The sequence below is a fragment of the Streptomyces sp. NPDC042336 genome, from assembly GCF_055581985.1.
In genome coordinates this window covers 39,803-83,095 of the sequence record NZ_JBVJEA010000028.1, presented here as the reverse complement: position 1 = coordinate 83,095, position 43,293 = coordinate 39,803, and the positions used below count along the sequence as shown (strand labels likewise).

Sequence of the window (43,293 nt, the reverse complement as noted above, 5' to 3'; positions counted from 1 at the left end):
AAGGCGGGCTTCGAGACGCTGACCGAGGCCGGTTACCAGCCGGAGATCGCCTACTTCGAGTGCCTGCACGAGCTGAAGCTGATCGTGGACCTCATGTACGAGGGCGGCCTGGAGAAGATGCGCTGGTCGATCTCCGAGACCGCCGAGTGGGGCGACTACGTCACCGGCCCGCGGATCATCACCGACGCCACCAAGGCCGAGATGAAGAAGGTCCTCGCCGAGATCCAGGACGGCACCTTCGCCAAGAACTGGATGGACGAGTACCACGGCGGTCTGAAGAAGTACAACGAGTACAAGAAGCAGGACTCCGAGCACCTGCTGGAGACCACCGGCAAGGAGCTGCGCAAGCTCATGAGCTGGGTCGACGAAGAGGCGTAGGTTTTTTCCCCGCGGGGGTGCCCGGCGCGCCGGGCACCCCCGCGGGATCCCCTTCCGGGTGATGCTTCCGAAGAGGCGCAGGACGGCGCCCGCCACGCCACTACACTGCTGAACACATACGCGTCAGGCCCACAGCGTCGTGCGTCTTCCACGCGGCTAGCAACCCTCCACCGCATGCGGCCGTCGGGACGGCCGTCCGCATTGGACTTGTGAGGACTCACGTGAGCTCGAAACCCGTCGTACTCATCGCTGAAGAGCTGTCGCCCGCCACCGTGGACGCGCTCGGCCCCGACTTCGAGATCCGCCAGTGCAACGGCGCGGACCGGGCCGAACTGCTCCCCGCCATCGCCGACGTGGACGCGATCCTGGTCCGCTCCGCCACCAAGGTCGACGCCGAGGCCGTCGCCGCCGCCAAGAAGCTCAAGGTCGTCGCCCGCGCCGGCGTCGGCCTGGACAACGTGGACGTCTCCGCCGCCACCAAGGCCGGCGTGATGGTGGTCAACGCCCCGACCTCCAACATCGTCACCGCGGCCGAGCTGGCCTGCGGCCTGATCGTCGCCACCGCCCGCAACATCCCGCAGGCCAACGCCGCGCTGAAGAACGGCGAGTGGAAGCGCAGCAAGTACACCGGTGTCGAGCTGGCCGAGAAGACCCTCGGCGTCGTCGGCCTCGGCCGCATCGGCGCGCTCGTCGCGCAGCGCATGTCGGCCTTCGGCATGAAGGTCGTCGCCTACGACCCCTACGTGCAGCCCGCGCGGGCTGCGCAGATGGGCGTCAAGGTGCTGTCGTTGGACGAGCTGCTCGAGGTCTCCGACTTCATCACGGTCCACCTGCCCAAGACCCCCGAGACCCTCGGCCTGATCGGCGACGAGGCGCTGCGCAAGGTCAAGCCGAGCGTCCGCATCGTCAACGCCGCCCGCGGCGGCATCGTCGACGAGGAGGCGCTGTACTCGGCGCTCAAGGAGGGCCGCGTCGCCGGGGCCGGCCTGGACGTGTATGCCAAGGAGCCCTGCACCGACTCGCCGCTGTTCGAGTTCGACCAGGTCGTCTGCACCCCGCACCTCGGTGCCTCCACCGACGAGGCCCAGGAGAAGGCCGGCATCGCCGTCGCCAAGTCGGTCCGCCTCGCCCTCGCCGGTGAGCTGGTCCCCGACGCGGTCAACGTGCAGGGCGGTGTCATCGCCGAGGACGTCAAGCCGGGCCTGCCGCTCGCCGAGCGCCTCGGCCGCATCTTCACCGCGCTCGCGGGCGAGGTCGCCGTCCGCCTCGACGTCGAGGTCTACGGCGAGATCACCCAGCACGACGTGAAGGTGCTGGAGCTGTCCGCCCTCAAGGGCGTCTTCGAGGACGTCGTGGACGAGACGGTCTCGTACGTCAACGCCCCGCTGTTCGCCCAGGAGCGCGGCGTCGAGGTCCGGCTGACCACCAGCTCGGAGTCCCCGGAGCACCGCAACGTGGTGACCGTCCGCGGCACCCTCGCGGACGGCGAGGAGGTGTCGGTCTCCGGCACGCTGGCCGGCCCGAAGCACCTCCAGAAGATCGTCGCCGTCGGCGAGTACGACGTGGACCTCGCCCTCGCCGACCACATGGTCGTGCTGCGGTACGAGGACCGTCCCGGTGTCGTCGGCACCGTCGGCCGCGTCATCGGCGAGGCCGGTATCAACATCGCCGGCATGCAGGTCGCCCGTGCGACGGTGGGCGGCGAGGCGCTGGCCGTGCTGACCGTCGACGACACGGTGCCCGCCGGGGTGCTGGCGGAGGTCTCGGCGGAGATCGGGGCCACGTCGGCCCGGTCCGTCAACCTCGTCTGAGAGGTGACCGTACCCGGGGGCTGCCGCCCCCGGGACCCCCGCTTACGGCCCTGAACGGGCCTTGTCCTCAAACGCCGGACGGGCTGAGTTGGTCGGCCTGTCCGGCGTTTGCCGTCTCCGCCTCCGGGCGCACCCGGATGTGCCGCAGCCCCAGCGCCGCCGACACCGCCGCCCCGAGCAGCAGCAGCGCCCCCGCGATCGCGGCACCCTGCATGCCGTCCGTGAACGCCTCGCGTGCCGCCGTGGCCAGGGCGTCTCCCGCGCGCCCCGGAAGCTCGGCGGCGACGGCCAGTGCCCCGCCCAGGGTCTCCTCGGCCGGGGCGGGTGCGTCCGAGGGGACACCGTGGCGGTAGAGGGCCGTACCGATGGAACCGAGTGCGGCCATGCCCAGGGCGCCGCCGAACTCGGTGCCGGTCTCCAGCAGTGAGGAGGCCGCACCCGCCTTCTCGACCGGGGCCGAGCTGAGGGCCAGGTCGGTGAGCAGGGACATCACGACGACGAGGCCGGCCGCGAGGACGCCGCACGCGGCCAGCAGCAGCCACAGCGAGTCCGTGCCGGCCAGGGCCAGCAGTCCGTAGCCGCCCGCGGCGATGACGAAGCCGGCCGTCACGACGTACGCGCGCTCGGCACCGCGCTGGACCAGTCGGGCGGCGACCGGTGCGGCGGCGCCGATGAGCACCGACGGCAGCAGGCTCCACAGCGCGGCCTCCAGCGCGCTCTTGCCGAGGACCGACTGGAGGTACTGGGTGGTGAAGTACGCCGAGCCCATCATCCCGAAGGCCGACAGGGTGTTGAGGACCAGCGCCGGGGTGAAACCGTGCCCGCGGAACAGGGCGGGCGAGATCATCGGCGAGGCCGAGGTGCGCTGGCGGTGCACGAACAGGGCCGCGAACAGCAGGCCGACGGTGATCGAGACGACGTAGCGGACGTTCCACCCCTCGGAGGGCAGCTCCTTGAGGCCGTAGACCACGGGCAGGACCGCCGCCATCGACAGCGGGACGCTCAGCAGGTCGAAGCGGCCGGGGGAGGGGTTCTTGGACTCCGGGAGCAGCACCGGACCGAGAATCAGCAGCAGGGCCATCGCGGGCAGGTTCACCAGGAAGACCGAGCCCCACCAGAAGTGCTCCACGAGGACGCCGCTCATCACCGAGCCGAGCGCGATCCCGGCCGTCATCACCCCGGACCACAGCCCGATCGCCTTCGCCCGCTGGGCGGGGTCGGTGAACATCGTGCGGACCAGCGCCATCGTCGACGGCATCAGGGTGGCGCCGCCGATGCCGAGGACCGCGCGGGCCGCGATCAGGGTCTCGGCGCTGTGCGCGTAGGCGGCGAGCAGTGAGGCGGCGCCGAAGGCGACCGCGCCGAGGAGGAGCAGCCTGCGGCGGCCGACCCGGTCGCCCAGCGCGCCCATCGTCATCAGCAGGCCGGCCAGGACGAAGCCGTAGATGTCGAAGATCCACAGCTGTTGGGTGCCGCTCGGGTCCAGGTCCGCGCTGATCTGCGGGATCGCGAAATAGAGGACGGAGACATCCATCGAGACCAGCAGCAGCGGAAGCATCAGCACGGCCAGCGCGGTCCACTCACGGCGGCCGGCACGGGGCGGATTCGTTGTCATGCCGGAGACTGTACGCACGTCTTATACGGCTGTCTAGGACGCTTGTATAAGACGGCTGTCTGGGGGCATGGATAAGGTGACGGCATGGGACACCGTGAGGATCTGCTCGAAGGCGCCAAGCGCTGCCTGCTGCAGAAGGGATTCGTGCGCACCACGGCGCGCGACATCGTCAAGGAGTCGGGGACCAACCTGGCGTCCATCGGCTACCACTACGGTTCGAAGGACGCCCTGCTGGCGCAGGCCTACGTGTCGCTGGTCGAGGGCATGGCCGACGCGTTCGAGGGCGGCCAGGGCGCGGGGCTGACCACCGAGCCCGGTTCCGTCGAGCGGTTCCAGGAGGTCTGGTCGAACGTCATCGCCACGATGAAGGAGCCCGGCTCCCCGTGGCGGCTCAGCATGGAGATCATCGTCATCGGCGACCAACTGCCCGAACTGCGCGACCACCTGGCCAAGGCGCAGCTGGAGGCAGGGCGCGGCTTCATCCCGCTGCTCATGGGCGGGCGGGAGGAGGACGTCTCCGGGGACGAGCTCGGCACCCTGGGCATGTTCTACGTGACGCTGATGACCGGCATCATCGCGCAGTGGACCTTCGATCCGAAGACCGCGCCCGAAGCGGACCAGCTCGCCGAGGGGCTGCGCCGGGTGATCGAGGCCGCTACAGGCGACGCCCCTTGAGCGCCATGTGCAGCAGCAGCCGGTCCTCCCCGTCGTCCAGGTCCAGGCCCGTGAGCTGTTCGACGCGCGACAGCCGGTAGTACAGCGTCTGGCGGTGGATGCCCAGCTCGGCGGCGGTCCGCCCGGCCTGGCCCGCGCGGTCCAGGTACACCTCGGCGGTGCGGGCGAGTTCGCGGTGGGCGGGGGAGAGCAGCGCCCGTACGGCGGGATCGTGGGCGGCGTGCGGGGGCAGCGCGGTCAGCAGGCGGAACGGCCCGATGTCCGTCCACTGGGCGACCGGAGCGAACCGTTCCTCGGCGCGCGCCGCCCGGGCCGCCGCCGACGCCTCCGCCCAGGCCGTCCCCAGCTCCGCGAGGCCCGAGCGCGGCGCCGAGACGCCGGCCGCGGCACCGGCCGCCCCGCCGGTGCCCCGGGCCGGGACCCGCTCCAGCAGCCGCCCCGCCGCCGACGTCGCCGGGGCCGGCAGGTCCACCGAGCGCAACCGGACCAGCAGCGCCAGCGAGACGGCGGCGGCCCCCCACGGCACCGTGCACAGCGCCGTCGCGCCCGGCACCGTACGGACCGAGGGTGCGTCGTCCGGGTCGGCCGAGGGCCAGGGCGCCACGCAGACCACCGCGTGCGGGGTGTCCGCCCGGGCGCCGAGCGCGCTGCGCAGCTCCGCCACCGCCATGTCCCGCTGCCAGTCCCGCTCGGCGGTCAGCACCGCCCGCAGCTCCCGGCTCAGGTCCGCGCCGTGCTGTGCCTCGTCGGCGAGCAGCGCGCCGATCCGCGCCGTGACCTCCATGGCCGCCGCCAGCTGCCGTTCGGTCGGGCCCGGATCGGTGTCCAGGAGCCACACGTAGCCGAGGACCACACCCCGATGGCGTACCGGCAGGCAGGTGCGCCCGCGGTACACCCCCGCCTCGGGGGTCGGCGGGATGCGCACCGGGCCGGTCGCCCGGGTGATGCCGAAGCTCTCGAACCACGCCCGGACCGCCGCGGTGGAGCGCCGGGTGAGGATCGAGCGGGTGCGCACCGGGTCCAGGGCGGAGGGGTCGAGGTCGCCCTCGCTGTCGTAGGCGCCGAAGGCGATCAGCTCGAAGTCGCGGTTCTCCAGGGTCGCGGGCGCGCCCAGCAGCTCGGAGACCTCGTCGACCAGCTCCTGGTAGTCACCACGGGTACCACCGGTGCCTGCGGAACCTCTGGAATCGGACGTCACCCGGGCATTCTGCCGCATTTGCGCGCGCCCTTCATACATCTGTCTGAGATCCGCGGCACGGATGCGTGACAGGTGTCGATGGCCGACGATCGGGAGGATCCTTAGATTTCACGGTGGTTCTCCGTGCCGTTCCCCCTTACGTCGGGCAGCGGCCTCTGTGTTGGTTGGTAAGTGGAGGTGCCCCGTGCTGGGTCCCGTGATTCTCGCCGCGTCCCGCAGCGACCGGATGCGTCGGCTGGTTTCCGCCGCGCCCGTGACCAAGCCGGTCGTCGACCGGTTCATCCCCGGCGAGACGGTCGACCAGATCGTGCCGATCGTCCGGGAGCTCACCGATCAGGGCCTGGAACTGACGATGGACGTCGTCGGCGAGGACATCACCACCCCCGCGCAGGCCGAGGCCGCCCGCGACGCCTACCTGGAGCTGATCGACCGGCTCAAGCCGCTGGAGCTGGGCACCCGCGCCGAGATGTCGGTGAAGCTCTCCATGTTCGGCCAGGCGCTGGACGGCGGGCACGAACTGGCACTGGACAACGTCCGCCCGGTCGTCGAGGCCGCCGCCGAGATCGGCACCACGGTCACCCTCGACGCCGAGGACCACACCACCCTCGACTCGATGTTCGCCATCCACGAGGAGCTGCGGAAGGACTTCCCGCAGACCGGCTGCGTCATCCAGGCCTACCTCTTCCGCACCGAGGCCGACGCGCGCCGCCTCGCCGACAGCGGCTCTCGCGTACGGTTGGTGAAGGGCGCCTACAAGGAGCCCGCAGAGGTCGCGTACCAGCAGCGCCACGAGATCGACAAGGCGTACGTCCGCATCCTGCGCACGCTGATGGAGGGCGAGGGCTACCCGATGATCGGGTCCCACGACCCGCGCCTGATCTCCATCGGCCAGGAGCTGGCCCGCACGGCCGGACGCAAGCTCGACGAGTACGAGTTCCAGATGCTGTACGGCATCCGGGGCGACGAGCACCTGCGGCTGGCCGCCGAGGGCCACCGCATGCGCGTCTACACCGCCTACGGCACCGACTGGTACGGCTACTTCATGCGCCGTCTGGCGGAGAAGCCGGCCAACCTCCGGTTCTTCGCCCGCTCGATGGTCAGCAAGGGCTGAGCCCGCACCCGCTCGCACAACCCGCTCAGTAAGGAGTTACGGAACCCATGGACGCTGTGACCCAGGTCCCCACCCCCGTCAACGAGCCGGTGCACGGCTACGCGCCCGGTTCGCCCGAGCGCGCCCGTCTGGAGGCCAAGCTCAAGGAGCTGGCCGACAACCCGATCGACCTGCCCTGCACCATCGGTGGCGAGAAGCGGATGGGCGGCGGCGAGCGCTTCGACGTCGTGCAGCCGCACAACCACAAGTCCCGCCTGGGCACGTACGCCAACGCCACCCAGCAGGACGCCCAGGACGCGATCGACGCCGCCCTGGCCGCCGCCCCCGCCTGGCGCGCGATGTCCTTCGACGACCGCGCGGCGATCATCCTGCGCGCCGCCGAGCTGCTGTCGGGTCCCTGGCGCGAGACCATCGCCGCCTCCACCATGCTCGGCCAGTCCAAGACCGCCCAGCAGGCCGAGATCGACAGCCCCTGCGAGCTGGTCGACTTCTGGCGCTTCAACGTCCACTACGCGCGGAACATCCTCGCCGAGCAGCCCCCGGCCAACTCCCAGGGCGTGTGGAACCGCATGGACCACCGCCCGCTGGAGGGCTTCGTCTACGCGATCACGCCGTTCAACTTCAGCGCGATCGCGGCCAACCTGCCCACCGCTCCGGCCCTGATGGGCAACGTGGTGGTCTGGAAGCCGTCCCCGACGCAGACCCACGCCGCCGTGCTGCTCATGCAGCTCCTGGAGGAGGCCGGGCTGCCCAAGGGCGTCATCAACCTGGTCACCGGCGACGGCATCGCGGTCTCCGAGGTCGCCCTGGAGCACCGCGACCTCGCGGGCATCCACTTCACCGGCTCGACCAAGACCTTCCAGCACCTGTGGAAGACGGTCGGCAACAACATCGAGAAGTACCGCACCTACCCGCGGCTGGTCGGCGAGACCGGCGGCAAGGACTTCCTGGTCGCCCACCCGAGCGCCGACCGCGCGGTGCTCAAGACCGCGCTGACCCGCGGTGCCTTCGAGTACCAGGGCCAGAAGTGCAGCGCCACCTCGCGCGCGTACATCCCGGCGTCCATCTGGAACGACGGGTTCAAGGAGGAGTTCGCCGCCGAGGTCGACTACCTGACCATGGGTGACGTCACCGATCTGTCGAACTTCATCGGCGCCGTCATCGACGAGCGGTCCTTCGCCAAGAACAAGGCCGCCATCGACCGGGCCAAGGAGGACGAGACCTGCACCATCGTCGCGGGCGGCTCCTACGACGACTCGGTCGGCTACTTCGTCCGCCCGACGGTCGTCGAGTGCACCGACCCGGAGAACGAGGTCTTCCGCACCGAGTACTTCGGCCCGTTCCTCGCCGTCCACGTGTACGACGACAGCGTCGACGGCGCGTACGACGCGATGCTGACCCAGATGGAGTCGGTCTCGGACTACGCGCTCACCGGCTCGGTCATCTCCAACGACCGCGCGGCGGCCGCGTACACGATGGAGAAGCTGCGCTACGCGGCCGGCAACTTCTACATCAACGACAAGTCGACCGGCGCCGTCGTCGGCCAGCAGCCCTTCGGCGGCGGCCGTGCCTCCGGCACCAACGACAAGGCGGGCGCCCCGCAGAACCTGATGCGCTGGACGCTGACCCGCGCCATCAAGGAGACGCTGGTCCCGCCGACCGACTACACCTACCCGCACATGGGCTGACGCCCGCGCGCAGGACGCCCCGGCGGGCCAGGTCGACCGACCTGGCCCGCCGGGGCGTTTTCGCAGGCCGGGACGGTGTGAGCGAGGGCACCGTCTCAGATAGTAGGAAGTCCGAGTAATTGTGGAGACAGACGCGGCGCGCTCCCTTAGCTTTGTAGGAGCCGAACGTCCCGCTCGATCGAGCGAATGGCGGTCGTGAGCCCGTGCCCGTGCAGGCAACCCCTGCGGCATCGCGCTCCCCGCCCCTTCCGGCGTCTCTCCGTACTGCTCGCTTTCCGCGCTCCCTTTGTGCCGAAGGAGTCGATTTCCATGGCCGAGACGACCATCCGCCGCCGAGTCCGTCACCTCTCCCGCACCGGCGACTCCGACCGCAAGAACGCCGCGGCCGCCCTCCAGCGCTCCCTCGACCGCCGGGACAACGGCGGCGCCACCGGCCACTGAGCAGCGCGGACGACGGAGGCGTCCGCATGGCGGACGCCTCATGTCATCCCGTGGGACGAGCGGTAGGGTGCCGTCATGTCTCGCAGCCTCAATCTCGCAGTGATTCCCGGTGACGGCATCGGCCAGGAGGTCGTGGCCGAGGGTCTCAAGGTCCTCTCCGCCGTCCTCCCGCAGGATGTGAAGCTGGAGACCAAGGAATTCGACTTCGGCGCCCGGCGCTACCACGCCACCGGTGAGACCCTCACCGACGCCGACCTCGACGCCCTCAAGGCGCACGACGCCATCCTGCTCGGCGCGATCGGCGACCCGTCGGTGCCGTCTGGCGTGCTGGAGCGCGGCTTCCTGCTCAAGCTCCGCTTCGCCTTCGACCACCACGTCAACCTGCGGCCGAGCAGGCTCCTGCCCGGCGTCGCCACCCCGCTCGCCGGCCAGCCCGAGATCGACTTCGTCGTCGTCCGCGAGGGCACCGAGGGCCCGTACACGGGCAACGGCGGCACCATCCGCAAGGGCACCGAGCACGAGGTCGCCACCGAGGTCTCCGTCAACACGGCCTACGGCGTCGAGCGCGTCGTCCGCGACGCCTTCGCCCGGGCCCAGGCCCGCCCCCGCAAGAAGCTCACGCTGGTCCACAAGAACAACGTGCTGACCTTCGCGGGCCACCTGTGGACCAACGTCTTCAACAAGGTGGCCGAGGAGTTCCCCGAGGTCACCACCGACTACATCCACGTCGACGCCGCGACCATCTTCCTGGTCACCGACCCGGCCCGGTTCGACGTGATCGTCACCGACAACCTCTTCGGCGACATCATCACCGACCTCGCCGCGGCCGTCTCCGGCGGTATCGGCGTCGCCGCCAGCGGGAACATCAACCCGTCCGGCGACTTCCCCTCGATGTTCGAGCCGGTGCACGGCTCCGCGCCCGACATCGCAGGCCAGGGCAAGGCCGACCCCACCGCCACGGTCCTGTCCGTCGCCCTGCTGCTGCGCCACCTCGGGTACGAGGACGAGGCGGCCCGGATCGAGGAAGCCGTCTCCGCCGACCTCGGCGAGCGCGGCGGACTGCCCGCCCGCAGCACCTCCGAGATCGGTGACGCCCTCGCCGTACGAGTAGCCGGCTGACCCCGGCGCACTCGAAATCCAACCTTTCGAAGCCGCCGGGTCCGAAAAACAAGGCACCCGGCGGCTTTCTCCTGCGTCCGCCAGGTGCGACCATCGAATCCTGGGCCGCATTCACCCCGTTTCATCCGTCGTGGACCGCGCGCGATAATCGAACGCGAAGCCGCGACCTGAGGGAATGCTCGGACGTCCTAGCACCGGCCACCGGCCGTACGGGCGTGACCGCGGCCCGTCACAACACACACCGGTGAAGGACAGCCACCCATGACGACGCCCACGATCGAGCTCAAGCCCTCCGCCAGCCCGCTCTCGGACTCCGAGCGCGCGGCGATTCTGGCCAACCCCGGGTTCGGCCGCCACTTCACCGACCACATGGTGACGATCAAGTGGACCGAGGGCCGCGGCTGGCACGACGGCCAGCTCGTGCCGTACGCCCCGCTCTCCCTCGACCCGGCCACCATGGTCCTGCACTACGCGCAGGAGATCTTCGAGGGGCTGAAGGCCTACCGGCGGCCCGACGGCTCCGTCGCCACCTTCCGCCCGGAGAAGAACGGCGCGCGCTTCCAGGCGTCCTCGCGCCGCCTCGGCATGCCCGAGCTTCCGGTGGACACCTTCATCGAGGCCTGTGACGCGCTGGTCAGGCAGGACGAGAAGTGGGTCCCGGCGCACGGCGGCGAGGAGTCCCTCTACCTGCGCCCCTTCATGATCGCCACCGAGGTCGGTCTGGGCGTCAAGCCGGCCAACGAGTACCTCTTCCTCGTCATCGCCTCCCCGGCCGGCGCCTACTTCCCGGGCGGCGTCAAGCCGGTCTCCATCTGGGTCTCCGAAGACCGGGTCCGCGCCGTCCCCGGCGGCATGGGCGACGCCAAGACCGGCGGCAACTACGCGGCCTCCCTGCTCGCCCAGGCCGAGGCCGCCACCAAGGGCTGCGACCAGGTCTGCTACCTCGACGCCATCGAGCGCAAGTGGGTCGAGGAACTGGGCGGCATGAACCTGTACTTCGTGTACGGCGACAAGATCGTCACGCCCACCCTCACCGGCTCCATCCTGGAGGGCGTCACCCGTGACTCCCTGCTCACCGTCGCCCGCGACCTCGGTTACGAGGCGGAGGAGGGCCGTATCTCGGTCGACCAGTGGCAGCGGGACTCGGAGAACGGCACGCTCACTGAGGTCTTCGCCTGCGGGACCGCCGCCGTGATCACCCCGGTCGGCACGGTCAAGCGGTCCGGTGCCCAGTGGCAGCAGAGCGGCGGCGAGACGGGCGAGGTGACGCAGCGGCTGCGGGACGCGCTGCTGGACATCCAGCGCGGGACCGCCGAGGACACGCACGGGTGGATGCACACGCTGGCCTGATGTGCCCCGGCGCCGGGGGGCGGACCTGCAGGAGCTGCCGCCCCCGGACGCCCCTTCGGCCTGAACGGCCTCGTCCTCAAACGCCGGACGGGCTGAGACTGTCCACCCCGGGCTCTTTTGAAGCGTTGGCCCGGGGCTGTGGCACCAGCACGTACACCACCCCGCCCACCAGCCCCGACAGCAGGAAGCTGCAGTCCACCCCGCCGGTGAGGGACAGCAGCGGCCCCTCGTACGACGGCAGGGACACCGCCAGCACGCCGACGCCCGCGCCCACCGCCCAGGCGGCCGTCGCGGGGACGTTCCAGCCGGACCGGTACCAGTAGATCCCGCCCCGCGCCCGGCGGTTGAAGACCTGGAGGGCGTCCGCGTCGTACACCCCGCCGCAGCGCACCGAGCCGATCATCGTGATGACGGCCCAGGGGGTGCCGATCGCCGTCAGCAGCAGCACGAAGGACGTCATCGCCGACTGCGCCTGCCAGGCGTAGTGCCCGGCGAAGACGCAGGCCGTGGCGACGACGGCGACGGCGCAGGTGGCGCGGGCACGGGAGGCGCGCGGCAGGATGGCGTCCAGGTCCAGGCCCATCGAGTACAGCATCAGCCCCGCGTTGCCCACCGAGCCGGCCGAGGCGGCGAGCAGCAGCGGGACCAGGTACCAGGTGGGGGCGGCGTCGACCAGCGGGCCCGCGTAGTCCAGGGCGGCACGGGCGGCGTACGCCGTGAAGGTGCCGAAGAGCTGCGGGATCAGCAGGCCGAGCGTCAGCCCCAGCCAGGTCGCGTGCAGCACCCGGCGGGAGGAGAAGCGGGCCGGGGAGATGTAGCGCGTGTAGTCGCCGAGCAGGGTGATGAAGGCGATCGGACCTGACAGTCCCGCGGCCACGGCGGCCAGCAGCCACGTCGGCCAGAACCCGTCCAGCAGATATCCGCCCGCCTCCGGCAGCGCGGCGGTGGTGAAGTCGGGCGCGTAGGCGATCACGCCCAGCGCCAGCAGCGCGGTCATGCCGTAGGCCAGCACCCGGGACATCGCGAGCAGCACCCGGTAGCCGTAGACCGCCCCCGCGACGGTCGCGGCGGCCAGCAGGCCGTAGACGACGGCGTACGTCGCACCGCCCTGCGGCAGGCCGAACAGCCGCCCGAGCACGCCCGCCATCACGTCCCCGCCGATCCACACCGTCAGCGCGGTGTAGCCGAGGGCCAGCAGCAGACCGACCACCGAGCCGACCAGCCGCCCGCGCACGCCGAACTGGGCGCCGGAGGACGTGGACAGGTTGGTGCCGGTGCGCAGGGAGATCAGGGCCAGTGGGGCCGTGAACACCGTGCCGACGCCCGTCCCCGCGACCACCGAACCCACCGAGGCCCACCAGCCGAGGCCGAAGGACGGCGGCAGCCAGCCGAAGACGATCACGCCCAGGCAGAGGTTGGACCCCAGCAGGATCGAGATCAGGTCCCGGGGGCCGCTGGTGCGTTCCGCTTCGGGGATGGTGTCGACTCCGCGCTGTTCTATCGGCATGGCTGGTCTCCTTCGACGGCCGCCAGAGGGGGTGGAGCGATGTTAGAGCGACGTTCAATGTGACGTCTGCCCTTGCTGCTCGTCAACGGTTCCGCTGCATGTCTTTCGTGCCTAGAGTGATGTCCGTAGTTAGAGTGGTGCTCAAATTATGGTCAAGTGAGGAGGTGTCGCGGCGTGAGACTGACTCCCACGGAACGTGACCGGCTGCTGCTGTTCGGGGCGGCCGAGCTGGCCCGCGCCCGCAGGGCCCGCGGGCTCAGGCTGAACGTCCCCGAGGCGACCGCGCTGATCGCGGACACCGTGTGCGAGGCCGCCCGCGACGGAGCGCGCCTCGCGGAGGCCGTCGAGCGCGCCCGGTGCGTGCTCGGCCCGGACGACGTCCTGCCCGGCGTCGCGGACGTGGTCACCGAGGTGCACGTGGAGGCCGTCTTCGACGACGGCTCCCGCCTCGCGGTCGTCACCGACCCCGTCGGGGGCCCGGGGCTCGGTGCGGACGCCCCCGGTGTCCTGTTGCCGGGACACGCCCACGCGGAACCCGAGGCGGCGCTGCGGCTCCCGGTCACCAACACCGCGACCGTGCCGGTCTCCGTGACCTCCCACTTCCACTTCTTCGAGGCCAACCCGCGCCTGGACTTCGACCGGGAGCGGGCCTACGGAATGCGCCTGGCCGTACCCGCCGGGTCCTCGGTCCGCTTCGGCCCCGGCGAGCGCGTGGAGGTGGGCCTCGTGCCGATCGGCGGTGCCCGCGTCGCCATCGGGTTCGCCGGTCTCGTCGACGGCCCGCTGGACGCGCCGGGCGCCAGGGAAGAGGCCCTGCGCCGGGCCGCCGCCTGCGGATATCTGGGAGCGGACCGATGAGCATCGACCCGTACGCCTACGCCGCCACCCACGGCCCGCGCGCCGGTGACCGGCTCCGCCTCGGCGACTCGGGGCTGGTGATCCGCGTCGAGTCCGACGCCCAGCGCTACGGCGACGAGTTCCTCGCCGGTTTCGGCAAGACCGCCCGCGACGGACTCCACCTCAAGGCCGCGGCGGTCCGGGAGACCTGCGACGTCGTGATCAGCAACGTGGTCGTGATCGACGCGGCCCAGGGCATCCGGAAGGTGTCGATCGGCATCCGCGAGGGGCGGATCAGCGGGATCGGGCGGGCCGGCAACCCCGACACCCTCGACGGGGTCGACGTCGTGGTCGGCACCGGCACCTCGATCGTGTCCGGCGAGGGCCTCGTCGCCACCGCCGGAGCCGTGGACACCCACGTCCACCTGCTCTCCCCGCGCATCATGGAGGCGTCCCTCGCGTCCGGGGTGACGACGATCATCGGGCAGGAGTTCGGCCCGGTCTGGGGCGTCGGCGTCAACTCGCCGTGGGCGCTCAAGCACGCCTTCGGTGCCTTCGACGCCTGGCCGGTCAACATCGGCTTCCTGGGCCGGGGCTCCTCGTCCCACGAGGCCCCGCTGATCGAGGCGCTGGCCGAGGGCGGGGCGTCCGGCTTCAAGGTGCACGAGGACATGGGCGCCCACACCCGCGCCCTCGACACCGCGCTGCGCGTCGCCGAGGAGTACGACGTCCAGGTCGCCCTGCACAGCGACGGCCTCAACGAATGCCTCTCCGTGGAAGACACCCTGCGGGTGCTGGAGGGCCGCACCGTCCACGCCTTCCACATCGAGGGCTGCGGCGGCGGACACGTCCCCAACGTGCTGAAGATGGCCGGCGTCCCCAACGTCATCGGCTCCTCCACCAACCCCACCCTGCCCTTCGGCCGGGACGCGGTCGCCGAGCACTACGGCATGATCGTCTCCGTCCACGACCTCAAGACCGACCTGCCGGGCGACGCCGCCATGGCCCGCGACCGCATCCGCGCCGGGACCATGGGCGCCGAGGACGTGCTGCACGACCTGGGCGCCATCGGCATCACCTCCTCCGACGCGCAGGGCATGGGCCGGGCCGGCGAGACCGTCCGCCGCACCTTCGCCATGGCCGGCAAGATGAAGGCCCAGTTCGGCGCCCCGGACGACCACGACAACGAGCGCGTCCTGCGCTACATGGCCAAGCTGACCATCAACCCCGCCCTCGCCCACGGCCTCGCGCACGAGATCGGCTCCATCGAGGTCGGCAAGCTCGCCGACATCGTGCTGTGGCGCCCGGAGTACTTCGGCGCCAAGCCGCAGCTCGTGCTCAAGTCGGGCTTTCCGGCGTACGGCGTGGTCGGCGACCCGAACGCGGCCACCGACACCTGCGAACCCCTCGTTTTGGGACCGCAGTTCGGCGCGCACGGCGCCACGCCCGCCGAGATATCGGTGGCCTTCGTCGCGCAGGCCGCCCTCGACCGGGGCGGCGACACCCTGCCGACCCGCCGCCGCCGGGTCGCCGTGCGCGGCACCCGCGGCATCGGCCCGGCCGACCTGCGTCTGAACTCCCGTACCGGCGCGGTCGACGTCGACCAGCGCACCGGCCTGGTCACCCTCGACGGCGACCCGCTGCGCTCCGAACCGGCCGAGTCCGTCTCGCTCAACCGCCTCTACTTCCTCTGACGCTCCTCCGACCTCCAGGGACATCTCGATGACCTTCCGCATGCCCCCCGAGTGGGCCCCGCACGAACGCACCTGGATGGCCTGGCCCGGCCCCAACGCGACGTTCACCGACGCCGGGGAACTGGCCGCGGCCCGTGCGGCATGGGCCGCCGTCGCCCGCGCGGTGCGGCGTTTCGAGCCGGTGACGATGGTGCACGGGCCCGGCCAGGGCGACAGCGCGCGCGAGCTGCTCGGCCCGGACGTCGACCTGGTGGAGCGCGAGCTGGACGACGCCTGGATGCGGGACATCGGCCCGACCTTCGTGACCGACGGACGGGGCGGACTGGCCGCCGTGGACTGGGTCTTCAACGGCTGGGGCGCCCAGGACTGGGCCCGCTGGGAGCACGACGCCAAGATCGCCCGGCACGTGGCGGACCTCGCCGCCGTGCCCGTGCTGGGCAGCCCCCTCGTCAACGAGGGCGGCGCGATCCACGTCGACGGCGAGGGCACGGTCCTGCTGACCGACACCGTCCAGCTCGGCCCCGGCCGCAACCCCGGCTGGAGCCGCGAGCAGGCCGAGGCGGAGATCCACGCCAAGCTCGGCACCAGCAAGGCGATCTGGCTCCCGCACGGCCTGACCGGCGACTACGGCAGGTACGGCACCCAGGGCCACGTCGACATCGTCGCCGCCTTCGCCCGGCCGGGCACCGTCGTCGTGCACAGCCAGCGCGACCCCCGGCACCCCGACCACGACCGCTCACGGCAGTACCTGGAGATCCTGCGCGGTCAGACCGACGCCAAGGGCCGGCGCCTGGAGGTCGTCGAGGTTCCCGCCCCGACGGTCCTGAAGGACCAGGACGGCGACTGGGTCGACTACTCGTACATCAACCACTACCTGTGCAACGGCGGCCTCGTCCTGTGCGCCTTCGGCGACCCGAACGACGAACTCGCCGCGGGCATCTTCCGCCGCCTGTTCCCCGGGCGGACGGTGACCCTGGTGGACGCGCGTACGATCTTCGCGGGTGGCGGGGGCATCCACTGCATCACGCAGCAGCAGCCGAGGATCTAGGAGCAGCGCATGGCCGGTGGTGGGCGCAGACAGGCCCCGCCGCGCGAGGACGTACTCGCCGCCGCCATGGAGATGATCGCCGAGCGCGGCCTGGAGAAGCTCACCATGGCGGCGCTCGGCCGCGAGGTCGGCATGAGCAGCGGCCACCTCCTGTACTACTTCCGCTCCAAGGACGAGCTGCTGCTGCGCACCCTGGAGTGGAGCGAGGGCCGCCTCGGCGCCGAGCGCGGCCGCCTGCTCACCCGGCCCGGCGCCGCCCGGGAACGCCTCGACGCCTACGTCGACCTGTACGTCCCCGACGGCCACCGCGACCCGCACTGGACGCTGTGGCTGGAGGTGTGGAACCGCTCGCAGAACGCCCCCGACGAGGCCCGCGACCGGCAGGCCGCCATCGAGGGCGCCTGGCACCGCGACCTGGTCGCCCTGCTCGCCGAGGGCATCTCGCGCGGCGAGTTCCGCCCCGTGGACCCCGACCGCTTCGCGTCCCGGCTGCGGGCCCTCCTCGACGGCTTCGCCATCCACGTGGCGATCGGCCTGCGCGGGACGGACCGGGCCCAGGTGCTCGGCCACGCACGGGAGTTCCTCGCCGAGGGGCTCCTGGCACGGTCCTGATCCGGACGCCCCCACGCTCGCATCCTGAGACGGGCGGTGGACGGGGGGCGGAGTGTGCCAGACTGCCCCCGTGCTCTCGTTCGCCATGATTATTGGCAGCAGGCGCGCCGGTCCGCAGTGACCACCACGTACGACCAGGTACGGGTGGACACCGTCGTCCTCGACCCGCGCGCAGACCTCTCGCACCCGCGAGAGGTTTTTCGCTTTCCTGGCCCACCCCGAGCCGGGAAGAGTGCGCGAGGGATCATAGACGGACGGTGGAACCGGTCATTCCGGTAGACCGAGATCCCCAACAGGAGCCTTGACATCATGACCGCAACCAGCGAACTCGACGATTCGTTCCACGTCTTCGACACCACCCTGCGCGACGGCGCGCAGCGCGAGGGCATCAACCTCACGGTCGCGGACAAGCTGGCCATCGCACGGCACCTGGACGACTTCGGTGTGGGCTTCATCGAGGGCGGCTGGCCCGGCGCGAACCCGCGGGACACCGAGTTCTTCGCCCGCGCCCGGGAAGAGATCGACTTCAGGCACGCCCAGCTGGTCGCCTTCGGCTCCACCCGCCGCGCGGGCGCCAGCGCCGCCGAGGACCACCAGGTCAAGGCGCTGCTCGACTCGGGCGCCCAGGTGATCACGCTGGTCGCCAAGTCGCACGACCGGCACGTCGAACTGGCCCTGCGCACCACGCTGGACGAGAACCTGGCGATGGTGGCCGACACGGTCTCCCACCTCAAGGCGCAGGGCCGCCGGGTCTTCGTCGACTGCGAGCACTTCTTCGACGGCTACCGCGCCAACCCCGAGTACGCGAAGTCGGTCGTGCGCACCGCCGCCGAGGCCGGCGCCGACGTCGTCATCCTGTGCGACACCAACGGCGGCATGCTCCCGGCGCAGATCCAGGCCGTGGTCGCCACGGTGCTGGCCGACACCGGCGCCCGGCTCGGCATCCACGCCCAGGACGACACCGGATGCGCCGTGGCCAACACCCTCGCCGCCGTCGACGCCGGCGCGACCCACGTCCAGTGCACGGCCAACGGCTACGGCGAGCGCGTCGGCAACGCCAACCTGTTCCCGGTCGTGGCCGCCCTGGAGCTCAAGTACGGCAAGCAGGTGCTGCCCGAGGGCCGGCTGCGCGAGATGACCCGCATCTCCCACGCCATCGCGGAGGTCGTCAACCTCACCCCCTCCACCCACCAGCCCTACGTGGGCGTCTCCGCCTTCGCCCACAAGGCCGGCCTGCACGCCTCCGCGATCAAGGTCGATCCGGACCTCTACCAGCACATCGACCCCGAGCTGGTCGGCAACACCATGCGGATGCTGGTCTCCGACATGGCCGGCCGCGCCTCCATCGAGCTCAAGGGCAAGGAACTCGGCATCGACCTCGGCGGCGACCGCGAACTGGTCGGCCGGGTCGTCGAGCGGGTCAAGGAGCGCGAGCTGGCGGGCTACACCTACGAGGCAGCCGACGCCAGCTTCGAGCTGCTGCTGCGCGCCGAGGCCGAGGGCCGGCCGCTCAAGTACTTCGACGTCGAGTCCTGGCGCGCGATCACCGAGGACCGCCCCGACGGCACCCACGCCAACGAGGCCACGGTCAAGCTCTGGGCCAAGAGCGAGCGCATCGTCGCCACCGCCGAGGGCAACGGCCCGGTCAACGCCCTGGACCGGTCGCTGCGCGTCGCCCTGGAGAAGATCTACCCGGAGCTGGCCAAGCTCGACCTGGTGGACTACAAGGTCCGCATCCTGGAGGGCGTGCACGGCACCCAGTCCACGACCAGGGTCCTCATCTCCACCTCGGACGGCACGGGGGAGTGGGCCACGGTGGGCGTCGCGGAGAACGTCATCGCCGCCTCCTGGCAGGCCCTGGAGGACGCCTACACGTACGGGCTGCTGCGGGCCGGGGTCGCACCCGCCGAGTGAGCCGGATCTTCCGGATCTCCGCGCTTTATGTCTGATTGAGGTCCATTCGGGTACGTTCGAACGTATGAAGGGCATTCGTGCTCAGTTCCTCATACGCCTCCTGGTCGTGCCGGTCGTCGCCGCGCTGGCGGTGCTGCTGGCCGGCGCGCCGGGCGCGCAGGCGCAGACCGATGTCTCGGAGATCGGCGCGGCCCTGCGCGAGAGTCCCGTGTACGTGGACCCGGCCGCCTCCGACCTGCTGTCCAAGTCCGACGCCGACGCGCTCGCCCACAAGATCGAGGACGCGGGCGAGCCCGTCTTCGTCGCGGTCCTCCCGGCCGGCTACCCGACCGAGAACCTCTTCCAGAACATCCGCACCGAGACCGGCATCACCGGTCTGTACGGCGTCCGCCTGGGCGACCGCTTCGACGCCCGCGCGGACAGCAGTGTGCTGAGCCGCCAGGGCGTGCGGAACCTGGTCACCGCCGTGCAGGGCGCGGGCGACCCCAAGGCCCAGCTGAACGACTTCGTCGACGACGCGCTGCGCAGCGTGCGCGGCTCGGCGCCCTCGTCCTGGGACTCCGGCGGCGGGTCCGCGCCCACCGACGCCCTGATCACCGCGGGCGCGGTGGTGGTGGCCGGCGGCGCGGGCGTCTACGCGCTCTCCCGGCGCAACCGCCACCGCCGCGAGCAGGAGCAGCGGGCGGCGCTGGAGCGGCTGCGGGTGGTGGTCGACGAGGACATCACGGCGTTCGGCGAGGAACTGGACCGCCTGGACTTCCACCCGGCGGAACCGGGCGCCGACGACGCCATGCGGGCGGACTACGAACGCGCCCTGGACGCCTACGAGCAGGCGAAGACGTACATGGCCGACGCCCGCAAACCGGAGGACGTGCGCGCCGTCACCCAGGCGGTGGAGGACGGCCGGTTCTCGCTCGCGCAGCTCGCCGCCCGCCGCGAGGGCAGGCCGCTGCCCGAACGCCGGCCGCCCTGCTTCTTCGACCCGCGCCACGGACCGTCGGTCGCCGACGCCACCTGGACCCCGGCGGGTGGCACGACGCGGCAGGTCCCGGTGTGCGCGGCCGATCAGGCCCGGCTGTCCGACGGCCGGGACCCGATGATCCGCGAGGTGGACACCGAGTACGGCCGCCGGCCCTACTGGGACGCGGGCCCGGCCTACGGCCCCTGGGCGGGCGGTTACTTCGGCGGCGGCATCCTGCCCGGCCTGCTGGTCGGCACCATGCTCGGCAGCATGATGGCGGGCCCCGCCTACGGAGCCGGTTACGGCACCGGGTACGGCGACTTCGGCGGCTACGAGGGCGGCGACGTCTCGGGCGGCGACTTCGACCCCGGTGACTTCGGGGGCGGGTTCGGCGGCGGCGACTTCGGGGGCGGCGGCGGCTTCGGCGGCGGAGGGGACTTCGGCGGCGGCTTCTGAGGCGGCGGGCGGGCGTCAGCGCCTGGCCGCCACCGGCCTCCCGGCCGCCGGACGGTCCGCGCCGGACCGCACGGGCCTCCGACTGCGCCTCTCACCGCCGCCGCGCCTGACCACGACCACGGCCGCCAGGCCGACCGCCAGTCCGAGGGCGGTCTGGACGCCGAAGGGCTCACCGAACATGAGGGCGCCCCACACGGCCGTGACCGGGGCCATCAGGAACATCAGGGTGTTGACCTCGGTGATGCCGGACCGGCGCAGGATCAGCCAGTACAGCCCGTAGCCGCCGAAGGTCGGCAGCACCACCAGCCAGGCGGTCGCCAGCCAGAACGAGGACCCGGCGGGCGGTGCCGCCGCCCCGACGCCCAGCGCCAGCCCGGAGAAGAGGACGGCGCTGGTCGCGCAGTGGATCGTCAGGGCGACGCGGGGCGCGACCGGCTCGGGCGTGCGGCGCTCCAGGAAGGTGGCCGCCACCAGCGACAGCATGCCGAGGAACGGGACGAGATACGCCCACCAGGCCACTCCCGCCCCTGCCGCCGCGGCGTCCGCGAGCGTCACCGTGGCCACACCCGACAGCCCGAGCCACAGTCCCAGCCACTGCCGGCGGGAGACGTACTGCCGCAGCAGGGGACCGGCGAGCGCGCCGGCGACCAGCGGCTGGACGCCGTCGATCAGGGCGGTGGTGCCGCTGGAGACACCCAGCTCGATGGCGTAGTAGACGCTGAGCAGATAGCCGCTCTGCGACAGGGCGCCGATGGCGATCTGCCGGCCGGCGCCGCGGAGCGTCAGGCCCCGCCAGGCCGTCCGGGAGGCGACCGCGGCGGCGGCCAGCAGTACGGCGAGGGGCAGGAAGCGCCACATCAGGAGGGTGGGCGTGGCCGCGGTCTCCGCACCGAGCTTGGCGCCGATGAAGCCGGAGCTCCAGCACAGTACGAAGGCGGCCGAGAGCAGGGCGTTCACGTCGACCCCTTCCAGTAGACAGATCGGTTTACTAGCCTCGAGTGCCCACTATACAGACCGGTATACTTGGTCGCATGGGTGAGGAAGGAGAACCGCGTCGGGTCCGGATGACGCCCGGCGCGCGACGGGTACTGGAGGCCGCCGAGCGGCTGTTCTACGAGCACGGCATCCACGCCGTCGGCGTGGATCTCATCGCCGCCGAGGCCGGGGTGACCAAGAAGACGCTGTACGACAGGTTCGGCTCGAAGGAGCAGATCGTCGTGGAGTACCTGGCCGGACGCGACGAGCGGTGGCGCGACCTGCTCGCCGGGCGGCTGGAGGAGGCGGGAGAGGGGGCCGCCGCCCGGGTCGAGGCGGTCTTCGAGGCCTCCCGCGCGTGGTCGGCGCGGTACGGCGCCAGGGGGTGCAGCATGATCAACGCGCATGCGGAGATCAGCGATCCGGCCCATCCGGCGTACCCGGTCATCACCGGCCAGAAGCGGTGGATGCTCGAACTGTTCACCGGCCTGGCCCGGGAGATCGACGCGCCCGGCGCGGACCGGCTGGCGCGGACGCTGATGCTGCTGCACGAGGGAGCGCTGGTCGCCCACGGGGTGGGGGTCCTCCCCGACCCCTTCGGCAGCGCCCTGGACCAGGTGCGGGAGCTGCTGGGCAGGTGAAACGGGCGGCGTGCGGGCGGGGCGCCCCACTACGGTGAGCGCATGCCACCCACCTCCGCGCTCCTCGTCATCGACATGCAGAACACCACGGTCGCCATGGCGCACCGGGCCGCCGAGACGGTCGCCGCGATCGCCGGGCTGAGCGAGCGGGCCCGGGCGTCCGGCGTGCCGGTGGTGACCGTGCGGCAGCGGGACGCGGGTATGGTCCCCGGCACCGAGGGCTGGCGGGTGGTGCCCGAGCTGGCCCCGCGGGAGGGGGAGCCGGTCGTGGACAAGGCGACGCCGGACAGCTTCCTGGACACCGACCTCGACGCGATCCTGAGGGCGCGCGGTGTCACCGAGGTCGTCGTCACCGGGTTCGCCACGGAGGTCTGCGTGGACACCACGGCGCGGCAGGCACTGAGCCGGGGTTACGACCTGGTCGTCGTCGCCGACGGGCACACCACCTCGGTGCGGACCGCGGCGGACACCGGCCTCGTCCCGGCGGACCGCTCGATCGCGCGGTACAACGCCGTCTACCGCGCGATCGCCCGGCCCGGCCGCCGTATCCGGGTCCGGGCCGCCGCCGACGTGGACTTCGGCGCCCCCGAGGGGGCGCGGGACGTCAGGCCTGCCTGATCGCCGAGATGTCGAAGTTCAGCTTGATCTTGTCGGAGACCAGCACGCCGCCCGTCTCCAGGGCCGTGTTCCAGGTGAGCCCCCACTCGGAGCGCTTGATCTCCGCCTTGCCCTCGAAGCCGACACGCTCGTTGCCGAACGGGTCCTTGGCGGCGCCGTTGAACTCCAGGTCGATGGTGAGCGGCTTGGTCGTGCCGAGGATCGACAGGTCACCGGTGATGCGGTAGTCGTCGCCGCCCAGGGACTCCGCCTTGGTGGAGCGGAAGGTCATCGTCGGGTACTCGCCGGTGTTGAAGAAGTCCGAGCTCTTCAGATGGCCGTCACGGTCGGCGGAGCCCGTGTCGATGCTGTCCATCGTGACGTCCAGGGTCGCCGTGGAGCGGGACGGGTCGGAGCCGTCCAGGTGCAGCGTGCCGGTGAAGTCGAGGAACTTGCCCTTGACGTTGGTGACCATCGCGTGGCGCGCGGTGAAGCCGATGGTCGTGTGGGCGGGGTCGACGGTGTAGTCGCCGGTCAGCGTGGAGAGGTCGGGGGTGGCGGTCATGGTGTCCTCCGGGGAAGGGCGTTGAAGTTGAATGTTCAACCAGTCCAACGGCTTCGACTCTAGAGCTATTCCGCGCCGCCATCAACCACCCGCGCCGCACGTGTCGCGGCACCGTTCCCCTCTCGCCTCCGGCGTGATAGACGGCATGAGCATGACCCCACAGCGCCCCACCGCCCCCACCCGCCGCGCGGTCCTGCTCGCGGCCGCGGCCGCCGCCCTCGCCTCCGTCCCCGGTGCCGCGGCCGCCGCGGCCGACCCGTACGACGCCCTGCGCCGACGCTGGCTCGGGATCGCGCTGGGCACCGGCTACGACCCGGCCGCCGAGCCGTACGCCTCCCGCCTCGCCGAGACCGGCGCACGCGCCCGCGAGCACCGCGCCACCATGGCCCCCACCGCCACCTCCCTGTGGCCCGGCCCCCCCTTCGACCCGCCCGCCGGCATCACCTTCGCCTACGGCCGTCTGTGGACGATGACCGAGGCGTACGTGCAGCAGGGCACCGGCTCGACCGGCGACGCGGCGCTCCTCGCCGACATCCTGCGCGGCCTCGACCACCTCTCGGCCACCGTCTACAACCCCGCCACCACCCGTTACGGCAACTGGTGGGAATGGCAGATCGGCAGCCCCCGGCTCCTGATGGACATCACGGCCGCCCTCCACGACCACCTCGGCGCCGACCGCGTGGCCGCCGCCTGCGCCGCCGTCGACCACTTCGTCCCCGACGCGATGCTCGGCGACTACACCGGCACCTCCACCGGCGCCAACCGCGTCGACCTGTGCCGCTCCGTCGCCCTGCGCGGCGTCCTGGGCCGGGCCCCCGCCAAGCTCGCCCTGGCCCGCGACGCCCTCTCGCCGGTCTTCCCGTACGTCACCGAGGGGGACGGCCTCCACGCCGACGGCTCCTTCGTCCAGCACACCTGGGTCGCCTACTCGGGGACGTACGGCCAGGTCATGCTGGACGGGCTGGGCCGGCTGTTCACCCTGCTGGCCGGCTCCGAGTGGGAGGTGACCGACCCGGGCAGGCAGATCGTCCTGGACAGCGTCGAGCGCGCCTACGCGCCCCTGATCCACGACGGACTGGTCATGGACAACGTCAACGGGCGGGCCATCAGCCGGGGTTACCTCAAGAGCGACGACCTGCACGTCATGCGCGGCGACCACTTCCACGGCCAGCAACTCGTCGCCGCCATGGCGGTCCTCGCGGGGGGCGCGAGCGACGCCGAGCGCGGGCGCTGGCACGCCCGGATCAAGGGCTGGATCGAACGGGACACCGTCACCCCGCTGCTGACCGCGCCCCAGTTCCCGGTCGCCGACCTGGCCCGGCTGCACGCGATCGCCGACGCCCCCGGCGAGGCCGCCCCCGAACCCGCCGGGCACCACCTCTTCGCGGCCATGGACCGGGCAGTCCACCGCCGCCCCGCCTTCACCGCGGGACTCGCCATGGCCAGCGACCGCATCGCCCACTACGAGTGCGGCAACGGCGAGAACCCACGCGGCTGGCACACCGGCGCGGGCATGCTCACCTGGTGGGCGAACGGGACGAGGACGGACCAGTACACCGACTGGTTCTGGCCCACCGTCGACTGGTACCGGCTGCCCGGCACCACCGTCTCCACCCGGCGCCTGGCCGACCGGGCGGGTGGCGAGTGGGGCCGGCCCAAACCGGACGTGCGCTGGGTCGGCGGCACGACCGACGGCGAGTACGCGGCCGTCGGGCAGCACCTCAAGGGGCTCGGCTCGACCCTTCAGGCCCGCAAGTCCTGGTTCTTCCTCGACGACGCCGTGGTCTGCCTGGGCGCCGGCATCACCTGTGCGGACGGCGTCCCGGTCGAGACGGTCGTGGACAACCGCAATCTGGGGGAGGACGGCGACCGGGCCCTGACGCGCGGCCGGCACTGGGCCCACCTGGAGGGCCACGGCGGCTGGATCGTGCCCCAGGGCGGCCTGCGGACCCTGCGCGAGGACCGCACCGGTGCCTGGTCCGACATCAACACCACCAGCACGACCGAGCGCCGTACCCGCCGCTGGCAGACCCTCTGGCTCGACCACGGCACCGACCCCGCCGACGCCGAGTACGTCTACACCGTCATGCCGGGTGCCTCGCGGCAGGCCGTGGCCCGCCGCGCCGCCGACCACCGCCGGCTGCGGGTCCTCGCCAACGACGGCCACCGCCAGGCCCTGGCCGTCCCCTCCCTCGGTCTCACGGCCGCCAACTTCTGGCAGGCCGGCACGGCGGGCCCGCTCACCGCCACCGCCGGGGCGAGCGTGCTGGTCCGCCGCCGGGGCCGTACCGCTACGCTCTGCGTGAGCGAACCGCCGCGCACGGGGGAACCCCTGGAGATCGTCTGGGACCACCCGGTGAGAGCGGTGCGACGGGCCGACGAGACGGTCGAGATCCTCGCGACGGGCCGCCGACTGCACCTCCGCGTCACTCCAGGGGTGGTATGTACCACCCATGAATGTGAGGTGACTCTCAGCTGATGGCTTTGTGTGACCTCTACAAGATGGAGGCCCTCTGAGCAGTCGAAAAGGCTGCATGCGGTGGGGGTTCTGTTCAGTGCTACCAGGAAAACGGGCCGGAGACTGTACGGAGTCGACGGCTCGCATTCCTTGGTCTGCTTCGTAGAGTCGCTACATGACCGTTTTGGATGAGGCGCCGGGTGAGCCGACGGACGCGCGCGGGCGAGTGGCCGAGCTGCACGAGATCCGTGCGCAGGCGCTGGCCGGACCGAGCGAGAAGGCCACGGCGGCGCAGCACGCCAAGGGCAAGCTGACGGCGCGCGAGCGGATCGAGCTGCTCCTCGACGCGGGTTCCTTCCGCGAGGTCGAGCAGCTGCGCCGGCACCGGGCGACCGGCTTCGGCCTGGAGGCCAAGAAGCCGTACACCGACGGTGTCATCACCGGCTGGGGCACGGTCGAGGGCCGCACGGTCTTCGTCTACGCCCACGACTTCAGGATCTTCGGCGGTGCGCTGGGCGAGGCGCACGCGACGAAGATCCACAAGATCATGGACATGGCCATCGCGGCCGGTGCCCCGCTGGTGTCGCTGAACGACGGCGCCGGCGCCCGCATCCAGGAGGGCGTCAGCGCGCTCGCCGGTTACGGCGGCATCTTCCAGCGCAACACCAAGGCGTCCGGCGTCATCCCGCAGATCAGCGTGATGCTCGGCCCGTGCGCGGGCGGCGCGGCCTACAGCCCCGCCCTCACCGACTTCGTCTTCATGGTCCGCGACACCTCGCAGATGTTCATCACGGGCCCGGACGTGGTCAAGGCGGTCACCGGCGAGGAGATCACCCAGAACGGCCTGGGCGGCGCCGACGTGCACGCCGAGACGTCCGGCGTGTGCCACTTCGCCTACGACGACGAGGAGACCTGCCTCGCCGAGGTCCGCTACCTCCTCTCCCTGCTGCCGCAGAACAACCGGGAGAACCCGCCCCGCGCCGAGTCCTCGGACCCCGCAGACCGCCGCGGCGACGTCCTGCTCGACCTGGTCCCGGCGGACGGCAACCGCCCCTACGACGTGACCAAGGTCATCGAGGAACTCGTCGACGACGGCGAGTACCTGGAGGTCCACGAGCGCTGGGCCCGCAACATCATCTGCGCCCTGGCCCGTCTGGACGGCCAGGTCGTCGGCATCGTCGCCAACCAGCCGCAGAGCCTGGCCGGCGTACTGGACATCGAGGCATCGGAGAAGGCCGCGCGCTTCGTCCAGATGTGCGACGCCTTCAACATCCCGATCATCACCCTTCTGGACGTACCCGGCTTCCTGCCCGGCGTCGACCAGGAGCACGGCGGCATCATCCGCCACGGCGCCAAGCTCCTCTACGCCTACTGCAACGCGACCGTCCCCCGGATCTCGCTCATCCTGCGCAAGGCGTACGGAGGTGCTTACATCGTCATGGACAGCCAGTCCATCGGCGCCGACCTCACCTACGCCTGGCCGACCAACGAGATCGCCGTCATGGGCGCGGAGGGCGCGGCCAACGTCATCTTCCGCCGGCAGATCGCCGGGGCGGAGGACCCCGAGGCCATGCGGGCCCGCATGGTCAAGGAGTACAAGTCCGAGCTGATGCACCCCTACTACGCGGCCGAACGCGGCCTGGTCGACGACGTCATCGACCCCGCGGAGACGCGCGAGGTGCTGATCAAGTCCCTGGCGATGCTCCACACCAAGCACGCCGACCTGCCCTCCCGCAAGCACGGCAACCCGCCGCAGTGACCCGAGGAGCCACCTCCATGTCCACTCCCGACATCCGCGTCGAGAAGGGCCACGCCGAGCCCGAGGAAGTCGCCGCCATCACGGCGCTCCTGCTGGCCCGCGCCGCCGCCCGCCCCGCCGAGATCCCGCCGACCCACGGCGGCGGCCGAGCCCGCGCGGGCTGGCGCCGCCTGGAGCGCGAGCCGGGTTTCCGGGCGCCGCACAGCTGGCGCTGACCTGAGCCACGTAGAGGCCCCCTCCGCCCAGGAAGGGGGCCTCTACGCATGACAGGGGGCCGGGCAACACACCCAGGGGCGCGGGGCTGTGTCGATATGCGGCTCCGTCGCGTGGGCGCGACCAGCCACGACGTACCCGCACCCGGCAACGAAACCGCCCCCGGCAGCCCAGTGGCCGCAGGGGGCGTCGCGCAACCCGGTGCCGACGGGGTGGCCGCCTGCGCCCACCCGTGCCGCCCCTGGGGGCACCTCCCAGGCCCTTGAGGCACTGAGGGAGGCACGACTTGCCCGCAGATCAGCGCAGGCGCGCCATCAGCGCGTGCTCGACCAGCGTGATCAGCGCGGACTTCGCGTCGGCCCGATGCCGCGCGTCCGTCGTGATGATCGGGGTGTCCGGGCCGATCTGCAGCGCCTCGCGGACCTCGTCCGGGTTGTACGGCTGCTGCCCGTCGAAGCCGTTCAACGCGATGACGAACGGCAGGCCCGAGTTCTCGAAGTAGTCGACGGCGGGGAAGCAGTCGGCGAGCCGCCTCGTGTCGACCAGGACGATCGCCCCGATGGCGCCGCGCACCAGGTCGTCCCACATGAACCAGAACCGGTCCTGGCCGGGCGTACCGAAGAGGTACAGGATCAGGTCCTGGTCGAGCGTGATGCGTCCGAAGTCCATGGCGACCGTCGTGGTCGTCTTGTCCCCCGTGTGGGTGAGGTCGTCGATACCCGCCGAAGCGGATGTCATCACGGCCTCTGTGCGCAGCGGATTGATCTCCGAGACAGCGCCGACGAACGTGGTCTTGCCCACGCCGAAGCCGCCCGCCACCACGATCTTCGCGGAAGTGGTGGAGCGGGAAGGACCGCCGCTAGAGCTTGCGAAGTCCACTGAGCACCCTTTCGAGCAGTGTCACGTCTGGCTGGCCGCCGGCGCTCTCGTCGCCGCCGGGCTGATGGATGGCGACCAGTCCCGCCTCCGCCAAGTCGGCGACGAGGATCCTGGCCACGCCGAGAGGGATCGTCAGGAGGGCCGAGACCTCGGCCACCGACTTGATCTCCCGGCAGAGGTTGCAGATCCGCTGATGCTCGGGCAGCTGGCCCTGCATCTGGTGCGGCTGCGCGGTGGTGTGCACCAGCGCCTCGATGGCGAGCTGGTACCGGGGCCTGGTGCGGCCGCCCGTCATGGCGTACGGGCGCACCAGGGGGTTGTTCGACGCCCCCGCGGGCGCCGGCTCAGGGGTGCGGCGCTGCGGCTGCACGGGCTGGATGCGCGGAGCGTGCGGCTGGTCGTAAGGCGAAGGGCCGGGGCCCTGCGGCGTGTACGGCTGCCGGTGACTCGGCACGGAGGGGTAGCCGTATCCGTTCGCCGAGCCGTCGTTCTGGCCCTGACCAGGGCCGTACGACCAGTTGCCCGATGACGGACCGCCTGGGGGTGTTGCCACTTTTTCCTCCTCCGACTGTGCCTGGCACCCATCGCTGTGGAGCCGCGTCCCGAAACTTTACGGCCACGGGACGCCAAAACGCACCGTCTGTCCTTTAGTTGAGAAGGCTCCCTTGGAGCTCAGCCCGCAGATCCGGGGTCAAAACCGTGCCCGCACGGTCCACCAGAAGGGCCATCTCGTACCCAATGAGACCGATGTCCGCCTCGGGGTGTGCGAGAACCGCGAGGGACGAGCCGTCGGAGATGGACATGATGAAGAGGAATCCGCGCTCCATCTCCACAACCGTCTGGTTCACGCTGCCGCCCTCGAAGATGCGCGAGGCACCGGCGGTCAGCGAGGTCAGGCCGGAGGCGACGGCCGCGAGCTGATCGGCTCGGTCGCGAGGGAACCCTTCGGACATCGCCAGAAGGAGTCCGTCGGCGGAGACCACCACCGTGTGGGACACCCCCGGGGTGTTGTCCACGAAGTTGGTGATCAACCAGTTCAGGTTCTGCGCCGCCTGGCTCATCGGGCTCACACTAACGCTCCTGGTTGTAGGTGCTGTCAGGACCACGGTGTTCATTCCTTGTGTCCTGGCCGTTCGTTTCACTGCCCGCGTTGCGGCCTCGCTCGACGCCGCGCCGCAGGTTGCTCAGCCTGCCCCGGACGTCCTCCGGAGCGCGGGAGACCTGGGGGCCTCCCTGTGGAGTGGTCTCGGCCGCGCCCTCGACCAGGTTGGCCTTGGGCACCCGCCGCGGCAGTCCCGAGGAGGTCACCCCGCCCGCCTTGGGCTTGCGCAGCGCCGAGGCCTGCTGCCAGCGGTCGTCGTTGGCCGACCGCCAGGTGTCCTCGCCGCCCGTCCCCGGTGCGGCGGCCGGCGTCTCCTGGCCCACGTGCCCCGCATCGCCCGCGCCGCTCGCGGTGGATCCGCGGCGGGGAAGACCGGCGTCGGTCAGCTCGTGGGCGGCGGAGGGGGCCGGCCCCGGACGGTCGAAGCCTACGCGGTCCGCCTCGGTCACGTCAGCGGCCTCGGCGGAATGCGCCTGCGGGGCACCGGTGGGGTACTGGTCCGGATAACCGTTCTGGAAGCCGTCCTGCTGCGGCCAGTCGTCCTGGTGGCGCCGCTGCTCGAAGGGCGAGTAGTTCTCCTGGGCGCCGGGGCCCGCCGGCTGCTGCCCGTTCGGGCCGGGCTGCGCGTAGGAGGGGTCCGGGTAACCGCCGTTGGACGAGTAGCCCTCGTTCCCGGGCAGGCCGCCGTTGGGCGCGTAGTACTGCTCGTCGTACGACGCCTGCTGCGGTTCCTGGTAGGCCTGCTGCTGGTCGGCGTACGCCTGCTGCTGGTCGTACCCGCCGTGGTGCTGCTCCTGGTAGCCGTCGCGGGCGGGGTCGTACCCCGGCTGCTGACCGGTGAACTGGTCCTGGAACCCGGCGGCCTCGGTGTTGCGGCCGTCGCCCTGGTCCGCCGGACCCGGCAGCTCGGGCTGCGACTGGGCCTCCAGGGCCGCCCGGCGCTCCTCGCGCATCAGCGAGCGGCCGACCGGGTCGAGCTCGCGTATGTCGTCCGGGATCTCGGCGTACCGGCTGTCGTCGAAGCCCAGCTCCGCGGCGGTCCGCATGGGCTGGCCGACCTGGCCGAAGCTCTCGCCGCCCTGGAAGTTCTGCTCCGGGATGATCTGCGAGACGGTGAACTCGTCGCGCGGCTGCTGCTCGCCGCCGCCACCGTGGGTGATGGCGTCCGGGAGCATGACCAGCGAGGTGGTGCCGGCCTGCTCGCCGGAGGGGCGCAGCTGGACGCGGATGCCGTGCCGGTCGGACAGCCGGCCGACCACGAACAGGCCCATGCGCTGCGAGATCGCGGCGTCGACGGTCGGCGGGTTGGCCAGCTTGTGGTTGATGTCCGCGAAGTCCTCGGCGGTCAGGCCGATGCCCTTGTCGTGGATCTCGACCATCACGCGGCCGTCGGGCAGCCGGGTCGCGGTGACGCGGACCTTGGTCTGCGGGGAGGAGAACGTCGTGGCGTTCTCCAGCAGCTCGGCGAGCAGGTGCACGAGGTCGGTCACGGCGCGGCCGTGGATCTCGGCCTCCGGCACGCCGGACAGCTCGATGCGCTCGTACTGCTCCACCTCGGAGGAGGCGGCGCGCAGCACGTCGACCAGCGGGACCGGCTGGTCCCAGCGGCGGCCGGGCTCCTCGCCCGCGAGGACCAGGAGGTTCTCGCCGTTGCGGCGCATACGGGTGGCGAGGTGGTCCAGCCGGAAGAGGTTCTCCAGCTGGTCGGGGTCGGCCTCGTTGTTCTCCAGTTCGGTGATCAGGCTCAGCTGGCCCTCGATCAGCGACTGGTTGCGGCGCGACAGGTTGGTGAAGATCGCGTTGATGTTGCCCCGCAGCAGCGCCTGCTCGGCGGCGAGCCGGACCGCCTCGCGGTGCACCTGGTCGAAGGCGCGGGCGACCTCGCCGATCTCGTCGGTCGAGGCGATCGGGATCGGCTGCACCCGGGTGTCGACCCGGCCGGGGTCGGTGCGGGAGAGCTGGTCGACCAGCATCGGCAGGCGCTGCTCGGCGATGCCGAAGGCGGCGTTGCGCAGCTGACGCATGGAGCGGCTCATCTGGCGGGCCACCATGCCCGCCAGGATGAAGGCGGCGAGCAGCGCGATGACGACCGCGGCACCCGTGATGTAGGCGTCGCGCTCGGCGTCGTCGGCGATCGCGGACGCCTCGGACACCGCCCTGTCGGCAAGGTCCGACTCGATCTTCTGGTACGCGTCGAACTTGAGGGTGTTGACCGCCCACCAGTTCTCCGGCGTGATGCCCTGCCGGGCCAGCTCCGCCCGGGCGCTGGTGTCCGTGGACGTGAGTCCGGCCAGCTCCGAGATCATCGTTGTCGGGTCGGACGGCGGCGGCACGTAGTCCGGGTCCTTGGCCTTGGCCTCCTTGGCCATGGCCGCGCCGTCCTCCTTGAGCTTCGCCTCGGAGTCCTCGAGCTTCTGCGCGTCCGCCTCGGTGCCGCCGCCGATGTACTCCTCGACCGCGATGCGCTCCAGGTAGGCGTACGAGGAGAGGGCGACGCGCTGGCTGGCGAGGTGGCTGGGCTCCGGACCCGGCTTGACCAGCATGTGCATGCCGATGGAGCGCTCCAGCGAGAGCGCCGCCTTCGTCAGTGAGATCGCGTAGACGGTACGGCCGTAGGAGGTGATGTTGCCGGTGCCCAGGCCCAGCTCGTTGGCGAACTCCATCAGGGGGTGGGCGACGCCGGTGTAGCCCTCCTCGGTCTCCACGCCCTTGAGCTTGGAGGTGTACGCGGCCGCCCGCAGCGTCTGGAGCTTGGGCTCCTGCTCGCGGAAGACCTTCAGCCGGCGCTCCAGACCCGGCTTGCCGGGCATGCCCTGGGCCGCCTCGTCGAAGGTGTCGGCGGCCTCGTCGGTGGCCTGGCGGGCCTTGGCGACGGTGGCGTCCTTCTCACCCTTGCCCTGCAGCAGCGGCGCCGCCGTGAGATCGCGCTCGTTGTAGAGGGCGTTGGCGTAGCCGAGGGAGGCGCGCACCAGACGCGCGGTGCTCTCGGCGTCCTCGGCGTCCTGCCAGGTGTCGATCGAGCTCTTCACCTGGAAGCCGCCCATGACGAGACCGACCAGCACCGGGATGAGCAGGATCGCGTTCAGCCGGGTGGTCACCCGCCAGTTGCGCGGCGTGAAACGGCCGCCGCTGGGCGCGGGCTCGGCCGTGGGTTCCGCGGCGGGGGCGGGGGCGGGCGCCGCTGTGCGCGGCGGCGGGGTGAAGTTGCCCCGGGCCGATGGCTCGGGACTGTTCTTGCTTCGCCTCACTCGACCAACAACCTCTCGGCGGTCGGCACCTGTGTCGTGCCGCTGTGTCTCAGAACCCACTCCGTCAGTCATCGAGTACGCGCTACTGCTGAGTACGTCTTTGACCATTGGGCAGTTCTGGCATTCCAGCACGGCGACCAGCGCTCTTCCAAACAGTGGAACGCGGGGGTTACACGTGATGTAAGCCCCGCGTAAAACGGTCATAAAGAGCGAGGTCCGTCAAAAGACGGGGTGTTCGTGCGCACAGCGAGACCAGTTGACCGCGTCGCGTGTCGGTACCACCCGATTCCTCTGCCGAAACGTTATGAACAGCGGAGCCGACCGTGTCAAAGGACACAGTCGGCTCCGATCCGTCTACGACAAGTGCCGTAGGACCCTGCCGACTTGGCCGCGGCGGTCGCTGGAGCTACCGCAGGCGGGCCATGAGCGCGTGCTCGACCAGCGTGATCAGTGCCGACTTCGCGTCGGCGCGGTGCCGGGCGTCGGTCGTGATGATCGGGGTGTCCGGACCGATCTGCAGCGCCTCGCGCACCTCGTCCGGAGAGTAGGGCTGCTGGCCGTCGAAGCCGTTGAGCGCGACGACGAACGGAAGACCGCTGTTCTCGAAGTAGTCCACCGCCGGGAAGCAGTCGGCCAGCCGGCGGGTGTCGCACAGCACGACCGCGCCGATGGCGCCGCGCACCAGGTCGTCCCACATGAACCAGAACCGGTCCTGGCCCGGTGTGCCGAACAGGTACAGGATCAGGTCCTGGTCGAGCGTGATGCGGCCGAAGTCCATGGCGACCGTCGTGGTCGTCTTGTCCCCGGCGTGCGTGAGGTCGTCGATCCCGGCGCTGGCCGAGGTCATCACGGCCTCGGTGCGCAGGGGGTTGATCTCGGAGACGGCGCCCACGAACGTGGTCTTGCCGACGCCGAAGCCGCCGGCCACCACGATCTTCGCGGAGGTGGTCGCCCGCCCTCCGTCAGAGCTTTCGAAGTCCACTGAGCACCCTTTCGAGCAGTGTCACGTCCGGCGCACCGCCGTTGTTCTCGTCTCCGCCAGGCTGGTGAATGGCGACGAGCCCGGCCTCCGCGAGGTCCGCGACCAGGATCCGCGCCACACCGAGCGGCATCGCCAGCAGGGCCGACACCTCGGCCACCGACTTCACTTCGCGGCACAGGTGGCAGATGCGCTGGTGCTCGGGGAGCAGCCCCATGAGCGCTGCCGGGTCGGCCGTCGTACTGATCAACGCCTCGATGGCGAGCTGGTAGCGCGGCCTGGTCCGGCCACCGGTCATCGCGTAGGGACGTACCAGCGGCTGGTCGCCCTCGTCCTCGTACGGCTCCGCGTACGGATCATGAGAGGCGGTGGGCGGGGTCATGAATCCTCCGGGCGGGACAGCAAGTCGGTCAGTCAAGCCGTCTGACGAGGCCGGTGGGGGGATTGTGGCGGCCGGACGGTGATTTGGTAACACGGGTGGTGCCGGGGCCGATCAGTGGAGCAGACTGCCTTGTAGTTCGGCGCGCAGGTCGGGTGTGAGGACCGCACCCGCGCGGTCGACCAGGAGCGCCATCTCGTAGCCGACGAGGCCGATGTCGCACTCGGGGTGCGCGAGGACGGCCAGGGACGAGCCGTCCGAGACGGACATCAGGAAGAGGAACCCCCGCTCCATCTCCACGACCGTCTGCGCCACGTTGCCGCCCTCGAAGATCCGGGAGGCCCCGGCCGTCAGTGAGGTCAGCCCCGAGGCGACGGCCGCGAGCTGGTCGGCGCGGTCGCGAGGGAAGCCCTCCGACATCGCCAGGAGGAGTCCGTCGGCGGACACGACGACGGTGTGGGACACCCCTGGGGTGTTGTCCACGAAATTCGTGATCAACCAGTTGAGGTTCTGTGCCGCCTGGCTCATCGGGCTCAACTAACGCTCCTGCTGGTGAGTGGGCCGCGGGTAGCTGCCGGTCTGGTTGGTACCGGCCTGACGGCCCTGTGCGATTCCCCGACGGAGATTGGTCAGCCGGCCGCGCACGTCGTCGGGCGCGCGGGAAACCGCCGGACCGCTCTGGTGCGACTGCTGCTGAGCCGTCCCCGGGACGAGGTTGGCCCGGGGGACCCGGCGCGGGAGGCCGGAGGTGGTGACCCCGCCCGCGGCCGGCTGCCTGACGCGCTCCGCCTGCCGGACGAGGTCGTCGTTCGGCGAGCTGCGCCAGGCGGAGGTGGCAGGCCGCTGGGGGGCCGCCGGGGTCTGGGGCTGGGGGGCCTGCGGCTCCGGGGACGCGGTCGGGGCGGCCTGCGGCGCGCTCGACTCGCGGTCCCCGTGGAACCAGTTGGTCTCCAGCGTGTCGTACAGCGGCGTACGTCCGTCACCGGGACCGGTGGCCGGGGGCAGGGCCCATCCGTCTCCGGGCCGCTGCGGGGGAGTGCCGTTGGTGTTCTGGGCCACGGGCTCCGGCGCGACCGGCCGCTGCGGGGCGAAGTCGTTCCCGCCCTGCGTGCCGCCCACCTGGGGACGCTCGAACTGCCCGGTGGGCGCCGGATTCTGACGGACCGGCAGGTCGTGCTGGCCGGTCGAGCCGTTGTCGTAGCCGCCCTGGGCACCGGCGAACCGGTCGGCCGGGGCCGCACCGTTCGGGGCCGGCTGGGCGGGCTGCCCGCCGAAGACGTCCGAGCGGACGAAGGAACCGCCGCCCTGCTGCGGGGCGGCCGGTTCGGGCCGCGCGAACTGGTCGTTCTGCGGCGCGTCCTGGCCGAACCGGCCCTGGTCGTACTGCTCCTGGTCCGGCCGGCCCTGGCCGTACTGGCCCTGCCCGTACTGACCCTGCCCGTACTGGTCCTCGTACTGGTTCCGGCCGTCGTACTGGTTCTGGCCGGGCTGGGCGAACTGGCCCGTGTCCTGCGACTCGTCCCGACGGGGCGCCGGGGCGTCGAAGTCGGGGCGGGCGAACTCCGCCGTGGCGGCGGGGGACTGGGGCTCGCCGAAGCGGGGCACGGCCGGCATCTCCGCGGTCGAGCCCGGGCCCTGCCGCTCGTCGAGGCGCGGCGTGAGGTCGGTGCGGGAGTTGTCCGGCTCGTCGTGGCCGCGCGGGGCGTCCAGCGAGGCGCGGGGCACCGGCGGCTGCGCGTTCTCGTCGCTCCAGCTCGGCACCCGCGGCTGCGGGTTGCCGCCGGGAAGCTCGGCCCGCGGACCGCCGCGCGGCGGCAGCTGGGGGCGACGGCCCTGCTCGGCGTCGCCGTTGCCGCCACGCTTGGCGCGCTGCGGGGGCGCCGAGGGGGTGCGGGGGCCGCCGAACATGTCCTGGCCGCCCTGCGAGGCGTTGTTGGCCGGTGCGTTGCCTTGCGGCGCGTTCATGCCCGCGGCCTGAAGGCCCTGCGGGGCACCGGGCGCCTGACCGGCACCGGCACCGGCTCCCGCGCCGGCCGGGGCCGGGCGGTTCTGCTGGCCCGGGGCCGCCGGGGCCTGGGGCCCGCGCGCGCCACCCGGCGCACCCGGGCGGCCGCCCGCGTCGCGTCCCGGCAGTGCGGCCCGCGGTCCCTGGCCGACACCGAGCCGTCCGCCCGGTGCACCGGCGCCGAGGGCACCGCCACCGCCACCGCCGTTGCCGCCGAAGGCGCCGCCGCCCGTGAGGGCACCGCCGCCCTGTCCGCCGCGGCGGGCCGCCGCGACACCGGCGGCGGCCTGCGCGGCGGCCGGACCGCCGTTGCCCGAGCCGGGCTGACCCTGCTTGGGCTGCGGCTTGCGGCCGCCCTGGGCGACATCGACGGGCAGCATGACCAGCGCGGTCGTACCACCGGAGTCGGACGGACGCAGCTGGATGCGGATGCCGTGGCGCTGCGAGAGGCGGCCGACCACGAACAGACCCATGCGGCGGGAGACGGAGACGTCCACGGTGGGTGGCGAGGCGAGCCGCTCGTTGATCGCGGCCAGGTCCTCCGGCGAGAGGCCGATGCCGGTGTCGTGGATCTCGATCAGCACCCGGCCGTCGGGCAGCGCGTGACCGGTGACCTTGACCTTGGTCTGCGGCGAGGAGAACGAGGTCGCGTTCTCCAGCAGCTCGGCGAGCAGGTGCACGAGGTCGTTGACCACGCGGCCGGCGACCTCGGTGCTCGGCACGGAGGCCAGCTCGATGCGCTCGTACTGCTCCACCTCGGAGGCGGCGGCACGGAGCACGTCGACCAGCGGGACGGGGCGCGTCCAGCGCCGGCCCGGCTCCTCACCGGCGAGGACGAGGAGGTTCTCACCGTTACGGCGCATGCGCGTCGCGAGGTGGTCGAGCTTGAACAGCGAGGACAGCTGGTCCGGGTCGGCCTCGCGGGACTCCAGTTCGGAGATGAGCGAGAGCTGGCGCTGGATGAGGCCCTGGGAGCGGCGCGAGAGGTTGGTGAACATCGCGTTGACGTTGCCCCGCAGCAGGGCCTGCTCGGCGGCGAGGCGGACGGCCTCGCGGTGCACGTCGTCGAAGGCCGCGGCCACTCGGCCGATCTCGTCCCGGGAGTGCACACCGACCGACTCCACCGAGGTGTCGACGTCCTGCGGGTCGGTCTCGGAGAGCTGCTTGACCAGCTCGGGCAGCCGGTCCTGGGCCACCTTGGTCGCGGTGTCCTCCAGGCGGCGCAGCGAGCGGATCATGGACCGGGCCACGACGAACGCGCCGACCAGGGAGACGCCGAGCACGAGCAGGATGAGGACACCGGAGATGATGGCCTCTTGCTCGGACTCGTTGCGCAGCTCTCGGGCCTGCTGCTCCATGTCCTCCAGCAGCTTCAGCTCGATGTTCTTCATCTGCTGGATCTTGGTCGAGCTGTCGTCCAGCCAGTCCTGGTAGGACCGGGCCTTGAGGCTGGCCAGGCCGTCCTTCTTGCCGACGGCGCGGCCGGCGTACTGGTCGGACGCCTCGATCACCGGGTTGCCCTCGGAGATCGGCTTGAGCAGGTCCTCGGCGCCCTCGCCGTAGATGCTGGTGAAGCTGCGGATCTCGGAGGTCTGGCTCTGCAGCGCGGACTGGGCGTACAGCCGGTCGTTCTCGGCGAGGTCGCCCTTGTCCTTGTTGTTCGCCGGGAGGGCGGCGGCAAGGACCGCGCGCTGGATGGACGCGTACTCCTTGGCCGAGGAGAAGGCCGACAGGGCGCGCGTGCGCTGGATCATGTCGGGGTTGCTGGTCGCCTCCGCCATGTCCTGCGAGAGGTCGAGCAGGTGGGTGATCAGGCGGTGGTAGGCCTCGACCGTCTGGGTCGAGTTGTCCGTCGCCGTGTACGCCGTGCTGCGGATCTTGGTCAGGTCGTTCAGGTCGCTCGCGATGCCGACGAGGCTGTCCCGGACGCCGACGAGCTTGCCGTCCTTGCTCGCCGCGTCGATCTGCTCGGACTTGTCGAGGAAGTTCTTCAGGGCCCGGTCGGTCTGCTCCCGGTCGCCCTTGACGGCGATCGCGCTGGACTTCGAGCCGTGGGCCAGCGGTCCGGCGGACTGGTCGCGCTCCTCCTGGAGCGCGGCGGCCAGCTCCGTGGCCTGCTTGGTCATCTCGGTCAGCAGCTTCATGTTCTCGAGCTGCTGGATGTCGTCCATCGACTGGTTGATGCGCAGCGCGCCCAGCGAGGTCGCCGCGACCACCGGAAGCGCCAGCAGCGAGACCAGACGGGTGGAGATCCGCCAGTTGCGCAGGGCTATTCGCGGGCCGGGGCCGGTCGAGCCCTTGGCCGGCTTGGTGGGCGGCTGCTGGCCGGGAGCGGACGGGCCCGCCGCCTGACCGGCGCGCTCCCCGCCGTCACCGGACTGGGTCCGGCCCGGGTTCTGGGCGTGCTGGGGCGAGGAGCTGACGGCCTTGGGGCCAGTCCCGCCCTGCGGCTCCGGCTCCGCCGAAGCGCTGCCATCCCTCTTGAAACGTCCCTGCACTAGCGTCGCAACCTCTGGACCAGGCACCCCGCCGCGTGAACGGCTGAGCACGGTGTCGGCGTCAAAGGGGCGCCCTGAATTCGCCCCTGTGTTGGTCGTGAGTGACCGGCGCTGGTTCCCCCTTCTCGCCGCCGCTCGGCGCTGGTGTGCGCCCCCTGTGCGCCGGCTCGATCCTGCGGCGGTCCGTGGAATTCCAGCACAGTGCAGGATCTCCAACAAGGCCCGTGGGGCAGGCCGTGAGATACGTGACAGCACGTGAGGGCCGGGTCACCAGCCGTAGAAGATCATCACCCGTAAAGCGGACGTATGCACGCGAGTCGCCGGGGTGCGGACGGTGTCCCAGTCGACATGATCAGCAGCGGAATGATGGCTTCAGGTGTGCAATGTCTGTTTGGTCCGAGTGGCATCGGCGTCGCAATTGACCGGTTTGGCCCTTGATAAGTGAGCAAACTCACACCCGGATCGTGTACTGCCCAGCCGTTGGCGGGGAATCGCGTGTTTAGCCTGACGCTTTACAGAGAAGGCAAAACCGACAACCCGCGCCCTCGCAGGGGCTTTCGCCGCTCCTCGGGCGCCCGGACACGACAGGGCCTCGTACAACCGTGAAGACGACGATGATGTTCCACAAGATCGCCAACCCGCGACGCACGACGCTGGCACACCTCGAGGGCGCCGACGAGCTGCAGACGCCGGAACAGCCGGAGCACGCCGTCGAGCTCCCCGCCCAGACCGCCAACCCCCGCCGGACCATCCTCATGGAGGCCCCGGTCGCGGCGTCGGTCGCAGAGTAGTACGGCACCGATCCGCAAACGGTTCAGCGGCTGACCGGGCCCCCTGCCGCGTTAGCCTGGAGCGTCAGACTCCAGCCAGCTCAGTCAAGGGGCCAAGCAACCCGTGCGCATCGCCAGGTTCTCCATCGACGGGAACGTCGCCTTCGGCGCGGTCGAGGGCGACCAGCCGGACCAGCTCGTCCTCGACATCATCAAGGGCATCCCGTTCGCGGACTACGAGCTCTCCGGCACCAAGGTGCCCCTGAGCAAGGTGCGGCTCCTGCCGCCGGTGCTCCCCAACAAGGTCGTCGCCTTCGGCCGCAACTACGCCGAGCACGCCCGCGAACTCGGCAACGAGGCGCCCGACGCCCCGTTCGCCTTCTTCAAGCCGTCCACCTCCGTGATCGGCCCCGGCGACGCCATCCAGTACCCCTCCTTCAGCGAGGAACTGCACCACGAGGCCGAACTGGCCGTCGTCATCGGCCGCATGTGCCGCGAGGTCCCGCGCGAGCGCGTCCAGGACGTGATCTTCGGCTACACCTGCGCCAACGACGTCACCGCCCGCGACGTGCAGCGCCGTGAGAAGCAGTGGGCCAGGGCCAAGGGCTTCGACTCCTCCTGCCCGCTCGGTCCCTGGGTCGAGACGGACCTCGACCTCGCGACCGCGGGCGACCTGACCATCCAGCTCACGGTCAACGGCGGCCAGCGGCAGCTCGGCCGCACCAGCGAGATGACCCACTCCATCGCGGATCTGATCGTCAACATCTCCGAGGCGATGACGCTGCTCCCCGGCGACGTGATCCTCACGGGCACCCCGGCCGGCGTCGGCCCCCTCAACGTCGGCGACGAGGTCGCCGTCACCATCGAAGGCATCGGCACTCTCACCAACAAGGTTGTCAAGCGTGGCTAGCGCACCCGGCTCCCCCGTACGCGTCCGATTCTGTCCCTCCCCCACCGGCAACCCCCACGTGGGCCTGGTCCGCACCGCCCTGTTCAACTGGGCCTTCGCGCGCCACCACCAGGGCACGCTGGTCTTCCGCATCGAGGACACCGACGCGGCCCGCGACTCCGAGGAGTCGTACAACCAGCTGCTCGACTCGATGCGCTGGCTGGGCTTCGACTGGGACGAGGGCCCCGAGGTCGGCGGCCCGCACGCGCCGTACCGCCAGTCGCAGCGCATGGACGTCTACCAGGACGTCGCCGCCAAGCTCCTCGACGCCGGCCACGCCTACCGCTGCTACTGCTCCCAGGAGGAGCTGGACTCCCGCCGCGAGGCCGCCCGCGCCGCCGGCAAGCCCTCCGGGTACGACGGCCACTGCCGCGAGCTGAGCGCCGCCCAGGTCGAGGAGTACGTGTCGCAGGGCCGCGAGCCCATCGTCCGCTTCCGGATGCCCGACGAGGCGATCACCTTCACGGACCTGGTCCGCGGCGAGATCACCTACCTCCCGGAGAACGTCCCGGACTACGGCATCGTCCGCGCCAACGGGGCGCCCCTCTACACGCTGGTCAACCCGGTCGACGACGCCCTGATGGAGATCACCCACGTCCTGCGCGGCGAGGACCTGCTCTCCTCCACCCCGCGGCAGATCGCCCTGTACAAGGCGCTGATCGAGCTGGGCGTCGCCAAGGAGATCCCCGCCTTCGGTCATCTGCCGTACGTCATGGGCGAGGGCAACAAGAAGCTGTCCAAGCGCGACCCGCAGTCGAGCCTCAACCTCTACCGCGAGCGCGGCTTCCTCCCCGAGGGCCTGCTCAACTACCTCTCCCTCCTCGGCTGGTCGCTCTCCGCCGACCAGGACATCTTCACGATCGAGGAGATGGTCGCCGCCTTCGACGTCTCCGACGTGCAGCCCAACCCGGCGCGCTTCGACCTCAAGAAGTGCGAGGCGATCAACGCCGACCACATCCGCCTGCTGGAGACCAAGGACTTCACCGAGCGCTGCCGCCCCTGGCTGAAGGCCCCCGTCGCCCCCTGGGCGCCCGAGGACTTCGACGAGGCCAAGTGGCAGGCGATCGCGCCGCACGCGCAGACCCGCCTGAAGGTCCTCTCCGAGATCACCGACAACGTCGACTTCCTGTTCCTGCCGGAGCCGGTCTTCGACGAGGCGAGCTGGACCAAGGCCATGAAGGAGGGCTCGGACGCGCTCCTGCGCACGGCCCGCGAGAAGCTGGACGCGGCCGACTGGACCTCCCCGGAGTCCCTGAAGGAGGCAGTCCTGGCCGCCGGCGAGGCCCACGGCCTCAAGCTCGGCAAGGCCCAGGCCCCCGTCCGCGTCGCCGTCACCGGCCGCACGGTCGGCCTGCCCCTCTTCGAGTCTTTGGAGGTCCTGGGCAAGGAGAAGGCCCTGGCCAGGATCGACGCGGCGCTGGCGCGGCTGGCGGCGTAGGCCCACGAGCGCAGGAGTCGGGCACGGGCAAGAGGCGGCACCCGGAACACTTCGGGTGCCGCCCTTCTGCACGCCAGGGGCGACGTAGGCCTTGCGCAGATACCCGTCCCAGCCGAGCCGAGCGGTCGCGTTCTTCCGGAACGGGTCGCGGGCCAGTACCCGCACGGCCCGGTCGGGACGGGCCTGGGCGGTCTCCCCGCGCTTCGGCATCCCTCCACGTCCGGACCGCCGAAGAGCCCCCGGACCGCCCCTTGCCGCGTTACCGTCGGATCATGAGCATTCGCGCCGTGGTCTGGGACGTCGACGACACGCTCTTCGACTACACCACCGCCGACCGCGAGGGCATGCGGGCCCATCTGGTCGCCGAGGGGCTGCTCGCCGGGTACGGGTCGGCCGAGGAGGCCCTCATGCGCTGGCGGGAGATCACCGACCAGCAGTGGGCGCGCTTCTCGGCCGGGGAGGTGGACTTCGTCACACAGCGGCGCGACCGCACCCGGGTCTTCCTGGGCCGGCCGGAGCTGACGGACGCCGAGGCGGACGACTGGTTCCAGCGGTACGTCACGCACTACGAGGCCGCCTGGTCCCTCTTCCCGGACGTGCTGCCCGTCCTCGACGCCCTCGCCGACAGCCACCGGCACGCCGTGCTCTCCAACTCCAGCCTCACCGTCCAGGACCGCAAGCTGCGCGTCCTCGGCGTGCACGACCGCTTCGAGGCCATCCTGTGCGCCGCCGAGCTGGGCGTCTCCAAGCCGGAGGCCGGAGCCTTCCTCGCGGCCTGCGACGCCCTTGCCCTCGGTCCGGCCGAGGTCGCCTACGTCGGCGACCACCCGGAGATCGACGGACGCGGCGCCGCCGACGCCGGGCTGCTCTCCGTGTGGATCGACCGCGGCGGCGTGTACGCCACCGTGGACCCGCCGGCCGGACCGCGCCGGATCGCCTCGCTCGCCGAACTTCCCGCGCTCCTCGGCGGCGATACCCGTTTTGGAGCCCCGTCCACCTTCGGGTAATGTTCTTCCTGCGCCGCCGGAGAGCGGGCCGAAGGGCCGGGAACCGGAAGCGCAACGCTAGAACAAGAACCCCTCTGGGGCTTGCGTTCCAGTGGCCTATGGTGTAATTGGCAGCACGACTGATTCTGGTTCAGTTAGTCTAGGTTCGAGTCCTGGTAGGCCAGCTCGCAGAGCTTATCTGCGCCGCGGAGTACATCCGCAAAGCCCCCGTTGTGTAGCGGCCTAGCACGCTGCCCTCTCAAGGCAGTAGCGCCGGTTCGAATCCGGTCGGGGGTACAGATCCTTCCCGCGAGGACAGCTCGGGTCGCTCCCGCTGCCCTCGATGCAGGATCGCTAGGGCCCCCGTTGTGTAGCGGCCTAGCACGCCGCCCTCTCAAGGCGGTAGCGCCGGTTCGAATCCGGTCGGGGGTACGAAC

The 43,293-nt window shown here is 71.3% G+C and carries 35 protein-coding genes, 3 tRNA genes and 1 pseudogene; 26 read left to right on the top strand and 13 right to left on the bottom strand.

Annotation, left to right across the window (positions count from 1 at the left end):
* Together ACZ6IM_RS36380 and serA are read left to right on the top strand one after the other, a co-directional pair.
* Positions 1-378 (top strand): annotated as a pseudogene (locus ACZ6IM_RS36380) (ketol-acid reductoisomerase); the annotation flags it as partial.
* 221 nt (positions 379-599) lie between these two features.
* Positions 600-2,189 carry a phosphoglycerate dehydrogenase gene (gene serA / locus ACZ6IM_RS36375; protein ID WP_052838447.1) on the top strand — a complete coding sequence of 530 codons (1,590 nt, stop codon included), beginning with the start codon at positions 600-602 and terminating at the stop codon, positions 2,187-2,189.
* A gap of 67 nt (positions 2,190-2,256) precedes the next feature.
* On the opposite strand, the gene ACZ6IM_RS36370 is transcribed toward serA, so the two are convergent.
* Positions 2,257-3,804, bottom strand: a complete 1,548-nt coding sequence (locus tag ACZ6IM_RS36370) for an MFS transporter (protein ID WP_469562719.1) — start codon at positions 3,802-3,804, stop codon at positions 2,257-2,259.
* 84 nt (positions 3,805-3,888) lie between these two features.
* Here ACZ6IM_RS36370 and ACZ6IM_RS36365 point away from each other — a divergent pair, with 84 nt between their 5' ends.
* Entirely contained in the window at positions 3,889-4,479 is a 591-nt protein-coding gene (locus ACZ6IM_RS36365) for a TetR/AcrR family transcriptional regulator (protein ID WP_469562716.1), read from the top strand.
* Here the strand turns inward: ACZ6IM_RS36365 and ACZ6IM_RS36360 are convergent.
* Positions 4,460-5,695: a PucR family transcriptional regulator gene (locus ACZ6IM_RS36360; protein WP_052838444.1), complete on the bottom strand. Its 1,236-nt coding sequence runs from the start codon at positions 5,693-5,695 to the stop codon at positions 4,460-4,462. The genes ACZ6IM_RS36365 and ACZ6IM_RS36360 overlap by 20 nt on opposite strands.
* 166 nt (positions 5,696-5,861) lie before the next feature.
* On the opposite strand from ACZ6IM_RS36360, the gene ACZ6IM_RS36355 reads away from it, so the two are divergent.
* The 5 genes from ACZ6IM_RS36355 to ACZ6IM_RS36335 all read left to right on the top strand — a co-directional run bounded on the left by ACZ6IM_RS36355 (position 5,862) and on the right by ACZ6IM_RS36335 (position 11,386).
* Positions 5,862-6,788 (top strand): proline dehydrogenase family protein, encoded by a 927-nt coding sequence (locus tag ACZ6IM_RS36355; protein ID WP_052838443.1) that lies wholly within the window; start codon positions 5,862-5,864, stop codon positions 6,786-6,788.
* Between the two features lie 47 nt (positions 6,789-6,835).
* Positions 6,836-8,476: an L-glutamate gamma-semialdehyde dehydrogenase gene (gene pruA / locus ACZ6IM_RS36350; protein WP_052838442.1), complete on the top strand. Its 1,641-nt coding sequence runs from the start codon at positions 6,836-6,838 to the stop codon at positions 8,474-8,476.
* Between the two features lie 309 nt (positions 8,477-8,785).
* Positions 8,786-8,917, top strand: coding sequence for a hypothetical protein (locus ACZ6IM_RS36345; protein ID WP_052838441.1), 132 nt, complete (start codon positions 8,786-8,788; stop codon positions 8,915-8,917).
* A gap of 75 nt (positions 8,918-8,992) precedes the next feature.
* Positions 8,993-10,036: a 3-isopropylmalate dehydrogenase gene (locus ACZ6IM_RS36340; RefSeq protein WP_052838440.1), complete on the top strand. Its 1,044-nt coding sequence runs from the start codon at positions 8,993-8,995 to the stop codon at positions 10,034-10,036.
* 261 nt (positions 10,037-10,297) lie between these two features.
* Positions 10,298-11,386 (top strand): branched-chain amino acid aminotransferase, encoded by a 1,089-nt coding sequence (locus ACZ6IM_RS36335; protein ID WP_052838439.1) that lies wholly within the window; start codon positions 10,298-10,300, stop codon positions 11,384-11,386.
* Positions 11,387-11,462: 76 nt separating this feature from the next.
* Here the strand turns inward: ACZ6IM_RS36335 and ACZ6IM_RS36330 are convergent, their stop codons facing one another.
* Positions 11,463-12,893 carry a cytosine permease gene (locus ACZ6IM_RS36330; RefSeq protein ID WP_052838438.1) on the bottom strand — a complete coding sequence of 477 codons (1,431 nt, stop codon included), beginning with the start codon at positions 12,891-12,893 and terminating at the stop codon, positions 11,463-11,465.
* 174 nt (positions 12,894-13,067) lie between these two features.
* On the opposite strand from ACZ6IM_RS36330, the gene ureA reads away from it, so the two are divergent.
* From ureA to ACZ6IM_RS36300, 6 genes are all read left to right on the top strand, one after another.
* Positions 13,068-13,751 (top strand): urease subunit gamma, encoded by a 684-nt coding sequence (ureA, locus tag ACZ6IM_RS36325; protein WP_052838437.1) that lies wholly within the window; start codon positions 13,068-13,070, stop codon positions 13,749-13,751.
* Positions 13,748-15,424, top strand: coding sequence for an urease subunit alpha (locus ACZ6IM_RS36320; RefSeq protein WP_052838436.1), 1,677 nt, complete (start codon positions 13,748-13,750; stop codon positions 15,422-15,424). Before ureA ends, ACZ6IM_RS36320 begins: the two co-directional genes overlap by 4 nt.
* A gap of 28 nt (positions 15,425-15,452) precedes the next feature.
* On the top strand, positions 15,453-16,472 hold the full coding sequence (locus tag ACZ6IM_RS36315; RefSeq protein ID WP_052838435.1) for an agmatine deiminase family protein: 1,020 nt from the start codon (positions 15,453-15,455) through the stop codon (positions 16,470-16,472).
* Positions 16,473-16,481: 9 nt separating this feature from the next.
* Complete coding sequence (locus tag ACZ6IM_RS36310; RefSeq protein ID WP_052838434.1) at positions 16,482-17,084, top strand: TetR/AcrR family transcriptional regulator; 603 nt, start codon at positions 16,482-16,484, stop codon at positions 17,082-17,084.
* Positions 17,085-17,393: 309 nt separating this feature from the next.
* Complete coding sequence (cimA, locus tag ACZ6IM_RS36305) at positions 17,394-18,998, top strand: citramalate synthase (protein ID WP_052838433.1); 1,605 nt, start codon at positions 17,394-17,396, stop codon at positions 18,996-18,998.
* Between the two features lie 64 nt (positions 18,999-19,062).
* Positions 19,063-20,415: a hypothetical protein gene (locus tag ACZ6IM_RS36300; RefSeq protein WP_052838432.1), complete on the top strand. Its 1,353-nt coding sequence runs from the start codon at positions 19,063-19,065 to the stop codon at positions 20,413-20,415.
* Between the two features lie 15 nt (positions 20,416-20,430).
* Here the strand turns inward: ACZ6IM_RS36300 and ACZ6IM_RS36295 are convergent, their stop codons facing one another.
* A complete protein-coding gene (locus tag ACZ6IM_RS36295; RefSeq protein ID WP_052838431.1) occupies positions 20,431-21,372 on the bottom strand; it encodes a DMT family transporter in 942 nt (313 codons plus the stop codon).
* A 74-nt stretch (positions 21,373-21,446) separates the two neighbouring features.
* Here ACZ6IM_RS36295 and ACZ6IM_RS36290 point away from each other — a divergent pair, with 74 nt between their 5' ends.
* Both ACZ6IM_RS36290 and ACZ6IM_RS36285 read left to right on the top strand, forming a co-directional pair.
* Positions 21,447-22,031 carry a TetR/AcrR family transcriptional regulator gene (locus ACZ6IM_RS36290; protein ID WP_052838430.1) on the top strand — a complete coding sequence of 195 codons (585 nt, stop codon included), beginning with the start codon at positions 21,447-21,449 and terminating at the stop codon, positions 22,029-22,031.
* A 42-nt stretch (positions 22,032-22,073) separates the two neighbouring features.
* Positions 22,074-22,649, top strand: a complete 576-nt coding sequence (locus ACZ6IM_RS36285) for a cysteine hydrolase family protein (protein ID WP_052838429.1) — start codon at positions 22,074-22,076, stop codon at positions 22,647-22,649.
* Here ACZ6IM_RS36285 and ACZ6IM_RS36280 read toward each other — a convergent pair.
* A complete protein-coding gene (locus tag ACZ6IM_RS36280) occupies positions 22,636-23,193 on the bottom strand; it encodes a YceI family protein (RefSeq protein WP_052838428.1) in 558 nt (185 codons plus the stop codon). The two genes, ACZ6IM_RS36285 and ACZ6IM_RS36280, sit on opposite strands and share 14 nt — an antisense overlap.
* A 151-nt stretch (positions 23,194-23,344) precedes the next feature.
* Here ACZ6IM_RS36280 and ACZ6IM_RS36275 point away from each other — a divergent pair, with 151 nt between their 5' ends.
* The 3 genes from ACZ6IM_RS36275 to ACZ6IM_RS36265 all read left to right on the top strand — a co-directional run bounded on the left by ACZ6IM_RS36275 (position 23,345) and on the right by ACZ6IM_RS36265 (position 27,625).
* Positions 23,345-25,672 carry a polysaccharide lyase 8 family protein gene (locus tag ACZ6IM_RS36275; RefSeq protein WP_469562724.1) on the top strand — a complete coding sequence of 776 codons (2,328 nt, stop codon included), beginning with the start codon at positions 23,345-23,347 and terminating at the stop codon, positions 25,670-25,672.
* 154 nt (positions 25,673-25,826) lie between these two features.
* On the top strand, positions 25,827-27,410 hold the full coding sequence (locus ACZ6IM_RS36270; protein WP_052838426.1) for an acyl-CoA carboxylase subunit beta: 1,584 nt from the start codon (positions 25,827-25,829) through the stop codon (positions 27,408-27,410).
* 17 nt (positions 27,411-27,427) lie between these two features.
* Positions 27,428-27,625, top strand: coding sequence for an acyl-CoA carboxylase epsilon subunit (locus tag ACZ6IM_RS36265; protein WP_052838425.1), 198 nt, complete (start codon positions 27,428-27,430; stop codon positions 27,623-27,625).
* Positions 27,626-27,920: 295 nt separating this feature from the next.
* On the opposite strand, the gene ACZ6IM_RS36260 is transcribed toward ACZ6IM_RS36265, so the two are convergent.
* The 8 genes from ACZ6IM_RS36260 to ACZ6IM_RS36225 form a co-directional block, all read right to left on the bottom strand.
* Positions 27,921-28,502, bottom strand: a complete 582-nt coding sequence (locus ACZ6IM_RS36260) for a GTP-binding protein (RefSeq protein WP_009314218.1) — start codon at positions 28,500-28,502, stop codon at positions 27,921-27,923.
* Positions 28,483-29,055, bottom strand: a complete 573-nt coding sequence (locus tag ACZ6IM_RS36255; protein ID WP_052838424.1) for a DUF742 domain-containing protein — start codon at positions 29,053-29,055, stop codon at positions 28,483-28,485. Before ACZ6IM_RS36255 ends, ACZ6IM_RS36260 begins: the two co-directional genes overlap by 20 nt.
* Before the next feature lie 94 nt (positions 29,056-29,149).
* Entirely contained in the window at positions 29,150-29,563 is a 414-nt protein-coding gene (locus ACZ6IM_RS36250) for a roadblock/LC7 domain-containing protein (protein WP_004983065.1), read from the bottom strand.
* 10 nt (positions 29,564-29,573) lie between these two features.
* Positions 29,574-32,852: a nitrate- and nitrite sensing domain-containing protein gene (locus tag ACZ6IM_RS36245; RefSeq protein ID WP_052838423.1), complete on the bottom strand. Its 3,279-nt coding sequence runs from the start codon at positions 32,850-32,852 to the stop codon at positions 29,574-29,576.
* A 406-nt stretch (positions 32,853-33,258) separates the two neighbouring features.
* Positions 33,259-33,834 carry a GTP-binding protein gene (locus tag ACZ6IM_RS36240; RefSeq protein ID WP_003973455.1) on the bottom strand — a complete coding sequence of 192 codons (576 nt, stop codon included), beginning with the start codon at positions 33,832-33,834 and terminating at the stop codon, positions 33,259-33,261.
* Positions 33,815-34,213 carry a DUF742 domain-containing protein gene (locus ACZ6IM_RS36235; RefSeq protein WP_003973454.1) on the bottom strand — a complete coding sequence of 133 codons (399 nt, stop codon included), beginning with the start codon at positions 34,211-34,213 and terminating at the stop codon, positions 33,815-33,817. Before ACZ6IM_RS36235 ends, ACZ6IM_RS36240 begins: the two co-directional genes overlap by 20 nt.
* A 111-nt stretch (positions 34,214-34,324) precedes the next feature.
* Positions 34,325-34,738 (bottom strand): roadblock/LC7 domain-containing protein, encoded by a 414-nt coding sequence (locus ACZ6IM_RS36230; RefSeq protein ID WP_003973453.1) that lies wholly within the window; start codon positions 34,736-34,738, stop codon positions 34,325-34,327.
* Positions 34,739-34,747: 9 nt separating this feature from the next.
* Positions 34,748-38,713 carry a sensor histidine kinase gene (locus tag ACZ6IM_RS36225; protein WP_052838422.1) on the bottom strand — a complete coding sequence of 1,322 codons (3,966 nt, stop codon included), beginning with the start codon at positions 38,711-38,713 and terminating at the stop codon, positions 34,748-34,750.
* Between the two features lie 602 nt (positions 38,714-39,315).
* Here ACZ6IM_RS36225 and ACZ6IM_RS36220 point away from each other — a divergent pair.
* From ACZ6IM_RS36220 to ACZ6IM_RS36190, 7 genes are all read left to right on the top strand, one after another.
* On the top strand, positions 39,316-39,504 hold the full coding sequence (locus tag ACZ6IM_RS36220) for a hypothetical protein (protein WP_356367568.1): 189 nt from the start codon (positions 39,316-39,318) through the stop codon (positions 39,502-39,504).
* Positions 39,505-39,607: 103 nt separating this feature from the next.
* Positions 39,608-40,393, top strand: coding sequence for a fumarylacetoacetate hydrolase family protein (locus tag ACZ6IM_RS36215; RefSeq protein WP_052838420.1), 786 nt, complete (start codon positions 39,608-39,610; stop codon positions 40,391-40,393).
* On the top strand, positions 40,386-41,870 hold the full coding sequence (gltX, locus tag ACZ6IM_RS36210; protein WP_469562698.1) for a glutamate--tRNA ligase: 1,485 nt from the start codon (positions 40,386-40,388) through the stop codon (positions 41,868-41,870). The genes ACZ6IM_RS36215 and gltX overlap by 8 nt, the downstream gene beginning before the upstream one ends.
* Positions 41,871-42,142: 272 nt before the next feature.
* A complete protein-coding gene (locus ACZ6IM_RS36205; RefSeq protein ID WP_052838418.1) occupies positions 42,143-42,877 on the top strand; it encodes an HAD family hydrolase in 735 nt (244 codons plus the stop codon).
* Between the two features lie 92 nt (positions 42,878-42,969).
* Positions 42,970-43,041: transfer RNA gene (locus ACZ6IM_RS36200), tRNA-Gln, on the top strand.
* 39 nt (positions 43,042-43,080) lie between these two features.
* Positions 43,081-43,153, top strand: a tRNA-Glu gene (locus ACZ6IM_RS36195).
* 62 nt (positions 43,154-43,215) lie between these two features.
* Positions 43,216-43,288: transfer RNA gene (locus ACZ6IM_RS36190), tRNA-Glu, on the top strand.
* Positions 43,289-43,293 lie beyond the last annotated feature (5 nt).

What these genes read in the sequence shown, in the direction of transcription:
- ACZ6IM_RS36370 (WP_469562719.1), bottom strand. Translation starts at nt 3,804, where the DNA reads ATGACAACGAATCCGCCCCGTGCCGGCCGCCGTGAGTGGACCGCGCTG.
- ACZ6IM_RS36365 (WP_469562716.1), top strand. Translation starts at nt 3,889, where the DNA reads ATGGGACACCGTGAGGATCTGCTCGAAGGCGCCAAGCGCTGCCTGCTG.
- ACZ6IM_RS36360 (WP_052838444.1), bottom strand. Translation starts at nt 5,695, where the DNA reads ATGCGGCAGAATGCCCGGGTGACGTCCGATTCCAGAGGTTCCGCAGGC.
- pruA (WP_052838442.1), top strand. Translation starts at nt 6,836, where the DNA reads ATGGACGCTGTGACCCAGGTCCCCACCCCCGTCAACGAGCCGGTGCAC.
- ACZ6IM_RS36345 (WP_052838441.1), top strand. Translation starts at nt 8,786, where the DNA reads ATGGCCGAGACGACCATCCGCCGCCGAGTCCGTCACCTCTCCCGCACC.
- ACZ6IM_RS36340 (WP_052838440.1), top strand. Translation starts at nt 8,993, where the DNA reads ATGTCTCGCAGCCTCAATCTCGCAGTGATTCCCGGTGACGGCATCGGC.
- ACZ6IM_RS36335 (WP_052838439.1), top strand. Translation starts at nt 10,298, where the DNA reads ATGACGACGCCCACGATCGAGCTCAAGCCCTCCGCCAGCCCGCTCTCG.
- ACZ6IM_RS36330 (WP_052838438.1), bottom strand. Translation starts at nt 12,893, where the DNA reads ATGCCGATAGAACAGCGCGGAGTCGACACCATCCCCGAAGCGGAACGC.
- ACZ6IM_RS36320 (WP_052838436.1), top strand. Translation starts at nt 13,748, where the DNA reads ATGAGCATCGACCCGTACGCCTACGCCGCCACCCACGGCCCGCGCGCC.
- ACZ6IM_RS36315 (WP_052838435.1), top strand. Translation starts at nt 15,453, where the DNA reads ATGACCTTCCGCATGCCCCCCGAGTGGGCCCCGCACGAACGCACCTGG.
- ACZ6IM_RS36310 (WP_052838434.1), top strand. Translation starts at nt 16,482, where the DNA reads ATGGCCGGTGGTGGGCGCAGACAGGCCCCGCCGCGCGAGGACGTACTC.
- cimA (WP_052838433.1), top strand. Translation starts at nt 17,394, where the DNA reads ATGACCGCAACCAGCGAACTCGACGATTCGTTCCACGTCTTCGACACC.
- ACZ6IM_RS36300 (WP_052838432.1), top strand. Translation starts at nt 19,063, where the DNA reads ATGAAGGGCATTCGTGCTCAGTTCCTCATACGCCTCCTGGTCGTGCCG.
- ACZ6IM_RS36290 (WP_052838430.1), top strand. Translation starts at nt 21,447, where the DNA reads ATGGGTGAGGAAGGAGAACCGCGTCGGGTCCGGATGACGCCCGGCGCG.
- ACZ6IM_RS36285 (WP_052838429.1), top strand. Translation starts at nt 22,074, where the DNA reads ATGCCACCCACCTCCGCGCTCCTCGTCATCGACATGCAGAACACCACG.
- ACZ6IM_RS36280 (WP_052838428.1), bottom strand. Translation starts at nt 23,193, where the DNA reads ATGACCGCCACCCCCGACCTCTCCACGCTGACCGGCGACTACACCGTC.
- ACZ6IM_RS36275 (WP_469562724.1), top strand. Translation starts at nt 23,345, where the DNA reads ATGACCCCACAGCGCCCCACCGCCCCCACCCGCCGCGCGGTCCTGCTC.
- ACZ6IM_RS36270 (WP_052838426.1), top strand. Translation starts at nt 25,827, where the DNA reads ATGACCGTTTTGGATGAGGCGCCGGGTGAGCCGACGGACGCGCGCGGG.
- ACZ6IM_RS36265 (WP_052838425.1), top strand. Translation starts at nt 27,428, where the DNA reads ATGTCCACTCCCGACATCCGCGTCGAGAAGGGCCACGCCGAGCCCGAG.
- ACZ6IM_RS36250 (WP_004983065.1), bottom strand. Translation starts at nt 29,563, where the DNA reads ATGAGCCAGGCGGCGCAGAACCTGAACTGGTTGATCACCAACTTCGTG.
- ACZ6IM_RS36235 (WP_003973454.1), bottom strand. Translation starts at nt 34,213, where the DNA reads ATGACCCCGCCCACCGCCTCTCATGATCCGTACGCGGAGCCGTACGAG.
- ACZ6IM_RS36230 (WP_003973453.1), bottom strand. Translation starts at nt 34,738, where the DNA reads ATGAGCCAGGCGGCACAGAACCTCAACTGGTTGATCACGAATTTCGTG.
- ACZ6IM_RS36205 (WP_052838418.1), top strand. Translation starts at nt 42,143, where the DNA reads ATGAGCATTCGCGCCGTGGTCTGGGACGTCGACGACACGCTCTTCGAC.